General features: G+C 74.5%; 59 protein-coding genes and 1 riboswitch (3 of these 60 running past the window's edge). Of the genes, 25 read left to right on the top strand and 34 right to left on the bottom strand.

The features are described 5' to 3' along the window. Positions 1-1,408, top strand: partial view of a transglutaminase TgpA family protein gene (locus tag ABT092_RS11780; protein WP_351242515.1) — the 3' portion only. 989 nt of this gene lie to the left of the window's left edge; only the last 1,408 of its 2,397 coding nucleotides appear in the window; its start codon lies beyond the left edge, outside the window; it ends in the stop codon at positions 1,406-1,408. A gap of 185 nt (positions 1,409-1,593) precedes the next feature. On the opposite strand, the gene ABT092_RS11775 is transcribed toward ABT092_RS11780, so the two are convergent. The 3 genes from ABT092_RS11775 to ABT092_RS11765 all read right to left on the bottom strand — a co-directional run bounded on the left by ABT092_RS11775 (position 1,594) and on the right by ABT092_RS11765 (position 3,723). Beyond that, a complete protein-coding gene (locus tag ABT092_RS11775) occupies positions 1,594-1,998 on the bottom strand; it encodes an SCO2097 family morphological protein (RefSeq protein WP_351242513.1) in 405 nt (134 codons plus the stop codon). A 299-nt stretch (positions 1,999-2,297) separates the two neighbouring features. After that, complete coding sequence (locus ABT092_RS11770; protein ID WP_351242511.1) at positions 2,298-3,068, bottom strand: class I SAM-dependent methyltransferase; 771 nt, start codon at positions 3,066-3,068, stop codon at positions 2,298-2,300. Positions 3,069-3,210: 142 nt separating this feature from the next. After that, on the bottom strand, positions 3,211-3,723 hold the full coding sequence (locus tag ABT092_RS11765) for an SAV_6107 family HEPN domain-containing protein (protein WP_351242509.1): 513 nt from the start codon (positions 3,721-3,723) through the stop codon (positions 3,211-3,213). A 151-nt stretch (positions 3,724-3,874) separates the two neighbouring features. On the opposite strand from ABT092_RS11765, the gene ABT092_RS11760 reads away from it, so the two are divergent. Both ABT092_RS11760 and ABT092_RS11755 read left to right on the top strand, forming a co-directional pair. After that, on the top strand, positions 3,875-4,489 hold the full coding sequence (locus ABT092_RS11760; RefSeq protein ID WP_351242507.1) for a TetR/AcrR family transcriptional regulator: 615 nt from the start codon (positions 3,875-3,877) through the stop codon (positions 4,487-4,489). A 305-nt stretch (positions 4,490-4,794) separates the two neighbouring features. Further along, positions 4,795-6,306, top strand: a complete 1,512-nt coding sequence (locus ABT092_RS11755) for a phytoene desaturase family protein (RefSeq protein WP_351242505.1) — start codon at positions 4,795-4,797, stop codon at positions 6,304-6,306. Between the two features lie 24 nt (positions 6,307-6,330). Here the strand turns inward: ABT092_RS11755 and ABT092_RS11750 are convergent, their stop codons facing one another. From ABT092_RS11750 to ABT092_RS11725, 6 genes are all read right to left on the bottom strand, one after another. Next, on the bottom strand, positions 6,331-7,203 hold the full coding sequence (locus ABT092_RS11750) for a hypothetical protein (RefSeq protein ID WP_351242503.1): 873 nt from the start codon (positions 7,201-7,203) through the stop codon (positions 6,331-6,333). A gap of 44 nt (positions 7,204-7,247) precedes the next feature. Next, entirely contained in the window at positions 7,248-8,168 is a 921-nt protein-coding gene (metF, locus tag ABT092_RS11745; protein WP_351242501.1) for a methylenetetrahydrofolate reductase [NAD(P)H], read from the bottom strand. Positions 8,169-8,341: 173 nt separating this feature from the next. Then, positions 8,342-9,037, bottom strand: coding sequence for a thiamine phosphate synthase (gene thiE, locus ABT092_RS11740; protein ID WP_351242499.1), 696 nt, complete (start codon positions 9,035-9,037; stop codon positions 8,342-8,344). A 128-nt stretch (positions 9,038-9,165) separates the two neighbouring features. Then, complete coding sequence (locus tag ABT092_RS11735) at positions 9,166-9,531, bottom strand: Rv2175c family DNA-binding protein (protein ID WP_351242497.1); 366 nt, start codon at positions 9,529-9,531, stop codon at positions 9,166-9,168. Between the two features lie 90 nt (positions 9,532-9,621). Beyond that, entirely contained in the window at positions 9,622-10,854 is a 1,233-nt protein-coding gene (locus ABT092_RS11730; protein ID WP_351242495.1) for an NAD(P)/FAD-dependent oxidoreductase, read from the bottom strand. Positions 10,855-10,967: 113 nt separating this feature from the next. Next, complete coding sequence (locus ABT092_RS11725) at positions 10,968-11,357, bottom strand: avidin-fold protein (RefSeq protein ID WP_351242493.1); 390 nt, start codon at positions 11,355-11,357, stop codon at positions 10,968-10,970. A gap of 47 nt (positions 11,358-11,404) precedes the next feature. Beyond that, positions 11,405-11,517, top strand: a riboswitch (TPP riboswitch). Between ABT092_RS11725 and thiO the strand changes: the two genes are divergently transcribed. From thiO to ABT092_RS11700, 5 genes are all read left to right on the top strand, one after another. Then, positions 11,514-12,671, top strand: coding sequence for a glycine oxidase ThiO (gene thiO / locus ABT092_RS11720; protein WP_351242491.1), 1,158 nt, complete (start codon positions 11,514-11,516; stop codon positions 12,669-12,671). Its footprint overlaps the riboswitch before it by 4 nt. After that, a complete protein-coding gene (gene thiS, locus ABT092_RS11715; RefSeq protein WP_351242489.1) occupies positions 12,668-12,901 on the top strand; it encodes a sulfur carrier protein ThiS in 234 nt (77 codons plus the stop codon). The genes thiO and thiS overlap by 4 nt, the downstream gene beginning before the upstream one ends. Positions 12,902-12,904: 3 nt before the next feature. Then, the gene (locus tag ABT092_RS11710) at positions 12,905-13,699 is read left to right on the top strand and encodes a thiazole synthase (RefSeq protein ID WP_351242487.1); all 795 of its coding nucleotides are present in this window, start codon (positions 12,905-12,907) and stop codon (positions 13,697-13,699) included. 77 nt (positions 13,700-13,776) lie between these two features. Continuing rightward, a complete protein-coding gene (pknB, locus tag ABT092_RS11705) occupies positions 13,777-15,720 on the top strand; it encodes a Stk1 family PASTA domain-containing Ser/Thr kinase (RefSeq protein ID WP_351242485.1) in 1,944 nt (647 codons plus the stop codon). Between the two features lie 48 nt (positions 15,721-15,768). Further along, positions 15,769-16,653 carry a deoxyribonuclease IV gene (locus ABT092_RS11700; RefSeq protein WP_351242483.1) on the top strand — a complete coding sequence of 295 codons (885 nt, stop codon included), beginning with the start codon at positions 15,769-15,771 and terminating at the stop codon, positions 16,651-16,653. Between the two features lie 47 nt (positions 16,654-16,700). Here ABT092_RS11700 and ABT092_RS11695 read toward each other — a convergent pair whose 3' ends face one another. Continuing rightward, a complete protein-coding gene (locus ABT092_RS11695; protein ID WP_351242481.1) occupies positions 16,701-17,333 on the bottom strand; it encodes a sulfite oxidase-like oxidoreductase in 633 nt (210 codons plus the stop codon). Between the two features lie 162 nt (positions 17,334-17,495). Here ABT092_RS11695 and bfr point away from each other — a divergent pair, with 162 nt between their 5' ends. After that, a complete protein-coding gene (gene bfr, locus ABT092_RS11690) occupies positions 17,496-17,975 on the top strand; it encodes a bacterioferritin (protein ID WP_351242479.1) in 480 nt (159 codons plus the stop codon). 34 nt (positions 17,976-18,009) lie between these two features. Here the strand turns inward: bfr and ABT092_RS11685 are convergent, their stop codons facing one another. Together ABT092_RS11685 and ABT092_RS11680 are read right to left on the bottom strand one after the other, a co-directional pair. Continuing rightward, entirely contained in the window at positions 18,010-18,270 is a 261-nt protein-coding gene (locus tag ABT092_RS11685) for a (2Fe-2S)-binding protein (RefSeq protein WP_351242477.1), read from the bottom strand. A gap of 188 nt (positions 18,271-18,458) precedes the next feature. Next, on the bottom strand, positions 18,459-19,805 hold the full coding sequence (locus ABT092_RS11680) for a class II 3-deoxy-7-phosphoheptulonate synthase (RefSeq protein ID WP_351242577.1): 1,347 nt from the start codon (positions 19,803-19,805) through the stop codon (positions 18,459-18,461). Positions 19,806-19,975: 170 nt separating this feature from the next. Here ABT092_RS11680 and ABT092_RS11675 point away from each other — a divergent pair, with 170 nt between their 5' ends. Together ABT092_RS11675 and ABT092_RS11670 are read left to right on the top strand one after the other, a co-directional pair. Continuing rightward, on the top strand, positions 19,976-20,032 hold the full coding sequence (locus ABT092_RS11675; protein ID WP_351242575.1) for a trp operon leader peptide: 57 nt from the start codon (positions 19,976-19,978) through the stop codon (positions 20,030-20,032). Between the two features lie 117 nt (positions 20,033-20,149). Then, positions 20,150-22,087 (top strand): anthranilate synthase family protein, encoded by a 1,938-nt coding sequence (locus tag ABT092_RS11670; RefSeq protein ID WP_351242475.1) that lies wholly within the window; start codon positions 20,150-20,152, stop codon positions 22,085-22,087. Here the strand turns inward: ABT092_RS11670 and ABT092_RS11665 are convergent. Further along, a complete protein-coding gene (locus ABT092_RS11665; protein WP_351242473.1) occupies positions 22,030-23,034 on the bottom strand; it encodes a 2-hydroxyacid dehydrogenase in 1,005 nt (334 codons plus the stop codon). The genes ABT092_RS11670 and ABT092_RS11665 overlap by 58 nt on opposite strands. 133 nt (positions 23,035-23,167) lie before the next feature. Between ABT092_RS11665 and ABT092_RS11660 the strand changes: the two genes are divergently transcribed. The 3 genes from ABT092_RS11660 to ABT092_RS11650 are packed head-to-tail and all read left to right on the top strand — an operon-like array spanning position 23,168 to position 25,285. Further along, a complete protein-coding gene (locus ABT092_RS11660; protein ID WP_351242471.1) occupies positions 23,168-23,623 on the top strand; it encodes a MarR family winged helix-turn-helix transcriptional regulator in 456 nt (151 codons plus the stop codon). Next, positions 23,620-24,447 (top strand): ABC transporter ATP-binding protein, encoded by an 828-nt coding sequence (locus ABT092_RS11655; RefSeq protein WP_351242469.1) that lies wholly within the window; start codon positions 23,620-23,622, stop codon positions 24,445-24,447. Before ABT092_RS11660 ends, ABT092_RS11655 begins: the two co-directional genes overlap by 4 nt. Continuing rightward, positions 24,407-25,285: an ABC transporter permease gene (locus ABT092_RS11650; protein WP_351242467.1), complete on the top strand. Its 879-nt coding sequence runs from the start codon at positions 24,407-24,409 to the stop codon at positions 25,283-25,285. Before ABT092_RS11655 ends, ABT092_RS11650 begins: the two co-directional genes overlap by 41 nt. A 3-nt stretch (positions 25,286-25,288) precedes the next feature. Here the strand turns inward: ABT092_RS11650 and ABT092_RS11645 are convergent, their stop codons facing one another. The 3 genes from ABT092_RS11645 to ABT092_RS11635 form a co-directional block, all read right to left on the bottom strand. After that, complete coding sequence (locus ABT092_RS11645) at positions 25,289-25,957, bottom strand: response regulator (RefSeq protein WP_351242465.1); 669 nt, start codon at positions 25,955-25,957, stop codon at positions 25,289-25,291. Beyond that, positions 25,954-27,168 (bottom strand): MacS family sensor histidine kinase, encoded by a 1,215-nt coding sequence (gene macS / locus ABT092_RS11640; RefSeq protein WP_351242463.1) that lies wholly within the window; start codon positions 27,166-27,168, stop codon positions 25,954-25,956. The genes ABT092_RS11645 and macS overlap by 4 nt, the downstream gene beginning before the upstream one ends. Before the next feature lie 139 nt (positions 27,169-27,307). Further along, entirely contained in the window at positions 27,308-28,057 is a 750-nt protein-coding gene (locus ABT092_RS11635) for a lysophospholipid acyltransferase family protein (protein WP_351242461.1), read from the bottom strand. A 187-nt stretch (positions 28,058-28,244) separates the two neighbouring features. Between ABT092_RS11635 and ABT092_RS11630 the strand changes: the two genes are divergently transcribed. From ABT092_RS11630 to ABT092_RS11615, 4 genes are all read left to right on the top strand, one after another. Continuing rightward, positions 28,245-29,024 (top strand): alpha/beta hydrolase, encoded by a 780-nt coding sequence (locus ABT092_RS11630; RefSeq protein ID WP_351242459.1) that lies wholly within the window; start codon positions 28,245-28,247, stop codon positions 29,022-29,024. Next, a complete protein-coding gene (locus tag ABT092_RS11625) occupies positions 29,017-29,613 on the top strand; it encodes a hypothetical protein (protein WP_351242457.1) in 597 nt (198 codons plus the stop codon). Before ABT092_RS11630 ends, ABT092_RS11625 begins: the two co-directional genes overlap by 8 nt. A gap of 228 nt (positions 29,614-29,841) precedes the next feature. Beyond that, a complete protein-coding gene (locus ABT092_RS11620) occupies positions 29,842-30,204 on the top strand; it encodes a DUF2089 domain-containing protein (RefSeq protein WP_351242455.1) in 363 nt (120 codons plus the stop codon). Next, the gene (locus ABT092_RS11615) at positions 30,201-30,917 is read left to right on the top strand and encodes an SHOCT-like domain-containing protein (RefSeq protein ID WP_351242453.1); all 717 of its coding nucleotides are present in this window, start codon (positions 30,201-30,203) and stop codon (positions 30,915-30,917) included. The genes ABT092_RS11620 and ABT092_RS11615 overlap by 4 nt, the downstream gene beginning before the upstream one ends. A 64-nt stretch (positions 30,918-30,981) precedes the next feature. Here the strand turns inward: ABT092_RS11615 and ABT092_RS11610 are convergent, their stop codons facing one another. The 6 genes from ABT092_RS11610 to ABT092_RS11585 form a co-directional block, all read right to left on the bottom strand. Then, positions 30,982-31,728 carry an endonuclease/exonuclease/phosphatase family protein gene (locus tag ABT092_RS11610; RefSeq protein ID WP_351242451.1) on the bottom strand — a complete coding sequence of 249 codons (747 nt, stop codon included), beginning with the start codon at positions 31,726-31,728 and terminating at the stop codon, positions 30,982-30,984. 88 nt (positions 31,729-31,816) lie between these two features. Continuing rightward, complete coding sequence (locus tag ABT092_RS11605) at positions 31,817-32,758, bottom strand: ROK family glucokinase (RefSeq protein WP_351242449.1); 942 nt, start codon at positions 32,756-32,758, stop codon at positions 31,817-31,819. A gap of 54 nt (positions 32,759-32,812) precedes the next feature. After that, positions 32,813-33,316, bottom strand: coding sequence for a DUF5304 domain-containing protein (locus tag ABT092_RS11600; protein WP_351242447.1), 504 nt, complete (start codon positions 33,314-33,316; stop codon positions 32,813-32,815). Positions 33,317-33,383: 67 nt separating this feature from the next. Then, positions 33,384-34,574, bottom strand: coding sequence for an ArsA family ATPase (locus tag ABT092_RS11595; protein WP_351242445.1), 1,191 nt, complete (start codon positions 34,572-34,574; stop codon positions 33,384-33,386). A 70-nt stretch (positions 34,575-34,644) separates the two neighbouring features. Beyond that, positions 34,645-35,082 carry an SRPBCC family protein gene (locus ABT092_RS11590; RefSeq protein WP_351242443.1) on the bottom strand — a complete coding sequence of 146 codons (438 nt, stop codon included), beginning with the start codon at positions 35,080-35,082 and terminating at the stop codon, positions 34,645-34,647. A gap of 137 nt (positions 35,083-35,219) precedes the next feature. Then, positions 35,220-36,011, bottom strand: a complete 792-nt coding sequence (locus tag ABT092_RS11585) for a metallophosphoesterase family protein (RefSeq protein ID WP_351242441.1) — start codon at positions 36,009-36,011, stop codon at positions 35,220-35,222. 332 nt (positions 36,012-36,343) lie between these two features. Here ABT092_RS11585 and ABT092_RS11580 point away from each other — a divergent pair, with 332 nt between their 5' ends. Beyond that, positions 36,344-38,161: an AMP-dependent synthetase/ligase gene (locus tag ABT092_RS11580; RefSeq protein WP_351242439.1), complete on the top strand. Its 1,818-nt coding sequence runs from the start codon at positions 36,344-36,346 to the stop codon at positions 38,159-38,161. 6 nt (positions 38,162-38,167) lie between these two features. Here the strand turns inward: ABT092_RS11580 and ABT092_RS11575 are convergent, their stop codons facing one another. The 6 genes from ABT092_RS11575 to ABT092_RS11550 form a co-directional block, all read right to left on the bottom strand. After that, on the bottom strand, positions 38,168-39,070 hold the full coding sequence (locus ABT092_RS11575; protein ID WP_502968423.1) for a D-alanyl-D-alanine carboxypeptidase family protein: 903 nt from the start codon (positions 39,068-39,070) through the stop codon (positions 38,168-38,170). Between the two features lie 232 nt (positions 39,071-39,302). Continuing rightward, positions 39,303-40,553 (bottom strand): sensor histidine kinase, encoded by a 1,251-nt coding sequence (locus ABT092_RS11570; RefSeq protein WP_351242435.1) that lies wholly within the window; start codon positions 40,551-40,553, stop codon positions 39,303-39,305. 5 nt (positions 40,554-40,558) lie between these two features. After that, complete coding sequence (gene cseB, locus ABT092_RS11565) at positions 40,559-41,317, bottom strand: two-component system response regulator CseB (RefSeq protein WP_351242433.1); 759 nt, start codon at positions 41,315-41,317, stop codon at positions 40,559-40,561. A gap of 28 nt (positions 41,318-41,345) precedes the next feature. Further along, positions 41,346-42,242, bottom strand: a complete 897-nt coding sequence (locus ABT092_RS11560; RefSeq protein WP_502968422.1) for an endonuclease/exonuclease/phosphatase family protein — start codon at positions 42,240-42,242, stop codon at positions 41,346-41,348. 263 nt (positions 42,243-42,505) lie between these two features. Beyond that, complete coding sequence (locus ABT092_RS11555) at positions 42,506-43,162, bottom strand: response regulator (RefSeq protein ID WP_351242429.1); 657 nt, start codon at positions 43,160-43,162, stop codon at positions 42,506-42,508. Beyond that, positions 43,163-44,395: a sensor histidine kinase gene (locus tag ABT092_RS11550; protein ID WP_351242427.1), complete on the bottom strand. Its 1,233-nt coding sequence runs from the start codon at positions 44,393-44,395 to the stop codon at positions 43,163-43,165. Between the two features lie 113 nt (positions 44,396-44,508). On the opposite strand from ABT092_RS11550, the gene ABT092_RS11545 reads away from it, so the two are divergent. Both ABT092_RS11545 and ABT092_RS11540 read left to right on the top strand, forming a co-directional pair. Beyond that, positions 44,509-45,246, top strand: a complete 738-nt coding sequence (locus tag ABT092_RS11545; protein ID WP_351242425.1) for an ABC transporter ATP-binding protein — start codon at positions 44,509-44,511, stop codon at positions 45,244-45,246. Then, positions 45,243-45,989 carry an ABC transporter permease gene (locus ABT092_RS11540; RefSeq protein WP_351242423.1) on the top strand — a complete coding sequence of 249 codons (747 nt, stop codon included), beginning with the start codon at positions 45,243-45,245 and terminating at the stop codon, positions 45,987-45,989. Before ABT092_RS11545 ends, ABT092_RS11540 begins: the two co-directional genes overlap by 4 nt. A gap of 43 nt (positions 45,990-46,032) precedes the next feature. On the opposite strand, the gene ABT092_RS11535 is transcribed toward ABT092_RS11540, so the two are convergent. The 6 genes from ABT092_RS11535 to ABT092_RS11510 form a co-directional block, all read right to left on the bottom strand. After that, positions 46,033-47,175, bottom strand: coding sequence for a glycosyltransferase family 4 protein (locus ABT092_RS11535; RefSeq protein ID WP_351242421.1), 1,143 nt, complete (start codon positions 47,173-47,175; stop codon positions 46,033-46,035). Between the two features lie 76 nt (positions 47,176-47,251). Next, positions 47,252-48,451 (bottom strand): hypothetical protein, encoded by a 1,200-nt coding sequence (locus tag ABT092_RS11530; protein WP_351242419.1) that lies wholly within the window; start codon positions 48,449-48,451, stop codon positions 47,252-47,254. A gap of 21 nt (positions 48,452-48,472) precedes the next feature. Then, positions 48,473-49,504, bottom strand: a complete 1,032-nt coding sequence (locus tag ABT092_RS11525; protein WP_351242417.1) for a C40 family peptidase — start codon at positions 49,502-49,504, stop codon at positions 48,473-48,475. A 286-nt stretch (positions 49,505-49,790) separates the two neighbouring features. Beyond that, a complete protein-coding gene (locus tag ABT092_RS11520) occupies positions 49,791-50,888 on the bottom strand; it encodes a C40 family peptidase (protein WP_351242415.1) in 1,098 nt (365 codons plus the stop codon). A 303-nt stretch (positions 50,889-51,191) separates the two neighbouring features. After that, entirely contained in the window at positions 51,192-52,541 is a 1,350-nt protein-coding gene (locus tag ABT092_RS11515; RefSeq protein ID WP_351242413.1) for an NYN domain-containing protein, read from the bottom strand. Positions 52,542-52,583: 42 nt separating this feature from the next. After that, positions 52,584-52,823 (bottom strand): hypothetical protein, encoded by a 240-nt coding sequence (locus ABT092_RS11510; protein WP_351242411.1) that lies wholly within the window; start codon positions 52,821-52,823, stop codon positions 52,584-52,586. A 182-nt stretch (positions 52,824-53,005) separates the two neighbouring features. Here ABT092_RS11510 and ABT092_RS11505 point away from each other — a divergent pair, with 182 nt between their 5' ends. Next, positions 53,006-53,800 carry a rhomboid family intramembrane serine protease gene (locus ABT092_RS11505; RefSeq protein WP_351242409.1) on the top strand — a complete coding sequence of 265 codons (795 nt, stop codon included), beginning with the start codon at positions 53,006-53,008 and terminating at the stop codon, positions 53,798-53,800. Then, positions 53,797-54,078: an Lrp/AsnC family transcriptional regulator gene (locus tag ABT092_RS11500; RefSeq protein ID WP_351242407.1), complete on the top strand. Its 282-nt coding sequence runs from the start codon at positions 53,797-53,799 to the stop codon at positions 54,076-54,078. The genes ABT092_RS11505 and ABT092_RS11500 overlap by 4 nt, the downstream gene beginning before the upstream one ends. Before the next feature lie 119 nt (positions 54,079-54,197). Then, positions 54,198-54,511: the 5' portion of a small secreted hydrophilic protein gene (locus ABT092_RS11495; protein ID WP_351242405.1), read on the top strand. The gene runs 40 nt beyond the window's last position; the window shows 314 of its 354 coding nt (coding positions 1-314); its start codon is at positions 54,198-54,200; the stop codon falls past the right edge of the window. Continuing rightward, positions 54,508-54,511, top strand: the beginning of a protein-coding gene (locus tag ABT092_RS11490) for a sensor histidine kinase (RefSeq protein ID WP_351242403.1). 1,511 nt of this gene lie beyond the right edge of the window; 4 of the gene's 1,515 nt are visible here — the first part of the coding sequence; its start codon is at positions 54,508-54,510; its stop codon lies off the right edge, out of view. Before ABT092_RS11495 ends, ABT092_RS11490 begins: the two co-directional genes overlap by 44 nt.

Below are 54,511 nucleotides of genomic sequence, written 5' to 3'. Positions count from 1 at the left end.
CGTGGGCTTGAGCCCGCAGGTCGAGCGCCGCGGGGTCACCACCCGGATCGAGGCGGCCGACTGGTACGCACAGAACTGGCTGCCGATGCCGTTCCCGATGCAGCGGACGGAGATCCCGGGCGACTGGCGCTTCGAACCGGTGGGGCGCACGCTGGTCGGCGACCACGGGCAGACCACCCGCGGCGCCCGGTACACGGTGGAGAGCCTGCTCGTCGAACCCACCGCGCAGGACCTGGCGAACGCGCCGGCGCCGCCCCCGGAGTTCGTCCGCGAGTTCACCCGGGTGCCGGACGCCCTGCCGGACGTGGTCGCCAAGGAGGCCCGCCGGGTCACCGCGGGCGCCTCGAACGACTACGAGCGGGCCGTCAAACTCCAGGACTGGTTCTCGGTCGACGGCGGCTTCACCTACGACACGGAGGTGACGGCGGGGACCGGAGCGGCGGCGATCGCCCGGTTCCTCACCCAGAAGCAGGGCTTCTGCGTGCACTTCTCCTTCTCGATGGCCGCGATGGCCCGCACGCTCGGGATACCGGCCCGGGTCGCCGTGGGCTTCACCCCCGGCTCCCCGGGCACGGACGGCACCGTGTCGGTGGGGCTCAGGGACGCCCACGCCTGGCCCGAGCTGTACTTCGAGGGGGTCGGCTGGACCCGGTTCGAGCCCACGCCGAGCCGGGGCTCGGCCCCGGACTACACCCGGGCCCAGCGCCCCTCGGACACGCCGAGCGCCTCGGCCGCGCCGAGCCGCTCGGCGAGCGCGGCCCCCTCGGCCGCGCCCACCCGCACCGAGACCTGCTCGGTGGAGCAGCGCCAGTTGGACGGCAGCTGCGGGGCCGTCTCGCCCTCCGCCGCGGCCGGTGCCGCGGGAAGCGGCGGGGGTCCGCCCTGGACGGGACTGCTGATCGGCTTGGGGGTGCTGGTCGCACTGGCGCTGCCGTTCGGGCCCGCCCTGTGGCGGGCCCGGGTGCGGGCGGTACGGCTCGGGTCCTCCCCGGGACGCACGGAGGCGGACGCCGCCGCCCGGGTCCTGGCCGTCTGGCAGGAGCTGGTCGACTCGGCCTGGGACCACGGAATCGCGCCGGACCCCTCCCGCACGCCCCGGGCGGCGGCGGCACGGATCGTCCGCACGGCCGGCTTGGACGGGGCGGCCGGGGCCGCGGCGCACCGGGTGGCCGCGGCCGTCGAGCAGGTGCTGTACGCGCCGGTGCCGCGGGCCGTCGCCGGCCTCGGGGACGAGGTGCGGACGGTGCGCGCGGCGCTGGACCGGTCGGTGGGGCGCACGGCCCGGTTGCGGGCCAGGCTGGCGCCCCGGTCCGCGGTGCGGTTGCTGTGGGCGGGCAGCGAACGCTGGATGGCGCTGCGGGTGCGCACGGCCGGGGCGCTGCCCCGGTGGGCCCTGCTGCGGCGCTGAAGCGCGACGGGGTGGGCCGCCGGACTTCGCCGGCGGACCCACCCACCGGCGGCGGCTCCCGGGGCGCATGCGAAGGGCGCCCTCCGCATGCGTCGGAGGGCGCCCTGCCGTCTAGGGGGCGCAGGCCGGGGCCGGCGCCGGGCGGATCGGTGGTCGAGGGGTGCCCCAGGGGTGGGACGGTGGGCTCAGCGCCCGCCCTCCTGCTCGTCGCGGCGGCGCTGCCACCGCTGCTCGATGCGGTTCATCATCGACCGGCGCTGCCGGTCCTGCGGCCGGGCGGGATGGGCCCCTGGTACGGAACCGACCTGTTCACCCGGCTTGGGCGCCTTGCGCCATCCGGTGACGGCGAGCACCGCACACCCCAGCATGACGAGGAAGCCGACCACGCTGATCCAGATCTGCTGGGCGACCATTCCGGCCATGAGGAGTGCGATACCCACCAGGAAGCCTGCGGCCGCCTGGTACACCCGGCGTCGGGTGTACGTACGCAGCCCGCTTCCCTCAAGCGCTGTCGCGAACTTCGGATCTTCGGCGTACAGCGCTCGCTCCATCTGCTCGAGCATGCGCTGCTCGTGCTCCGAGAGCGGCACGGAGTCCTCCTCATCGTGCAGTCGCCGGGGCGACCGGGGGGTTCCCTTCAGGATAGGCAGGGAATCGCCCCCGTGAAACCCGCCCCTCTACGCCAATTCGCCAGTCCGAGCCCGTCGTGGCGGATCGGCCCGCTGAGGCGTCCATTCCCCGGCGACCCGTCCGTCATGCCGGACCGTCTCTCTCGATCATACGGCGAGTGCCGGCCGATCGGGTGGTGTGTGGCGTACTGCATCCGCCGCAGCGCCCCTGATCAGGGCGGCAACGGCGACGGGAGGCGGAGCGGGCACGGGGGCGGGGGTCAATCCCCGTCGGGCTCCGGGCGGGCCGCGAGGACGTGCAGCTGGGTCGCCACGGCGTGGAAGGCGTCGAGCTCGGCCGCGGCGGCCTCCAGCCGCAGCAGGGCGTCCAGCGCCCCCGGCTCGGTGTCCACCAGGACCCCGGGCACCAGATCGGCGAAGACGCGCACGCCGTGCACCGCGTCCACCCGGGCACCGGCCGCGTTCACCAGTTCGGCGAGCTGTGCGGCGGTGAAGCGCCGGGGCACCGGGTCGCCCTCGCCCCAACGGCCGTCCGGGTCGTCGAGCGCCCGGTGGGCCTCGGCGAAGTGACCGGCCAGGGCGCGGGCCAGGACCGCGCCGCCGAGGCCGGCCGCCAACAGGCTCAGCACCCCGTCGGGCCGCAGGGCGCCGACCGCGTTGCGGATGCCCTCCGCCGGGTCGTCCACGTACTCCAGGACGCCGTGGCACAGCACGACGTCGTGCCCGTCGCGCTCCACGACGTCGAAGAGTCCGAGGGCGTCGCCCTGAACCCCGGTGACGCGGCCCTCGACCCCGGCTTCGGCGGCCCGCCGCTCCAGGGCGAACAGCGCGTTGGGGCTGGGGTCGACCACGGTCACCCGGTGGCCGAGGCGGGCGACGGGCACGGCGAAGTTGCCGCTGCCGCCTCCGGTGTCCAGGACGTCGAGCACCTCGCGTCCCGTGGTCTTGACCCGCTGGTCGAGGGCGTCCTTCAGCACGTCCCAGACCACGGCGGTTCGGAGGGAGGCACGGGGGCGCATCGGGTCCGACACTGCAACTGACTCCTCGGCACGGCACCGTCCGGCGGGCGGCGGTAGCGATCGGCGCGCCCCGCCCGTCCGGTCGGGCACGGGCCCGGCCGGCGGGGGAGGCTTTCAGGTCATCCCACCCTATTGCCTCGCCGCCGCGGACGGGTCAGCCCGCGTCCGCCACCGGTGGCGGCGCGGCGGGCCGGGACCGCACCGGGCGCGCCACCAGCATCCGTTCGACCAGCCGCAGGAACACCCCGGCGTCGCGCAGCAGCGCGTCGGCGTCCTGGGGGCGGGCCGCGCCCGTGATCCCGGCTTCGGCCCGGGCCCGGCGGTCGGCGCCGGCGGCGAACAGCGCACTCCATTCGGCCAATTCGGGAGCGACCTCGGGCAGCACCTCCCAGGCGCTGCGTATGGTGGGGCGACGGCGTCCGGGCGGCTCGGGGCGGGCCCGGGCGGCGAGGACGGCCGCCGCGGTGCGCAGGGCGGCGAGGTGGGCGGTGGCGTAGCGCTCGTTGGGGGCGGTGCGGGCGGCGGCCTCGTCCAGTCCGGCGCGCGCCTTGGCCAGCAGGTCGAGGGCGGCGGGCGGGGCACCGGTGCGGCGGGGCACCGGGTGCACGTCACCGGCGGGGCTGCCGGCACGGTGGTACGGCGCGGCTGCCGCGGAGGAATGGGCCATGACGAACCTCCTGTCGTCCGTGAACGGCACGGATGCCGTTCACCGCCCATCGTGGGGCACCCCTCTGACAACGCGGTCCGACCTGCGGTTCCGCGCCGGGCAGCGCGACCGGGAAGCGGGCCGGCGGGGCGGGCCTGTGAGAATCGGGGGCATGCGGAGCAGCACGCGACGTCAGGCGACCCGGCAGAAGCTGTACGAGGCCGCCGTGACCCTGATCGCCGAGCAGGGGTTCTCGGCGACGACCGTGGACGAGATCGCCGAGCGGGCGGGGGTGGCCAAGGGAACGGTGTACTACAACTTCGCCACCAAGTCGGTCCTGTTCGAGGAGGTGCTGCGGCACGGCGTGGGTTTGCTCGTCGCCTCGCTGCGGGAGGCCGCCGAGGGCTCCCGGCGGGCGGGCGGGACCAGTGCGGACGCCCTGGACGCGATGGTCCGCGCGGGGTTGGTCTTCGTCGAACGGCACCCGGCGTTCGTGCGGCTGTACGTGGCGGAGCTGTGGCGTACCAACCGGGCCTGGCAGCCCACGCTGGCGACGGTCCGGCGGGAGGCGGTGGCCGTGGTCGAGGAGGTGCTGCGGGCCGGGGTCGCGGCGGGTGAGCTGGGTGGGGACGAGGAGCCGCTCGACGTGCCGCTGACCGCGTCGGCGCTGGTCGGCACGGTCCTGGTGGCCGCGCTCGACTGGCGGTCGTTCCAGCCGGAGCGGTCCGTGGACGAGGTGCACGCGGTGCTGTCCCGGTTGCTGCCCGGGCGGGGCGGCGGGCGGTGAACGCTCCTGCGCGGTGCGTGCCGCAGCACGCACCGCGCAGGAGCGCCGCGTGTGCGCGAGCCCGTACCGGACCGGGGCCCCCGTGTCGCTCGGGCTTCCCCGTGCGCCCCCGTCCCCCGTCCCCCGTGGTCCGGGCTCCGGGCACCGCGGCCGGTCCGCCGCCCCGTGTCGGCGGTGCGTCCGCGGTGCCCCGCTCCGTGGGACCCACTCTTCCGGTCCCGCGCGGCACCCTCATCCGTACGGGTACTCATCCCCCTCTGAGTACCCGTCCCCGGTGCCGCCGGAACGGCGGATACAGTCGCGGCATGGGACGGATCGTGGTGATCGGCGCGGGCATGGGCGCCATGGCGGGCGCCGCACGGCTGGCGGTGGCGGGCCACCGCGTGGTGGTGTGCGAGCGTCGGGAGACCTACGGCGGGGCGCTGGGGCGCTTCGCCCGGGACGGCTTCGGCTTCGACACCGGGCCCGGCCTGTTGCTGCTGCCCGCCGTGCAGCGGGACCTCTTCGTCAAGACCGGCAAGGAGCCGCTGGAGCGGTGCGTCGGGCTCCGTCAGGTGGAGCCGGCTGTGCGGCACCTCTTCGCGGACGGCACCGGGGTGTCCCTGCCGAACTCGTCGCGCGCGGGCGTCCGCGAGGCGCTGGACGAGGCGCTCGGCGGCGGTGCGGGCGAGCGGTGGGCCGCGTTCGTGAACCGGGCCCGGGACGCCTGGGACCGGGCCCGCCGGCCCCTGTTGGAGGAGCCGTTGTGGCCCAACTGGCAGGTGCTCGCCGACCGCGAGCCCTATCCGGCGGAGCCGGTGAAGCGGCTGTGGCGCCGGGACCGCACCGCGAGCACGGTGCGGGAGATCGCCGAGTGGGAGTTGGCGGGCGAACCACGGCTGCGGGCGCTGCTGGAGAGCCACCCCCTGGAGTGGGGGCTCGATCCGCGGACCGCCCCGGCCGCTGCGGCCGTGCTGCCCTACCTGGAACAGACCTTCGGGGTCTGGTCGGTGGACGGCGGGATGCGCGCGCTGGCCACCGCCGTGTACGAGCGGTGTCGCGCCCGCCGGGTGGAGTTCCGCTTCGGGGCCCCGGTGGCCCGGATCGTGGTGGCCGACGGGCGGGCGGCGGGCGTCGAACTCGGTGACGGGGAGGTGCTGGAGGCGGACCACGTGGTCGCCGGGGTGGCTCCGGCCGTCCTGGACGCGCTGGTGCCCGGTACCGCACTGCGCGCCCCGGACGAGGTGCCGGCGCAGCGCGTCGGGGCGAGCCGGCTGACGGTGTTCCTGGCCCTGCGGGGCGCCCGGCCCGAGGGCACCGCGCACCGGACGGTGGTCCACTCCGCCGATCCGGACGGCGAGGTGGAGGCGCTGTTCGGCACGGTGCCGACGCTGCCCGGGCAACCCACGGTGCAGGTGCTGCGCACGGGCGACCCCGCGGGCGTCCCCGACGCGGAGCACGAGGCGGTGACCTTGACCGCGACCGTCCCCGCGGACGGCGGGACGGCGACCGAGGCGTACGAGCGGGCGGCCGGGCGGATGGTGGAGGCGGCCGGACGGGCGGTGCCCGGGTTGGCGGACCGGCTGCTGTGGCGGGAGGTGCGCACCCCCGTGCAGGTCGCCGCGGACACCGCGGCCCCGGGCGGCGCCGTGCCGGCCCCCGCGCTGGCGGCGGCCGGCGGCCGGTTGCTGCACCAGGCCAACGACACCCGGGTGCCGGGGCTGTTCCTGGTCGGCGGTTGGTCCCACCCGGGCGGCGGGCTGCCGCACGCGGGCATGTCGGGGGCGCTGGTGGCCGGACTCATCGTGGAGGGACCGGAGTTCCGCGGCTCCCAGTGAGCGCCGGCGGTGCCGGTCGCCGGATCAGTAGCGGTACGGCTGGCGCTCGTCGTGCTCGGGGTCGTAGGCGCCCCGGTAGCCGTCGTACGGCGCCTCGGGGACGGGCGGGAGGCCGTCGGCGGCGGTGATGCGCTGCTGGGGGACCCAGACCCCGCCGGGCGGGGTGTCCTGGTAGCCCTCCCCGACGTAGGGGTCCTGCCCGTAGGACGGTGCGTACGGGTCGTGGGGGGCGTCGAAGCCGCCGGGCGCCGGGTAGGGGTCGGCGTAGGCGGCGTACTGCTGCGTCCCGGGGTCGTAGGCGTCGCGGTAGGGGTCCTCCGCCGCCGGGTGGGCGGCGTAGCCGAGGTGGGCGGGGTCGGGGCCGAATCCGGGTGCGTGCTCGGGGTGTCGGTCGCCGTACCCGTCGTACCCTTCGTACCCGCCGACGGCCGGGCCGCCGCGGTCGGGTCCGGGGCCGTCCGCGTCGAAGACGGGTCCGATGGTGGTGGCGGCGTTGGCGAAGTCCTCCGCGGAGGCGGGGCCGGGGGCGTCCGGGAAGCCGGGCACCCGGTCGAAGGTCGCCGTCTCCTCCATCCCGGACACCCGGAGCGTGGGTTCCTGATGGGTCTCCTCGTGGTTGCGGCGGCGCTTGCTGGCGCCCGGGCGCCCGCCGATCGCCCACCCGGTGGAGAAGCCCTGGCGGAAGGACATGGTCACGTAGGTCTGTCCGATGGCGAAGGCGATCGCGCCGATGCCGATCACCACCACCGAGGGGATGACCACGCCGACGACCACGCCCAGGAAGCCGCAGAAGGCGAGCAACCGCCAGCGGAGCCTGGCCTTGTACTGGAGGAGCACCTCGCCCAACAGCCACAACGCGACGATGCCGAACGCGATGTAGAGGACCGCCCAGCCCATGTACGCCCCTCTCGTGCGGTCGGCGCCGTGCGCGTACGACCGGCTCAGGACCGCGTGCGGTGCAGTCCCAGGTTCTCGTGGATTTCCAGCGTCGCGGTCGAGTTGTTCAGCGTGATGAAGTGCAGCCCGGGCACGCCCTCGTCGAGGAGCCTCGCGCAGAACTCGGTCGCGAACGCGATTCCCATGGAGCGTACAGCCGCGGGATCGTCCTTGGCGGAGAGCATCCTCTCTTTCAGCTCCGCGGGGAAGACGGCGGTGCTGAGCTGCCCCAGCCGTTCGAGTTGGCGCACGCTCGTGACGGGCATGACCTCGGGGATGATCGGCGTCCGGCAGCCGGCCGCCTCGACCCGGTCGCGCAGTCGGAGGTAGGCCTCGGGGTCGAAGAACATCTGGGTGATGGCGTAGTCGGCGCCGGCGCGGCACTTGTCGACGAAGTGCCGCACGTCCGCGTCCCAGTCGGGCGAGCGGGGGTGCATCTCCGGGAAGGCGGCGACGCCCACGCAGAAGTCGCCGGACTCCTTGATGAGCCGGACGAGTTCGACGGCGTAGGTGAGGCCCTCGGGGTGCGGGACCCAGTCGCCCATGGGGTCGCCGGGCGGGTCGCCGCGGACGGCGAGCATGTTGCGGATGCCGGCGTCGGCGTACTGGCCGATGATGTTGCGCAGTTCCGCGAGCGAGTGGTTGACGGCGGTCAGGTGGGCGACCGGGGTCAGGGTGGTGTCGGAGGCGATCTGCTCGGTGGCCCGGACCGTGCCCGAACGGGTGGAGCCGCCCGCACCGTAGGTCACCGAGACGAAGCTTGGCGCGACGGCCTCGACGCGGCGCAGCGCGTTCCAGAGGTTCCGCTCGCCCTTGGGGGTCTTGGGCGCCCAGAACTCGAAGGAGTACGTCGTCTTGCCGGATGCGAGCATGTCACGGACCGTGTGCGCACGGTCCGTCCTGGTGGAAGCTGTCCCAAGGGCCATAACGGCAGGTTAGCCAGGCCGGAGCCGTCACCCAACCGGGCGTCCGGCAAAAGCGGCAAATGACGCTCCGTTGTCCACCCCTCGGACACTTTTCGTCTCATCCGTCGTGGGCCGCGGGGCTCGTCGCCCGCCGGGCCGTCCACATCGCGGACGGTCCGGCACGGGGAACGGACCTACCGGTCGCGCAACCGGCGGGCGAACTCGGCGGCGGCCGCCGCGGGGTCGGACGCCTCGGTGATCGCCCGGACGACCACCACCCGACGGGCGCCCGCGTCGAGGACCTCGTCGAGGGTGCCCAGGTCGATGCCGCCGATGGCGAACCAGGGGCGCTCGGGGCGGGCCGCGGCGGTGCGCCGGACCAGGTCCAGCCCCGGTGCGTGACGGCCCGGCTTGGTCGGGGTGGGCCAGCAGGGGCCGGTGCAGAAGTAGTCGGCGCCCGGCTGCGCGGCCGCCGCCTCCGCCTCCGCCACGGCGTGGGTGGAGCGGCCGATCAGCACGTCCTCGCCGAGGACGGCCCGGGCGGCGGGCACCGGCAGGTCGCCCTGGCCCAGGTGGAGCACGTCGGCCCCGATGGCGTGCGCGACGTCCGCCCGGTCGTTCACCGCGAGGAGCGTGCCGTGGCGACGGCACGCCTCGGCGAAGACCCGGAGGTGGTCGAGTTCCTCGGCGGCCTCCATGCCCTTGTCGCGCAGTTGCACGATGTCGACGCCGGCCCCGAGGACGGCGTCCAGGAACTCCGGCAGGTCGCCCCGGCGGGTGCGGGCGTCCGTGCAGAGGTAGAGCCGGGCCGCGGCGAGCCGGGCCCTTCGGGTGCCGCCCGCCGGTGCGGCGTCGGTGGCGGCGGTGGTGGCAGAGGCGGCGGCGCCCATGTGCGGTGTCCCCCCGGGGTGGTGCGGAACGGATCGGGTGGGGTGTGCGGGCCCGACCGCCCGGTCGGACCCGCACACCGCCTGCGTGGGCCCGTCGACCGGCGGTCGACGGGCCCACGCACGGTAGGTCACACGGCGAGCGCCTGCGCCCGGCGCTTCACCTCCGTGCCCCGGTTCTCGCTCAGGGCCTGGGCCGGCGTTCCCGGCAGGCTCGGGTCGGGAGTGAAGAGCCACTCCAGCATCTCTTCGTCGGTGAAGCCGTCGTCCCGCAGGAGCGTGAGGGTACCGCTGAGCCCCTTGACGACCTTGTCGCCGTCGATGAAGGCCGCCGGTACGTGCAGCGCCCTGTTCTCGCCACGGCGCACGGCGATCAGCTGGCCTTCCTTGACCCACTGCCGGACGCGCGTCACCTCCACGCCGGTCACTTCGGCGATGTCGGGGAGGGTGAGCCAGGCGGGGACGAGAGCATCAATCTTTACGTCAATCTCGGTCACGCCCCCAAGCCTGCCACTTCCCCCTGACATCGGAAAAGCGGCCCGCTGCCGGTGCCGCCGACCGGCCCCGCCGCGCACCGCCCGAGCGGGTCAGCGCAGGGCCGACTTCAGGGGCAGTCCGGGGTCCGCCAACAGCGCCGGATCCAGGGCCGCGCCGGACTCGATGAGCTTGCGGCCCTGGGTGAGGTCCCGGGGCCGGCCCACCGACAACACCGCCACCAGCCGCTCCTCCCGGAGCCAGCACACCGCCCAGGCGGCCCCGGCGGGGTCCCCGCGCCACACCGTGGCGTCGGCGTCGGCGTGGTGGCCCGCGTACTGCACGAAGCGCCCGAACTGCTCGGACCAGAAGTAGGGCACCGGGTCGTAGGGCGCGGGCGCCGCCCCGACGATCCCGGCGGCGACCGTGCGCGGCCCCTGGAGCGCGTTGTCCCAGTGGTGCACCAGCAGGCGCTCCCCGTAGCGGGCGGAGGGGAAGGAGGCGCAGTCCCCGACGGCGTAGACGCCGGGGACGGAGGTGCGCAGGAGGTCGTCGGCGAGCACCTCCCCGTAGGCCCCCAGCGCGATCGGGGAGCCGGCGAGCCACCCGGTCGCGGGGCGGGCGCCGACGCCCACCACCACCGCGCCCGCGGGCAGCGCCGTGCCGTCCTCCAGCACCACCGTGCCGGGCTCGACGCGGGCCACCCGGGCGCCGGTGCGCAGGGTGGCGCCGGCCTGGGCGTACCAGTCGGCCATCGGCGCGGCGACCTCGGCGGGCAGCGCGCCGGCGAGCGGCCGGTCGGCGGCCTCCACCACGGTCACCGGGCACCCCGCCTCGCGGGCGGCGGTCGCGAACTCGGCGCCGATCCAGCCGGCGCCGACCACGACCACGTCCCGTCCGTCCGCGAGGACCGGCCGCAGCCGTGCGGCGTCGTCGAGGGTGCGCAGCAGGTGCACCCCCGGCACGCCCTCCGTGCCGGGCAGTCGCACCGGCTCGGCGCCGGTCGCGATCACCAGGGTGTCGTAGGGCACCGGGCCGGCCTCGGTGTCCAGGAGGCGTTCCTCCGGGCGGAGCCCGGTGACCTCCAGGCCGAGCCGCAGCTCGACGTCGAGGTCCGGGAAGTCGATGTCGAAGGCGGAGTCCTCCGCCTTGCCGAGGAGGACGGCCTTGGAGAGCGGCGGTCGGTCGTAGGGCTGGTGGGGCTCGGCGCCGATCAGCAGCACCGGACCGGCGTAGCCCTGTTCGCGCAGGGCGACGGCGGTCTGCACCCCGGCCATCCCCGCACCCGCGATGACGACCCCCGCGGGGGTCGGTTCCGTCGTTCGGTCCGTCGCCGGCTCGCTCACCGCGGCCACCTCGCCATCCTCGTACGCTTCCGCTGCCTGCACTGCGCGCCCGCCGCGGGCCGCACCGGCCCCGCGGGGCCACGATAGACAACCCCCCGGCCGCACCGCGCCGGTCAGGCGGCGTCCGCGAGCTCCTCGACGACGCTCGTCCCGCGTCCGGGGCCGGACTCCCACTCCCAGGTCTCCAGCAGCCGCAGCCGCCCGTCGGGCAGCACCAGCACCTCGGAGGTGCAGCGGCCGCAGGCGGTGGTGCCGTCGGTGCGCAGTTGGACGTAGCGGAAGTCGAGCCGGTCCCCGTCGCGGGTGCCCACGAGGTGGCCGCGGACCACGTCCCCGCCCGCGTACTCGGCCCAGACGACGCCGTCCCGCTCGTGGTACGCGAAGCGGGTGCGGGGGCCGACCTGACCGGGCGCCTGCTCCACGACGGGAGCGAAGACCCGGCCGTCGAGCGCCGGCGCACCCGGGGCGGACGGAGGGACGGGCCGGGGCGTCTGTCGGGGCACGGGGCGGCTCCCTCTACTGGCGTGCGGGGCATCGGGTTAGGGTGGCCAAGGTAACTCGCGGGAGCCCGGACGACCGGGCTGAGAGGGGGGCTGACCGGCCGCCGACCGTACGAACCTGATCCGGGTCATGCCGGCGAAGGGAGGAGCGGGACAGCCATGTCTCGTACAGCGGACGTGTTGGTCGTCGGCGGCGGACTGATCGGTCTGGTGACCGCGTGGCGGGCCGCCCAGCGGGGGTTGGGCACCGCGGTGGTGGACCCCGCGCCGGGCGGCGGCGCCGCCCGGGTGGCGGCCGGGATGCTGGCCGCGGTCAGCGAGCTGCACCCCGGCGAGGAGACCCTGCTGGCCCTCAACACCGCTTCGGCGCAGGCGTATCCGGCGTTCGTCGCCGAACTCTCCGCCGTCACCGGGGCGGACCTCGGCTACCGGCGGTGCGGCACCCTCGCCGTCGCCCTGGACGCGGACGACCGGGCCCAGTTGCGGGAGTTGCACGCCGTGCAGACCGCGGCCGGGCTCCGCTCCGAGTGGCTCAGCGGCCGGGAGTGCCGGCGGCTCGAACCGATGCTCGCGCCGGGGGTGCGGGGTGGCTTGCGGGTCGACGACGACCACCAGATCGACCCCCGCCGACTCGCCGCCGCCCTGGTCACCGCCTGTGCCGCGGCCGGCGTGGTCTTCCACCGGCAACGGGCCGGGCGGCTGCGGACGGACGGGGAGCGCGCCACGGGCGTGGTGCTCGCCGACGGCACCGCGCTGGCCGCCGGGCGGGTCGTCCTGGCCGCCGGCAGCCTCAGCGGCCGGCTCGCCGGCGTCCCGCAGGAGGTGCTGCCCCCGGTGCGCCCGGTCAAGGGCCAGGTGCTGCGGCTGACCGTGCCCCCGGCGCAGGCCCCGTTCCTGAGCCGGACGGTGCGGGCGGTGGTGCGGGGCGGACAGGTGTACCTGGTGCCGCGCGAGAACGGTGAGCTCGTCCTCGGCGCCACCAGCGAGGAACTCGGCTGGGACACCAGCGTCACCGCCGGCGGCGTCTACGAACTGCTGCGGGACGCGCACGAGTTGGTGCCCGGCATCACCGAACTCCCGCTCGTCGAGACGCTGGCCGGCCTGCGGCCCGGCTCCCCCGACAACGCGCCGCTGCTCGGCCCGACCGCGCTGGACGGCCTGTTGCTGGCCACCGGGCACTACCGCAACGGCGTCCTCCTCGCACCGATCACCGGGGACGTCCTGGCGCACGCCCTGGTGCACGGCGAGCTGCCGCCCGCCGCCCGCCCCTTCTCGCCCCTCCGGTTCGCCCGCCTCCCCCAGGAGCAACCCGTATGACCGTGCCGTCCGCCGCCGGGGCCGCGCCCCTGCGCGTCACCCTCAACGGAGAAGCCCGGGACGTCACGCCCGGGACCACCCTCGACCAGCTGGTCGCCCAGCTCACCGCCGCGCCCGCCGGGGTCGCCGCGGCCCTCAACGAAACGGTCGTGCCGCGCACCGGCTGGTCGCTGACCGCGGTCCGCGACGGCGACCGGGTCGAAGTGCTCACCGCCGTCCAGGGGGGCTGACCGATGGCCGACGACCCGTTCCTGCTCGGTGGCCGCAGCTACGACTCCCGACTGATCATGGGCACCGGGGGCGCCCCCAGCCTGGACGTGCTGGAGCGCTCCCTGGTGGCCTCCGGCACCCAGCTCACCACCGTGGCGATGCGCCGGGTGAATCCGACCACCGCCGGGTCGGTACTGTCCGTCCTGGAGCGGCTCGGGATCCAGGTGCTGCCCAACACCGCGGGCTGCTTCACCGCGGGCGAGGCGGTGCTCACCGCCCGGCTGGCCCGGGAGGCGCTCGGCACCGGCCTGGTCAAGTTGGAGGTCATCGCCGACGAGCGCACCCTGTTGCCCGATCCGGTGGAGTTGCTGGACGCCGCCGAGATCCTCGTGGACGACGGGTTCACCGTGCTGCCGTACACCAACGACGACCCGGTGCTGGCCCGCAAGCTGGAGGACGTGGGGTGCGCGGCGGTGATGCCCCTGGGCTCGCCCATCGGCTCCGGGCTGGGCATCCGCAATCCGCACAACTTCGAACTGATCGTGGAGCACGCGGGGGTGCCGGTGATCCTGGACGCCGGTGCCGGTACCGCCTCGGACGTGGCACTCGCCATGGAGCTGGGCTGCGCCGGGGTGATGCTGGCCTCGGCGGTCACCCGGGCGCGGGTGCCGGTGCAGATGGCGCGGGCCATGCGGTACGCGGTCGACGGCGGGCGGCTGGCGTACCGCGCCGGGCGCATCCCCCGGCGCTTCTTCGCGCGGGCCAGCTCGCCGACGACGGGGCAGGCCCGGCTGGACCCGGAGCGCCCCGCGTTCTGAGCCGGCGCACGGGCTCGCGGGGGCGCGCACCCACCTGGGCTGCGCGCCCTGCTTCCGCCGGCTCTTAGACTGCCTCCGTGGACACGTCGCTTCAGGACCCGCTGCTCGGGCACGTGCTGGACGCCCGCTACCGGGTGGACGCGAAGATCGCGACGGGCGGCATGGCCACCGTCTACCGGGCCCTGGACATCCGCTTGGACCGGGTGGTCGCCCTGAAGGTCATGCACCCGGCGCTGGCCGTGGACGCGAGCTTCGTGGAGCGGTTCATCCGCGAGGCCAAGTCGGTGGCCCGGCTCTCCCACCCGAACGTGGTCGGCGTCTTCGACCAGGGCGCCCAGGGCGCGTACGTGTACCTGGCGATGGAGTACGTCGCCGGCTGCACCCTGCGGGACGTGCTGCGCGAGCGGGTGGCCCTGCGTCCCGGGGCCGCGCTGGACGTGCTGGAGTCGGTGCTCGCCGCCCTCGGCGCCGCGCACCGGGCGGGCTTCGTCCACCGGGACGTGAAGCCGGAGAACGTCCTGGTCGGGGACGACGGACGGGTCAAGGTGGCCGATTTCGGCCTGGTCCGGGCGGCGGGCAGCGGCACCGGCACGACCGGCACCGTGCTCGGCACCCTGGCCTACCTGGCCCCGGAGCAGGTGGCCGAGGACCCGGCGGCGGACCGGGACTCGGGCGCCCGGGTGGACGTGTACGCCTGCGGGATCGTCCTCTACGAGATGCTGACCGGCCACAAGCCGCACGCCGGGGACTCGGCGGCCTACGTGATCTTCCAGCACGTCCACCAGGACGTGCCGGCGCCCTCCGCGGCGGTGCCCGGGCTGCCGGTGGCCCTCGACGAGTTGGTCGCCTCCGCCACCGCCCGCGATCCGCGGCTGCGGCCGGCCGACGCGGTGGAGCTGCTCGCCGCGCTGCGCCTGGCCCGGGACGCCCTCACCCCGGCGCAGTTGGACGCGGCGCCCCCGCAGGCGCGGGAGGCCGCGCCGGAGGGCCGGGACACCTCCGAGGACCGGACCAGCGTCATCCCCCGGGCCCTCGGCACCCCGCACCCGTCCCCGGCGGACGACCCCGACCGGGGGGTGCAGCGCACCGCGCTGCTCGCCCGGCCGGTGCGGTCCCGCCCGGGCCGGCGCGGGGGGCGTCCGCCGCGGGCGGTGCTGGCCGGGATGGGCGCCCTGCTCGCGGTGGTGCTCGGCATCGGCGTCTGGTACATCAACTCCGGCCAGTTCACCCGGGTCCCGGCCCTGCTCACCCAGACCGAGGCGGACGCCCGTGCCCGGCTCACGGACGCCGGGCTGGACGTCGGGAAGGTCCGCCGCGCGTACAGCGACACCGATCGGCGCGGCACCGTGATCGCCACCGAGCCGGCCGCCGGGGAGCGCATCCGCGGCAACGGGAGCGTCGGGCTGACGGTCTCGCTGGGGCCGCGGACGGTACGGGTGCCCGATGTCACCGACCGGACGCTGGCCGTGGCCCGCAAGGAGTTGAAGGCGGTCGGACTGGTGCCCGGCATGGTCACCGAGGAGTTCGACGCCGCGGTGCCCCGGGGCGAGGTGATCAGCACCGATCCGGCGCCGGACACCCCGCGGCGGGCGGGGTCGGCGGTCGCGATCACCCTGAGCCGGGGCGCCCCGGTGGAGGTGCCCGACGTCAGCGGTCGCCCCCTGGACGAGGCCAAGCAGGCGCTGGCCGCACGGGGGCTGGAGACCGAAGTGGCCTCGGAGCGGGTGCACGCCAAGGTGCCCGCGGGCGAGGTGGCGCGGCAGTTCCCGCGGGCCGGCTACGAGGCCGCCGAGGGGGAGGCCGTCACCCTGACGCTCTCCGACGGCCCCGAGATGATCGAGGTCCCGGACGTGGTCGGGGACTCGGTGGACGACGCCCGGCAGACCCTGGAGGCCGCCGGGTTCGCGGTGAAGGAGGACCGGGGCATCCTCGGGCTGTTCGGCGACACGGTGCGCGGACAGTCGGTGGACGCGGGCGAGAAGGCGCCCGAGGGCTCGGAGATCACCCTCAGCATCCGCTGAGTCCGCACCGGTGGCCGGCCGGCTCCGGTGGCGTGAAACCCTGGTGGGGTGACTGTCACCCCGCTCCGCAACCCCGTCGGCGGCCACGTCCCGGTCGCCGGCGGCCTGGCCTCCACCGGCCTGGCGTACGCCCGTGAGATGGGCGCCGAAGCCGTTCAGGTCTTCGTGGCCAACCCCCGGGGCTGGGCCACCCCGCCCGGCGATCCGCGCCAGGACGAGGAGTTCCGCACGGCCTGCGCCGCCGGGGGCACGCAGGCGTACGTGCACGCCCCGTACCTCATCAACGTCGGCTCCCACACCGAGGCGACGGCCCGGTCCTCGGTGGTGTCGCTACGGCACTCGCTGCGCCGGGCCCGGGCGATCGGGGCGCTGGGGGTGGTCGTCCACACCGGTTCGGCGACCGGCGGACGGGAACGGAAGGTGGCCCTGGCGCAGGCGCGGGAGCTGGTGCTTCCGCTGTTGGACGAGCTGACGCACGAGGACGACCCGTTCCTGTTGCTGGAGTCGACGGCCGGGCAGGGCTCCTCGCTCTGCTCGCGGATGGAGGACTTCGGACCGTACTTCGAGGCGCTGGACTCCCATCCGAAGCTGGGCGTCTGCCTGGACACCTGCCACGCCTTCGCCGCGGGACACGACCTGGCCGGCCCGGGCGGGATGGACGAGGCCCTCGACACCCTGGTGCGCACGGTGGGGAGCGGCCGGTTGAAGCTCGTCCACGCCAACGACTCCCAGGCGGACGTGGGCTCGCACCGGGACCGGCACGCCAACATCGGTGCGGGTCTGATCGGTGCGGACCCGTTCCGGGCCCTGCTCGCCCATGCCGCGACCGAGGGCGTTCCGCTGGTGATCGAGACCCCGGGCGGCAAGGACGGGCACACCGGCGACGTGGCGCTGTTGAAGCGGCTCAGGACGGGCGGGCGGCCCACCCCCTAGGGGTACGGGGTCGGGTGGTCCGCAGGAACGCCTCCGCTCCGGGCCGGTCAGAGTTCGGGGCCCTCGCCCGGCGCCTCCTGGTACGAGTACCGCTGCTCGCGCCAGGGGTCGCCGACGTTGTGGTAACCCCGTTCCTCCCAGAAGCCCCGGCGGTCGGCGGTCATGTACTCGACACCGCGGACCCACTTGGGCCCCTTCCAGGCGTACAGGTGGGGCACCACGAGCCGCAGCGGGAAGCCGTGCTCGGCGGTGAGCAGCTCACCGTCCTTGTGGCTGGCGAAGACGGCGCGCTCGGCACCGAAGTCGGAGAGGCGCATGTTCGCGCTGTAGCCGTACTCCGCCCAGACCATCACATGGGTGACGTCCGGGGCCGGCGGCGCCAGGTCCAGGACGGTACGGGTCAGGACGCCGCCCCACTCGGCCCCCAGCATGCTGAACTTGGTGACGCAGTGCAGATCGGCCACCACCGTGGCGTACGGCAGGGCCGAGAACTCCTCGTGGTTCCAGCACCGCTTCCCCCCGTCCGCGGTCGCGCCGAAGACGCGGAACTCCCAGCGTTCCGGACGGAACCGGGGCACCGGACCGTAGTGCGTGACGGGCCAACCGCGCTGGAGCCGCTGTCCCGGCGGTAGCGGCTGCTGCGCCGCTTGTGGAGATTCGCGACCGACCGGATGACCCATGTATCCATCCTGACAGACCGGGACGAGTGTTCCCGACCAGGTCGGAGCCCACCACCACGAGAACGGGCAACTCCTAGTAAGGAGGCACTTACTGGACGCCCCCCGGGGGCGGTGCGAGGATGCGGCCACCGCACCGATCCCCGCTGGGAAGGAGCCTTCGGCATGCAGGGCGACCCCGAGGTCATCGAATTCCTGAACGAACAGCTCACGGGCGAGCTGACGGCGATCAACCAGTACTGGCTGCACTACCGCATCCAGGACAACAACGGCTGGACCAAGCTGGCGAACTACACGCGGTCCGAGTCCATCGACGAGATGAAGCACGCGGACCGGCTCACCGAGCGCATCCTCTTCCTGGACGCGCTGCCCAACTACCAGCGGCTGTTCCACGTCCGGGTGGGGCAGACGGTGACCGAGATGTTCCAGGCCGACCGGCAGGTCGAGGTCGAGGCCATCGACCGGCTCAAGCGCGGGATCGACGTGATGCGGGCCAAGGGGGACGTGACCTCGGCACGGATCTTCGAGGACATCCTGGAGGACGAGGAGCACCACATCGACTACCTCGACACCCAACTGGAACTGATCGCGAAGCTCGGCGAGGCGCTCTACCTGGCCCAACAGATCGAGCAGCCGAGCAGCTGAGCCGCCGCGGCCCGAGCGTCAGCCGCAGAAACGGTCAGGCAGCTTCGTCGAGGTCGGCGACACGCCCGCCGGAACGCGCCCTCCCGATCGTCGCCAGCGCCGGGTCGCCCCGGTCGACCAGCTCGCGGCGGGGGCACGCGCCCCGGCCGAGCAGCGCCTGGATGCGCTTCACACAGGAACCGCAGTCCGTGCCCGCCTTGCACGCGGAGGCGATCTGACGCGGGGTGCACGCCCCGTCCGCCGCGTGCTGTCGCACCTGCGACTCGGTGATGCCGAAGCAGCTGCACACGTACACGCGGTCACCTCCCCGGTGGGGCGCTCGGAGTCCGGGCCGGGCCGGACGGCCCCCCGATCGGTGAGGCTTGCCTAACCTTACCCCCGGCTCCGGGTGGCGTAAAAGGGTCGGACAGCCCGATGGGGCACGGATCACAGCATCCGTGCCCCATCGGTGCGTACCGGGAAGATCACCCGTGACCGGGCTCCTCACTGGTCGCGGTACATCTCCGCGACCAGGAAGGCCAGGTCCAGCGACTGGCTGCGGTTGAGCCGCGGGTCGCAGGCCGTCTCGTAGCGCTGGTGCAGGTCGTCGACGAAGATCTCGTCGCCGCCGCCCACGCACTCGGTGACGTCGTCGCCGGTCAGCTCCACGTGGATGCCGCCCGGGTGGGTGCCCAGCCCCTTGTGGACCTCGAAGAAGCCCTTGACCTCGTCGAGGACGTCGTCGAAGCGACGGGTCTTGTGCCCGGAGGCCGCCTCGAAGGTGTTGCCGTGCATCGGGTCGGTGACCCAGGCGACGGTGGCACCGGAGGCGGTGACCTTCTCGACCAGGTTCGGCAGCTTGTCGCGGACCTTGTCGGCGCCCATCCGGACGATGAACGTGAGCCGACCGGGCTCGCGGTCCGGGTCCAGCCGGTCGATGTAGGTCAGCGCCTCGTCGACGGTGGTCGTCGGGCCCAGCTTGATGCCGATGGGGTTGCTGATCTTCGAGGCGAACTCGATGTGCGCCCCGTCGAGCTGGCGGGTGCGCTCACCGATCCACACCATGTGGCCGGAGGTGTCGTACAGCCGGCCGGTGCGGGAGTCGGTGCGGGTGAGGGCGCCCTCGTAGTCGAGCAGCAGCGCCTCGTGGGAGGCGAAGAACTCGACGGTCTTGAACTCCTCGGGGTCCGTACCGCAGGCCCGCATGAAGTTCAGCGCGTTGTCGATCTCCCGGGCCAGCTGCTCGTAGCGCTGCCCGGACGGGGACGAGCGCACGAAGTCCTGGTTCCAGGCGTGCACCTGGCGCAGGTCCGCGTAACCGCCGGTGGTGAACGCGCGCACCAGGTTCAGCGTGGAGGCGGAGGCGTGGTACATCCGCTTCAGGCGCTGCGGGTCGGGCACCCGCGCCTCTTCGGTGAAGGCGAAGCCGTTCACCGAGTCGCCGCGGTAGGTGGGCAGGGTCACCCCGTCCCGGGTCTCGGTGGGCTTGGAGCGCGGCTTGGAGTACTGGCCCGCGATCCGGCCGACCTTGACCACCGGCACCGACGCCGCGTAGGTGAGGACGGCGCCCATCTGGAGCAGGGTCTTGAGCTTGGCCCGGATCTGGTCGGCGCCCACCGCGTCGAAGGACTCGGCGCAGTCGCCGCCCTGGAGCAGGAACGCCTCGCCCTTGGCCACCGCTCCCAGGCGGGCGCGCAGCTGGTCGCACTCGCCGGCGAACACCAGGGGCGGATAGCTTTCGAGGTCGGCGATCACATCGCGCAGAGCCTCGACGTCCGGGTACTCGGGCTGCTGCGCCGCGGGCAGGTCGCGCCAGGTGGCCCCGGCGACGGGCTGGGTTTCAGCGTTCACGGTCACCCGGACAACATTACGTGCTCGGCGGAGGTGTCCATCTGTCCGCTCATCTTTTGAGACACACCTCGCAGGTGAGCACGGGCTCGACCGGCCAGCGCGCCCGGCGGGGGCGTCCCCCGTGCGGGCTCGGACGCCCGCCGGGCCGGGCATCGGGTAGGGTGCCCGGCATGTTCGCGCACTCGACCCGTCACTGGTGGTGGACCGCTCATCCGGCGGCCCACTGACTGCGCGTACCCGAGACCACGCGAAGGCCGCCCGAGGGGCGGCCTTCCGGCGTTTTTGGGGCCGTTCCTCCACCCGACCGCCGGGCCCGCCCGGCGCCCGCAGGGAAGGACCTCCCCATGACCGACCGCCCCGCCGCCCCCGCGATCCTGAACCGGCTGCTTGACCCGCAGGGCCCGCCGTTCGCACTGCTGCGCCGGCGCACCCCCGGCCGGGACCACGCCACCGTCGAGGTGCTGATCGGCCCCGTCTCCCACCACGAACGGCTCGCCGACATCCCGGACGGCTTGGCCCTGGTCCCGTTCCGGCAGATCCGCGAGCGCGGTTTCGACGTCCGCGACGACGGCACCCCGCTCGCCGTCCTGGTCCCGGAGGAGTCCCACGAGCTGCCCCTGTCCGAGGTGCTGGCGGCGCTGGCCTCGGCCGGCGCGCCGGCGGTGCGGGTGGCGGACGGCGGCTTCGACGTGTCCGACGCGCAGTACGCGGCCGTCGTGGAGCGGGTGCTGCGGGAGGAGATCGGCCGGGGCGCGGGCGCCAACTTCGTCATCCGGCGCACCTACACCGGCCGGATCGAGGACTTCGGTCGGGGGCACGCCCTGGCCCTGTTCCACCGGCTGCTGGTCGGCGAGGAGGGCGCGTACTGGACCTTCGTGGTGCACACCGGGGACCGCACGCTGGTCGGGGCCAGCCCGGAGGTGCACGTGCGGATGAGCGGCGGCACGGTGGTGATGAACCCCATCAGCGGCACCTACCGGTACCCGGCGGGCGGTCCCACCGCGGAGGGGCTGCTGGACTTCCTCGCCGACGGCAAGGAGGTCGAGGAGCTCTCGATGGTGGTGGACGAGGAACTGAAGATGATGTGCACGGTCGGGGACCGGGGCGGGGTGGTGGTGGGGCCGCGGCTGCGTGAGATGTCCCACCTCGCGCACACCGAGTACGAGCTGCGCGGCCGGTCCTCGCTCGGGGTCCGCGAGGTGCTCCGGGAGACGATGTTCGCCGCCACGGTCACCGGCTCGCCGGTGCAGAACGCCTGCCGGGTGATCGAGCGGTACGAACCGGCCGGCCCGGACGGCTCCGGCCGGGGCTACTACGCGGGGGCGCTCGCCCTGGTCGGGCGGGACGCGGGCGGCGCCCAGACGCTGGACTCGCCGATCCTGATCCGGACCGCGGACATCGCCGCGGACGGCACCCTGAAGGTGCCGGTCGGGGCGACGCTGGTGCGCGGCTCGGACCCGCACGGTGAAGTGGCCGAAACCCATGCCAAGGCGGCCGGGGTGCTCACCGCCCTGGGGGTGCGGAGCGGCCGGGAGGCGTCCGGTGCGCCGCGGACCCCGCTGGCCGACGACCCCCGGGTGCAGGAGGCGCTGGCCTCGCGGCGGGCGGGCCTCGCCCCGTTCTGGCTGCGGATGCAGGAGCGCTCCGAGGCGCTGACGGGGCACGCCCTGGTGGTGGACGGGGAGGACACCTTCACGGCCATGCTGGGCCACCTGCTGCGGTCCTCGGGGCTGGGGGTGACCGTGCGCCGCTACGACGAGCCGGGGCTGCGCGCGGCGGTCCTCGACCACCCGGGGCCGGTGGTGCTGGGCCCGGGGCCGGGCGACCCCTCGGACCCGACCGATCCCAAGATGCGGCTGCTGCGCGCCCTGGGCGCCGAGCTGATCCGCTCCCACCCGCACGGGGTGCTGGGCGTGTGCCTGGGGCACGAGCTGATCGCCGCGGAGCTGGGGCTCTGCATCGTCCGCAAGGCGGTCCCGTACCAGGGGGCGCAGACCGAGGTCGACCTGTTCGGCCGGACCGAGACGGTCGGCTTCTACAACAGCTTCGTGGCGCACTGCGACGAGGACGCGGCCCGGGAGCTGGCCGCGCACGGCGTGGAGGTCAGCCGGGACGCGCGCGGCGAGGTGCACGCACTGCGCGGGCCCGGCTTCGCGGGCGTCCAGTTCCACCCGGAGTCGGTGCTGACGCTGCGCGGTGCGGCGATCGTGCGGGAGCTGGTCGGTCAGCTGCTCGGGGACGCCGGGACCAGGACGTTCTCGCTGCGGCGGCCGGCGAGGTAGTCGAGCACGTTGGCGGCGGTGGTCTCCACGATCTGGGTGACCGCGTCGGTGGTGTAGTACGCCTGGTGGGAGGTCACCACCACGTGGGGGAACGTGACGAGGCGGGCGAGCACGTCGTCGGGTACGCCTTCCAGCGACTTGTCGAGGAAGAACAGCCCGGCCTCCGCCTCGTACACGTCCAGGCCGACGCCGGTGAACCGGCCCGCGCGCAACTCCTCCACCAGGGCCTTGGTGTCGATGAGTCCGCCGCGGCTGGAGTTGACCAGGATCGCGTCGTCCTTCATCGCCGCCAGGGCCGCCGCGTCGATCAGGTGGTGGGTGGCCGGCAGCAGCGGGACGTGCAGGCTGACCAGGTCGGCCTCGGCGAGCAGCCGGTCCTTGTCGACGTACGTCATGCCGAGGGCGGTGCACCGCGGGTTCTCCACCACGTCCCAGCCCAGCAGCCGCATCCCGAAGCCGTGGGCGATCCGGGCGAACGCCTCGCCGATCTTGCCGGTGCCGATCACCCCGACGGTCCGGCCGTGCAGGTCCCGGCCCATCAGCCCGTCGAGGCGGAAGTCGAAGTCCCGGGTGCGGTTGCTGGCCCGGACGATGCGGCGGTTGACCGCCATCGCCAGCACCCAGGCGAACTCGGCCACCGAGTACGGCGAGTAGGAGGACACCCGGGCCACGGTCATACCGAGGCGTTCGGCGACCTGGAGGTCGATGTTGTTGAAGCCGGTGGAGCGCTGGGCGATCATCTGGGTGCCGCCGGCGGCGAGGGTCTGGAGGACCCGGGGCGTGAGGTCGGCGTTGACGCTGCTGGAGACGACCTCGTAGCCGGCGGCGATCGGGGCGGTGTCCTCGTTGAGGAAGACGTCCAGGCAGCGCGCCTGGTGCGGGGCCGTGAAGGCGGCTTCGATCAGGGGCTTCTCGTCGGCCTGTACGCCGAAGGCCAGGATCTCCACGGGGTCCCTCCGGGGCGGTGGACGGTCGGTAGCGGTGGGCGAAAGCGTACGGGGCGCCGGCCGGCGGGGGGCCGGGGCGCGGCGGGGCGTCCCCTGCCGGCCGATGACTCCCACTGAGAGCTAATATGGACATATGACCGGAAATGCTCCGGTGGCCGAGTTCGGTGCCCTGCTCGTCGGGGTCAACCGACTGGTGCGCAGGGCCCTGTGGCGCGGGCTGACCGGACCCCGACTGCGGGGCGCACAGGTCGAACTGCTGCGCCTGGTGCGCGGGGCGCCCGGGCTGCGGGTCTCCGCGGCCGCGCGGCAACTGGGGCTCGCCGGCAACTCGGTCTCCACCCTGGTGCGGCAGCTGGTCGCCCTCGGCCTGCTGGAGCGGTCCCCCGATCCCCGCGACGGCCGGGCGGCGCTGCTGACCCTGACCCCGGAGGCCGAGGACCGGCTCCGGGCCTGGGAGGACCGCCGCACGGCCCTGTTGGCGGCCAGGTTCGCGGCGCTCGCCCCCGCCGAGCGGGAGGCGCTCGTCGCGGCCCTGCCCGCGCTGCGGGCCCTGGCCAAGGGACTCCACGAGGAGGTCACCGAGCCATGACGCATCCGTCCGCCCCCGCCGTCGACTGCACCGGGCTGCGGTACCGCTTCGGCGGGACGCGCGCCGTGGACGGGGTCGACTTCTCCGTGGCCCCCGGTGAGGTCTTCGGCCTGCTCGGCCCCAACGGCGCGGGCAAGACGACCACCATCCGGGCCGTGACCACCCTGCTGCCGGTGTCCGCCGGCATGATCCGGGTCTTCGGCCACGACGCCGCCCGCGAACGGATGGCCGTCCGTCGGCTGCTGGGCTACGTGCCGCAGCAGCTCTCCGCCGATGCCGCGCTCACCGGCCGCGAGAACGTCCGGCTCTTCGCCACGGTGTACGACGTACCGCGCCGCGAACGGCGCGCCCGGAGCGCGCAGGCACTGGCCGCCGTCGGGCTGACGGACGCGGCCGACCGCCTCGCGGGCACCTACTCCGGCGGCATGGTCCGCCGCCTCGAACTGGCGCAGGCCCTGGTCAGCGCCCCGCGGTTGCTGATCCTGGACGAGCCCACCATCGGTCTGGACCCCATCGCCCGCACCAGCGTCTGGGAACGACTGACCGACGTGCGGCGGGCCACCGGGATGACCGTGCTGGTCACCACCCACTCCATGGACGAGGCCGACCGGTACGCCGACCGGCTGGCGCTGATGCACCGGGGCCGCGTCCGGGCGCTCGGCACCCCGCAGCAGCTCAAGGACGAGTTGCGGGCGGCCACCGGCGCCCACCGCCCCACGCTGGAGGACGTCTTCCGGCACCACGCCGGCAGCGGCCTCGACGACACCGGAGGTGACTTCCGCGATGTCCGCAGCACCCGGCGCACGGCCACCCGGCTCGGTTGAGCCCGCCCCCGCCGCCCGGTCCGCTCCCCCGCCCGCCCTCGACCTGCTGCTCGTCCCGCCGCGGGCACGGCCCGGCTGGGTGGCGCTGCCCTCACGGATCGCCGCCCTGTGCACGGTGGAACTGGAGAAGCTGCGCCACGACCGGACCGAGCTGTACACCCGGGCGGTGCAGCCCGCGCTGTGGCTGCTGATCTTCGGCGAGACCTTCACCCGCATCCGGGCCGTCCCCACCGGCGACGTGCCCTACCTGGACTACCTGGCGCCCGGGATCATCGCCCAGTCCGCCATGTTCATCGCCATCTTCTACGGCATCCAGATCATCTGGGAGCGGGACGCGGGCGTCCTCAACAAGCTGCTGGTGACGCCCACCCCGCGGGCCGCGCTGGTGAGCGGCAAGGCGTTCGCCGCCGGGGTGAAGGCCCTCGTCCAGGCCGCGGTGGTGCTGCTCATCGCCGCCGCGCTGGGCGTCGCCCTCACCTGGAACCCGCTGCGGCTCGCCGGGGTGGCCCTCGCCGTGGTCCTCGGTTCGGCGTTCTTCTCCTGCCTGTCGGTGAGCATCGCCGGGATCGTGCTCACCCGGGACCGGTTGATGGGCATCGGCCAGGCGATCACCATGCCGCTGTTCTTCGCCTCCAACGCGCTGTACCCGCTGGACCTGATGCCGGGCTGGCTCCAGGTGGTGGCCCGCTTCAACCCGCTGAGCTACGAGGTCGACGCCCTGCGCGGGCTGCTCATCGGCACCCCGTCCCACCTCCCGCTGGACTTCGGGGTGCTGGCCCTGGCCGCGGCCCTGGGCATCGCCGCGGCCTCGGCACTGCTGGGCCGGCTGGCCAGGTGACCGTCAGTCGTCCAGTCCGCGCTCTATGGCGTACCGGACCAGCTCCACCCGGTTGTGGAGCTGGAGCTTGCCCAGGGTGTTCTGCACGTGGTTCTGGACGGTGCGGTGCGAGATGACCAGCCGTTCGGCGATCTGCTTGTAGCTGAGGCCCTTGGCGACCAGCCGCAGCACCTCCGTCTCCCGGTCGGTGAGCCGGGGCGCGCCCGGCCGGTCACCGGAGCCGGGGGCCGGTTCGGAGGCGAGGCGGCGGTACTCGCCGAGGACCAGCCCGGCGAGACCCGGCGTGAACACGGCGTCCCCGGCGGCGGTGCGGCGGACCGCCTCGACGAGTTCCTCGGTGGAGGCCGACTTCACCAGGTAGCCGGTGGCGCCCGACTTCACGGCTTCGAGGACGTCGGCGTGCTCCCCGCTCGCGGACAGCACCAGGACCCGGAGCGCGGGGTCGGCCGCGACGACCTCCTTGCAGACCTGGACGCCCGGCTTCACGGGCAGGTTGAGGTCGAGGACCACCACGTCGGGCGTGGTGGCCCGGGCGCGGTGCACCGCCTGTTCGCCGTCGCCCGCGGTGGCCACCACGGTGAAGCCGGCCGCCGCGAGGTCCCGCGCGACCGCGTCCCGCCACATCGGATGGTCGTCCACCACCATGACCGTGATCGCCGTGTGCTCCGTCATGTCGTCGCCCTCCCCCGGGTGCCGTTCCGCGGCACCCTCAGTTCCACTTCCGTGCCCTGGCCCGGTACGGAGATCAGTTCGGCGGTGCCGCCGAGGTCCCGCAGCCGGCCCCGGATCGACTGGGCCACCCCGAGGCGGCCCTCCCCCTCGGCCCGTTCGAGTCGGCCCGCGGGGATGCCGGGGCCGTCATCGCGGACCGTGACGACCACCTCGTCCGGTTCGTCCTCCACCAGGATCCACGCCCGGGCGTCCTCGCCCGCGTGCCGGCGCACGTTGTCCAGCGCGGCCCCGACCGCCGCCGCGAGTTCCCGGGCCGCGGTCGGCGGCAGCAGCACCGGGGCCCCCGGTTCGGAGAGGGTGACCCGGGCACCGGCGTGGCCGCCGAGGAGGGGACGCAGGTCGCAGGGGTCCCGCGGGTCCTCCCCTCCGGCGTCACCGGGGACACCGGGCTCGCCGACGGCCCGGACGAACGCCCCGTCGGCGGCGTCGCCCGAGGCCCGCGAGGGCTGCACCAGCCCCCCGGTGACCAGGGTGCGCAGCGCGCCCTCCTGTTCCCCGGCCATCCGTCCCAGTTCGGCGGCCTCGCCGCCGAGGGCGGTGCCCCGGCGCTGGACCATCGCGAGGACCTGGAGGACGCCGTCGTGGATGTCCCGGGCCAGCCGTTCGCGCTCGCGGGTGGCGGCCTCGATCTCCAGGGCCCGGGCGAGGGTCGCCTCGGAGGCCCGGGCGACCTCGACCACGTAGCCGATGGCGATGGAGGCCACCCACACCAGCAGCACGTTGTGGACGGTGTCCCGACTGAACCCGCCCCGTTGGACGATGTTGGCGACGCCGACCAGCGCCGAGGCCACCGCCGCCCAGCGCCAGCCGCCCTTGAGCGCGAAGGCGAGGACGGCGCCGGCGGTCCATATCGACGGCAGGGTCGGTGCGGCCTCGACGGTCAGCTCCCGGCCTGCGGCGAGCGGGGTGAGCAGGATGCCGGCGAGCGCGACGGTCAGGTCGACGGCGAGGAACCCCCGGGTGCAGCGGACGGCCCCGGAGACCTTGCCCAGGGTGGCCGCGGTCCAGCCGACGAGGACGACGTGGTAGCCGACGGCGACCTGGGGACGGGCGTAGGAGTCGTGCATCGACGCGAACACCCCGACCGCGTACAGCGCGGTGAGCACCCGGTAGCCGGTGAGGGCCCGCCACAACGGCTGCTCGACCGACATCCGGGTCACCTGCCAGCGTCTGGCCGTCCCGCCGCCCACCGTTACCCCCCGGCTCCCCGTTGTGCTGCCGGCCGGCGGCCGGTACTCGATGGTGTCGCTGGCGCTGACGGCCCCCCGCGGTTCCCGCGGGCCGTCCGGTTCAGGAACCGGAGGGCCCCGCGGCGTCCCCGGGCGGCGTCTGCCGGGCGGCCTTCTCGGCCTTCGCCGCCTCGGCGATCTGCCGTTTGGCGGCGGTCGCGTAGATGTCCACGTACTCCTGGCCGGAGAGCTTCATGATCTCGTACATGACCTCGTCGGTGAGCGCCCGCAGCACGAACCGGTCGTGGTCCATGCCCTGGTAGCGGGAGAAGTCCAGGGGCGCGCCGATCCGGATGCCCGGCCGCATCAGCTTGGGCACCACCTTGCCGGGCGGCTGGATCTTCTCGGTGTCGATCATCGCCACCGGGATCACGGGCGCTCCGGTGGCCAGCGCCACCCGGGCGAGGCCGCCCGGCTTGCCGCGGTAGAGGCGCCCGTCGGGCGAGCGGGTGCCCTCGGGGTAGATGCCGAACAGTTCGCCCCGCCGGATCACCTCGATGCCGCTGCGGATGGCGGCCTCGCCGGCGCCGCGCACCCCGGAGCGGTCCACCGGGAGCTGGCCGACGCCCTTGAAGAAGGCCGCGGTCATCCGGCCCTTGACGCCGGGGGTGGTGAAGTACTCGGCCTTGGCGATGAAGGTGACCTTGCGGTCGAGGACCGCCGGCAGGAAGAAGGAGTCCGAGAAGGAGAGGTGGTTGCTCGCGAGGATGGCGGGACCCTCGGCGGGGATGTGCTCGATGCCCTCCACCCAGGGCCTGAAGGCGAGCTTCAGCGGCCCTCCGAGGGAGAACTTCATCGCGCCGTAGATCAACCGAATGCCTCCTGTTTCTGTCGGAGAGACCATAACCCGCCCCGTCCGGAACGGGTCCGACGGCCCTGGTCGGTGTCAGGGCGGTCGCGTACGGTGAGATGTTCCGGCCCGACCGCCGGTTTCCGCGGCGCCCGCCCGTCCGGAGCCCCCCACCCCCCCACCCCTCCACACGAACAGGAGACCGAACGTGACGGTCCTCCCCGGCGCCGAGCCGTTCCACCACGAGGGCGGTGACGTCGGTGTGCTCCTCTGCCACGGGTTCACCGGTTCCCCGCACGCCCTGCGACCCTGGGCCGAGTTCCTCGCCGAGCGGGGGCTGACCGTGTCGCTGCCCCTGCTGCCGGGGCACGGCACCCGCTGGGAGGACCTCCGGCCGACCGGTTGGCAGGACTGGTACGCGGCGGTGGAACGGGAACTGCTGGCCCTGCTGGACCGGTGCGCGCGGGTGTTCGTGTGCGGGCTGTCCATGGGCGGGGCACTGGCCCTGCGCCTCGCGGCCAGACACGGGGAGGCGATCAGTGGGGTCGTCGTGGTCAACCCGGCGATCGCGGTGCACGGCGCGACGGCGAAGGCGCTGCCGTTGGTGCGGCACCTGGCGCCCTCGACCCGGGGGCTGGCCGGGGACATCGCCAAGGAGGGCGTGACCGAGGTCGGCTACGACCGGGTGCCGCTGCACGCGGCGCACTCGGTGCGCCGGTTCTTCCGGACGGTGGACGGGGAACTGCCGCAGGTGACCCAGCCGCTGCTGGTGCTGCACAGCCCGGAGGACCACGTGGTGCCCCCGGCGGACTCGCTGCGCGTCCTGGGACGGGTGTCCTCGACCGACGTCGCCGAGATCCTGCTGGAACACAGCTACCACGTCGCGACGTTGGACAACGATGCGGACCGGATCTTCGCGGAGAGCCATGCGTTCATCGGCCGGCTCGCATCCCGCGCCGACGACGAAGGGACGACCACCGGTGGCTGAGCACGACCGTGACGAGGAGCGTGAGCCCGAGGACCGCTCCGCGGCGGAACAGCCGGACGGAGCGGCGCCCTGGGACGAGTCGGCGGCCTGGGAAGCGATCGTCGCCGGGTACGGCGAGGAGCCGCCGGACCCGCCGGGGGCGAAGCCGTTCAAGTCGGTGGAGGACCTGGCCCTGTTGGAGGCGGAGCCCAACGACCTCGACGACCGCCCGGCGCGGGGCGGCTTCGCCAACCCGGCGCAGGACAAGCCGCTGGGCGGTTCCGTGGCCTTCGCCCCCGGGGTCGGGCCGCGCGACTACACCCCCGAGGAGGCGTCCGAGGACGACTTCGACGACGGGGACGAGGGGCACTTCGTCCCGCCGGAGCCCCCGCCGCTGCCGGAGGCGGACCCCACCGCGAAGTTCGCCTGGCTCGGCATGCTCGGCGGCCCGGTGCTGCTGTTGTTGGCCGTGCTGCTGGGCTGGGACATGACCTGGTGGTTGGCGACCCTCGCGATCGGCGGTTTCCTCGGCGGATTCGCCACCCTGGTCGCGCGCATGCACGAGGACGGCGAGGAGGACGACGACCCCGGGCGCGGGGCGGTGGTGTAGCCCCGTCCGGCCGCGGGCACCACGGCCGGTGGAGAGCCCCCGGTGGGCGACGGAGATCGTGCGATCCCGTCCGCCCGCCGGGGGCTCCGCGCATGTGCCCGGCCGATCGCCACCGGGAGCCGCCACGACTCCATAGACCTTGAGAAAGTTCATCAATAGGGGTTGCTGGTTCAAGAAAATCAATCTACAAATAAATGAAGGCAAGTTTGCAGACGGAAGGTGCCGACCGTGGACTGGCAGGAACTGACGAACCTGACCCGCGGACAGCCGTTCGTGGTGGAACGGGTCCGCCTCGCGGACGGCGACATCGCGATCGAAGGGCGGTTCGAGCCGCCGCAGCTGGCTCGACTCGACGTCGACGACCAGGTGTTCGTCGCGGCGTTCGTCCGCGCGCACGGGTCGATCAAGGAGATGGAGCGGATCTTCGGGGTGAGCTACCCGACGGTCAAGTCCCGGCTGAAGCGGATCGCCGGGCAGCTCGACTTCGTCGACACCGATCCGGCGCCCACGGACGCGGACGTCATCGAGCGGCTGCGGCGGGGGGAGATCAGCGCCGAGGAGGCACTGGCCGAGTTGGAGCGGCCGCGGTGATCCCCCGGTCGGTGACGGTGCGCCTGCACCGGTCGGACGGGTGGCGACGCCGAATCTGCGTCCCCGTCCCGCCGGTCCTGCTGGTGCTGTCGCCGTTGGTGCTGCTCGTGGCGGTGGCCGGGGCGGTCGTCTGCCTCGCCACCCGGATCCCCCCGCTGGGCGCGCTGCGCGCGGTGGGAGGGGTGCTGTGGGCGTTGCCCGGCACGCTGTGCGAGCTGGAGCGGGGCCGGACGGCCGTCCGTCCGTCTGGACATCAGGTGAATCGGAGGGGAACGACCATGGGGAACGAGCAACGCCGGCGAGTCCTGGACCTGTTGGCCGAGGGCAAGGTCACCGCGGAGGAGGCCGAACGGCTGATCGACGCGCTCGACCGGGAGCGGACCGAACCGCCGTCGAAGACGGCGCCCCGCTCCCCGTCGCGGCCCACGCACCTGCGCGTGGTGGTGAACGCGACGGACGAGGGCGACGGCGAAGGGGCGAGCCGGATCAACATCCGCATCCCGCTGCAACTGCTGCGCGCCGGCGTCCGGATCGCCAGCCTGTTGCCCCCGCAGGCGCTCGCCAAGGTCAATGCGGAGTTGAGCAGGTCGGGGGTGCCGATCGACCTGGCCCAGCTCAAGCCGCAGGACCTGGAGGAGCTCATCGACCACCTCGCCGACCTCACCGTCAACATCGACGACGCCGAGGCCGAGGTGCACGTGTTCTGCGAGTGACGCCGTCCGCGGCATGCCCCGTCCGGCCGGCTGACCGGGTGGGGGCGGGGTCAACGCGCCGGGGCTACCGGCGCGTTGCGGGGAACCTGAGGGTGGCCAGGACCGGCAGGTGGTCCGTGGCGGACCGGAGGTCGCCGGCGGTGACGCCCGGGAGGTCCTCGGGGACGCCGCACCCCAGCACCTCGACGCCGGGGGTCGCGAAGACGGCGTCGATCCGCTGGCGGGGGCCCCTGGCCGGGGAGGTGTGCTCGCTCCCCCGCGGCGCGGTGGCCCAGCCGTCCTGGAGGGACCCGGCGAGGCGCCGGAAGGCGGGGCCGTCCGGCCGTTCGTTGATGTCGCCGCCCGCCACGGCGTACGGGGTGTCGAAGGCCGCGACCCGGTCGAGCAGCAGTCCGGACTGGGCCAGCCGCTCGTCGTCCCGGAGCGAGAGGTGGCAGCTGAGGAACCCGACCCGGACCCCGCCGAAGCGGAGCACGGCGGTGGCGAAGCCGCGACGGTGCAACCCCGGGGTGAGCGGCAGCAGGACGTCCTCGGTGTGCTCCACGGTGGCCCGCAGCGAGCACAGCAGCGCGGGACCGGCGGCGGTGGCCCCGCCGGACAGGACGTACAGACCGCTGCCCGCAGCGAGCCGGGCCAGCTTCTTGCGCCAGCGGAAGAAGCGGGGGGCCTCCTGGACGAGGACCACGTCCGGCGCACCGGCCCGGATGACCCGGGCCAGCGCCGCGGTGTCGTCGCGCATCGACCGCACGTTGTAGCTGAGCACCCGCACCGTGGCCAAACCGTCGTCTTCCGCAACCGAGTTGACGTCCATGCCCCCAACGTACGCGGCCCGGCCGGTCGGTCGACACCGACACCCGGGGCGCACGGCTGACGTCGTGCGCCCCGGGTGCGGGCGGCCGTCAGCCCTGTCGGGCCAGGTCGGCGGCGCCCACCAGGCCGGCCCGGTTGCCCAGCTGGGCGGCCAGCACCTCGGCGTGCGGGCGCCAGTGCGAGCCGACCAACCAGCGGCGGAAGGAGCGGCGGATGGGGTCGAGGACGAGTTCCCCCTCGTCCGAGACGCCGCCGCCGACGATGAAGGCGGAGGGGTCGAGGAGGGAGGCCAGGTCGGCGAGTCCGGCGCCGACCCAACGGGCCAGCTCCCGGAAGGAGTCGACGGCCACCGGGTCGCCGGCGCGGGCCGCGTCGCTGACGTGCTTGCCCTCGATCCCGTCCGGGGTGCCGTCCCCGAGGCCCAGCAGCACCCCGGCGTTCTCGGGGGTGGCCCGGGCCCGCTGCCGGGCGTAGCGCACCAGGGCCCGGCCGCTGGCGTACTGCTCCCAGCACCCCTGGTTGCCGCATCCGCACAGCAGCCCGTCGGGCACCATCCGGACGTGACCGAACTCCGCGGCGACGCCGAAGCGACCGCGGCGCAGCTTGTTGCCGATGATGACGCCGCCCCCGATGCCGGTGCCCAGGGTGACGCAGACGACGTCCTCGTGGCCGCGGCCGGCACCGAAGCGGTACTCGCCCCAGGCGGCGGCGTTGGCGTCGTTCTCCACCACCACGGGCAGTCCGGCGCGCTGCTCGACCTCGTCCTTCAGCGGTTCGTTGCGCCAGTCGATGTTGGGGGCGAAGAGGACGGTGGCCCGCTTGTCGTCGACGTAGCCGGCGGCGCCGATGCCGACCGCCTCGATGTCGTGGCCCGCACCGGCGCCGGCGACCGCGGTGCAGATCGACTCGACGATGCCGTCGGGGGTGGGCGGCGTGGGCACGGTGTGCGTCTCCAGGATCGTGCCCTCTTCGTCGACCACTCCGGCCGCGATCTTCGTCCCGCCGATGTCGACCCCGATGGTCAGTCCCATATGTTCCTCAGCTCGGTCGTGCCCCGCACGGGCCACCGTACCCGAGGGCAGGAGTCAGTCGAGGTCGATCCGGCCGCCCCGGGCGGGGCCCTCGTCCGGGGGGTCCTGCTGGTCACGGGGGTCCTCGGCCTCGGGCGGGGTGCTCGGGGAGGGGGCGTCGCCCCGGGTCCAGCGGGTCTCCTGGGCCGAGACCGCCGAGCGGTAGGCGGCGAGCAGTTCGCCGCCCGCCGCGGCGAGGTGGTCGAAGACGTCCGGATTGCGTTCGATCACCGGTTCCACGGCCTCACGGGCCTGCTTCACCGCCTGCCGCACGACCCCCGAGGCGGCCGGCCCGAGCAGCGGGCCGGGAAGGTCGGAGAGCTTGTCGGCGACCGCGTCGACCAGCTTGCGCAGCTCCTCGGCGGCGGAGCCGGTCTGCGGGCCGTACCGGGCGCGCCGGCGGTCCCGCTCGGCGGCCAGGTCCTCGGCGCAGGCGGTGGACCAGGCGTCGTCGTCGGGGGCGTCCGGACCCCCGGCGGGGCCGTCGGGACCGGGTGCGGGGCGCTCGGCTTCGCTCATGTCGGGGTGACTCCTGCGGGAGAAGGTGGCTCGCCCCTTCGACGGTACCCGAACGGCGGCGGGCGTTTCACTTCCTGGGCCACAGGGCGGGGTCGGGGGTGCAGCGCACCCGCAGCGCCCCCTCGCTCAGTCCGGCCCCGGTGACCGTGCAGCGGCGCAGCGCGGAGGGCAGCGGCACGATCCTGCGGAACCGTCCCACGGTGAGGACCAGTTCGTCGCCGCGGCGCAGCAGGTCGAGTTCTCCGCGGACCGCCCCGGGCAGCGGGATCGTCCACACCAGGACGCCGTCGGCGGCCAGGCAGTCCTCGACCGGCCAGTGGACGGGCCGGGGCGGGGCGGCGTCGAGGGGCACGCCGAGTGCGGCGAGGTCGTCGAGGCCGCGGGGCTCGCGCCCCAGGTGCGGCAGCTCGTGCACGGGGGCCGCGGGCCGGGCGGTCCAGTCGTCGAGCGCGGCACGCTGCTGGGCGAGGGGCCCGGCGAGCCAGCTGCCGGCCGCGTCCCCGTCGAGGGACCGGGGCAGGGTGCGGCTGGCGAGCAGGGCGTCGACCCGCAGGGCGTGCAGGGCGAAGCCGGTGGTGGCGGTGGCCAGGGCGGTGGTGGCGGCGGGGCCGGGTTCGGCGACCAGCCGGACGGTGGTGGTGGGGGCGGCCACGACGGCCTCGACGGCGGCGAGTTCGCGGTCCCAGCGGTCGACGGTCTCGTAGAGGCCCTCGGTGGGCAGCGGTATGCCGGCGAGCCGGCCGAGGACGGGGCGCAGCCCGCTGGCCGCGCGGCGTTCGGCGGGCAGCAACCGGCGCAGGTAGCGGCGCAGTTGCGGGGGCAGGGCCAGCAGGGACAGGGCCCGGTCGAGCGGTGGCAGGTCGACCACCACCACGTCCGTGTCGGCGACCTGGGCGCTCTCCCGCAGGGCGCGGAAGACGGCGGCCTCCTCGGCGCCGGGCAGCGGGGTGAGCTCCTCGGCCTCCAGGCGGGCGGCGCCGGCGAGGTCGAGGGCGGGGGCGGCCCACTCCTGGAGGCGCAGCAGGTCGGCGCCGAAGGGCGCGGCGGCGGGGCGCCAGGCGGTGAGGGGCGCGTCCGGGCCCGCGATCCGCACCGGGTGGGGGCCGGTGGGGGTGGCGAGGGCGGCGCCGAGGCCGTCCGCGGGGTCGGCCGACAGGACCAGGGTCCGGTGGCCGGCGCGGGCGGCGGTCAGTGCGGTGGCCGCGGCGGCGGTGCTGCGGCCCGCTCCGCCGGGGCCCGTGACGAGGATCGTTCGCATGCCCGCACGCTAGTACCCGTGCGGGGGCGGTCGTGCGGGCGGCCGGCGGTCGCGGGCCGGGGGCGGCGGGTCAGTCGGACTCGACGCGCTTCTTGAGTCCGGCCAGGGCCCAGTCGATGATGACCTTCTCGGCCTTGCGCTTGATCATCCCGAGCATGGGGATCTTGACGTCGACGGTCAGCTGGTAGGTGACCTCGGTGGCCGCGTCGCCGACGTCCTTCAGCAGGTAGGAGCCGTCCAGGGAGCGCAGCATCTGCGACTTCACCAGGGTCCAGCTCACCTCGTGCTCCCCGTGCCAGGTGTAGCCGAGGGTCTGGTCGTCCTTGATCGCGCCCGCGTCCATGACCAGCCGCACCTGTTCGGCGCGGCCCTCCGGGTCGGTGGCCAGCACCTGGGCCTCCTTCACCTCGCCGGTCCAGTCCGGGTAGCGGGCGAAGTCGGCGATCACGGCCATGACGTCGGCCGGAGCGGCCTCGATCCTGATGCTCGAACTGGTGTACTCCGCCATCGCCGTGGCTCCTCCCGATGCGGTCGGTGGGTGCGGGGTGCGCGTGTGCCACGCGCGGGATCAGGGATGAAGGCTACCGCGGAGCGCTGACCGGCCGTTCCCGACCCCGGGCCGGCGCGGCCCGGCCGCCGGACGGGTCACCACCGGAGCACCCAGGGCCGTCCGGTGCGGGCGAAGTGTCCGACGTTCACGCACTCCGTGGCGCCGATCCGCATGCGCGGGGCGAGGGGTTGGTGCACATGGCCGAAGAGGGCGTAGCGGGGGCGGGTGCGCCGGATAGCGTCGAGCAGGGCCCGGCTGCCCCGCTCGAAGCGTCGCGGCACCGTGTCGTAGAGCAACTCGGGCACGTCGGGCGGGATGTGGCTGCACAGCACGTCCACCTCGCCGAGGGCCTCGACCTTGGCCGCGTACTCCTCCTCGGGGACCTCGTAGGGGGTGCGCAGGTGGCTGGGCAGGCCGCCGCCGACGAAGCCGAAGGTCCGGCCGGCGATCTCCACCCGCTCCCCGTCCAGGACGGTCGTCCCGGGGCGGGCGTACTCGGGCCAGAGGGCCGGCAGGTCGACGTTGCCGTAGGTGGCGTACGTAGGAGTGGGGAGGGCCGCGAACAGTTCTGCGTACTGCTTGCGCACGGCGCCCACCACGACGGTGTCGTGGTCGACGCCCTCCCACAGCCCGCGCGCCAGGGCCCGGGCCTCCGTGAAGCGGCGGGCGGTGCGCAGGGCGATCAGTCGACGGGCGTTGGCCTCGCCGAAGAGTTCGGCGAAGATCCCGCGGGCGGGGTCGGCGTAGTCGAGGAAGAGCAGCAGGTCACCGAGGCAGACGAGGGCGTCGGCACCCTCCCCCGCCCGGGCCAGGTCACGGACGTTGCCGTGCACGTCGCTCACGACGTGGATGCGGGCGTGGCGGGTTCGCGGAGGGACGGCAGCCATGGGGATCACCCTAGGGTGGGCCGGACGAAGGTGGGTAGAGGGTGCCGGACCTGCGGTTACTTCCCAGTCGGAAACAGGGTGGACTACTGTGCGCAAAGGAACGCGCCGGGATGTGACGCAACGAACATCTGGCCGGAACCCTCTATCGAAGGGTCGTACCGGTCGGTAACGTCCGGGCCGTCCTGCCGTGCCACCGCGCTCCGAGCCCGGCGTCCGCGTGCCGCACCCGGTCGCGGAGCCGGTGAGGGACCCGAGGGCACATGCCGAGCCGTGACCGGACCGTCGCAGCGACACACCGTCGTGGCGCCGGCGCCCTATGAGGAGCAGCAGCCTTGCGCGAGTTCAGCCTTCCGGCCCTGTACGAGGTCCCGACGGACGGCAACCTGACGGACATCGTTCGGAGAAACGCCGCCCGGCACTCCGAGGTGGCGGTGATCGCCCGCAAGGCGGACGGCGCCTGGCAGGACGTGACGGCGCGCGAGTTCCTGGCCGAGGTCGAGTCCGCGGCCAAGGGCCTGATCGCAGCCGGGGTGGCCGCCGGGGACCGGGTCGCCCTGATGTCGCGCACCCGCTACGAGTGGACGCTGCTGGACTTCGCGATCTGGAGCGCGGGCGCCGTCAGCGTCCCGGTCTACGAGACCAGCTCGCCGGAGCAGATCGAGTGGATCCTCGCCGATGCGGGTGCGGTGGCCTGCATCGTCGAACAGGACGCGCACGCGGCGGCGGTGGCCTCGGTGCGCGAGCGCCTCCCCCTGTTGCGCCACGTCTGGCAGATCGACCTCGCGGAGCCCGGGGGCAACGGCGCGATCGCGGAGCTCGGGCGGCTCGGCGCCGACCTCGCGGACGGGGACGCGCTCGTCGCCGAGCGGGGTGGCCACGCCAAGGCCGACGACCCCGCCACCATCATCTACACCTCCGGCACCACGGGGCGCCCCAAGGGCTGTGTGCTGACCCACCGCAGCTTCCTCGCCGAGTGCGGCAACGTCGTGGCGCGGCTGCGGCCCCTGTTCCGCACCGGCGAGTGCTCGATCCTGCTGTTCCTCCCGCTGGCGCACGTCTTCGGCCGCATGGTGCAGATCGCACCGATGATGGCCCCGATCCGGCTGGGCTGCGTACCGGACATCCGTCAGCTCACCGACGAACTCGCCTCCTTCCGGCCCACGTTGATCCTCGGCGTGCCCCGGGTCTTCGAGAAGGTCTACAACGGCGCCCGGGCCAAGGCACAGGCGGACGGCAAGGGGAAGATCTTCGACCGGGCCGCCGCCACGGCCATCGCCTACAGCCGCGCCCGGGACACCGGCGGCCCCTCCCTGGGGCTGCGGATCAAGCACAAGGTCTTCGACAAGCTCGTCTACGGCAAGTTGCGGGCGGTGCTCGGCGGGCGCGGCGAGTACGCCATCTCGGGCGGCGCCCCGCTCGGCGAGCGGCTCGGACACTTCTTCCGCGGCATCGGCTTCAGCGTGCTGGAGGGGTACGGCCTCACCGAGACCTGCGCGGCGACCACCTTCAACCCGTGGGACCGGCAGAAGATCGGCACGGTGGGGCAGCCGCTGCCCGGTTCGGTGGTCCGCATCGCCGACGACGGCGAGGTGCTGCTGCACGGCGAGCACCTGTTCACCGGGTACTGGAACGACGAGGCCGCGACCGCCGAGGCGCTGCGCGACGGCTGGTTCCACACCGGGGACATCGGCACCCTGGACGAGGACGGCTACCTGCGGATCACCGGCCGCAAGAAGGAGATCATCGTCACCGCCGGCGGCAAGAACGTCGCCCCCGCGGTGATCGAGGACCGCATCCGAGCCCACGCCCTGGTCGCGGAGTGCATGGTGGTCGGCGACGGGCGCCCCTTCGTGGGAGCGCTGATCACGTTGGACGAGGAGTTCCTGGGCCGCTGGGCCCGTGCCCACGGCAAGCCCGCCGACGCCACGCCCGGCTCGCTGCGCGAGGACCCCGAGCTGCTGGCCGCCATCCAGCGCGCCGTGGACGACGGCAACGCGGCGGTGTCCAAGGCCGAGTCGGTCCGCAAGTTCCGTGTCCTGCCCGGGCAGTTCACCGAGGAGACCGGACATCTGACCCCCTCGCTGAAGCTGAAGCGGAACGTCGTCGCACGGGACTTCGCGGACGAGGTCGAGGCCATCTACCGGCGGTGACGGTCCTCAGCCCCGCCCGGCCACCAGGTCGGGCAGGGCCTCGCGCACCGCGCGGACCAGGTCCTCGCTGACCTCGGTGGCGGCGGCCCCGCCGGCGATCGGGTTGCTGCCGGCCCGCTGGCCGAGGACCACCCCGAGGACCAGTCGGGGCACTCCGGCCACCTCCTGGCGCACCGCCCACACCAGGTTCCCGCCGGCCGGCGTGGACGAACCGGTCTTGAGGCCGATCACCCCGTGCCGTCCCAGCAGCTTGTTGGTGTTGGCCACCCGGACCCCGGGCGCGGTGACCTCCCGGACCGCCACCACCTCGCGGAAGACCGGGTCCTCCATGGCGGCCCGGGCCAGCCGGAGTTGGTCGGCGGCGGTGCTGGTGGTGGTGGCCTCCAGCCCGCTGGGGCCGGTGTAGGTGGTGTCGGCGAGGCCGAGTTCCCGGGCGGTGGCGTTCATCTTGGCGACGAAGGCCCGCTCGTCGCCCGCGTCCCAACGGGCCAACAGACGGGCGACGTTGTTGGCGGAACCCACCATCAGGTACTCCAGCAGCTCCCGCTGGCTGTAGGTCCGCCCGGCCTCGACCGGGACGGTCGACTCGGTGCCGGAGTACGACTCGTCGGCGGCCCGTTGGTCGACGACGATGTCGGCGCCGTCCTCGCCGGGGCGCATCGGGTGCTCCCGGAGCAGGACGTGGGCGGTCATGACCTTGGTGATGCTGGCGATCGGCACCGGGGTCCGGGAGCCCCGGGTGCCGAGGCTGCCCACGCCCTCCACGCTGATGCTGGCCTGCCCCTCGGTGGGCCAGGGCAGGTCCAGCCCGTCGGCCGCCGCGGCCACCGGCGGGGCCCCGGGGGTGCGGGGGGCGGCGGCGGACGGGCCTGTGGTGTCCAGCACCAGCCAGGCGACGGTGCCGGCCATCAGGACGGCCGCGGCGAGCAGCGCCGTCAGCAGGGGGCGCCAGACGCCCCGGCGGGACACGCGCGGATGACTGTGGTCGGGGAACACGGAGGACCTCCGGGAAGCGGGCGGTGGGGGTGCGTCGTTCGCACCCCCACAGCCTCGGGGAGGGGGTCTTCCGGGCCGGTTCGACACCGTTTCGGTCACCGCGTGACCGGGTTGCGGTTCTGTTTCGGCCGGGCTGGGGGGCGGTTCAGGCCAGGTCGAGGGTGGCGACCGCGCCGCCGTCCGGGGCGTTGGCGAAGGTGAGCCGGGCCCCGAGCACCCCGGCCTGGCCCCGGGCGACGGTCAGCCCGAGCCCGTGTCCGCGGCCCCGCTCGCTGGCCCCGGTGCGGAACCGCTGCGGCCCGTGCTCCAACAGCTCGGCGGGGAACCCCGGCCCGTGGTCGCGCACGGTGATCCGGGTGCCGGCGACGGCCACCTCGACGGGCGCCGCACCGTGCCGGTGGGCGTTGGCGACCAGGTTGACCACGATCCGTTCCACCCGCCGCGGATCGGTCTCCACCACCGCCGGGTCCCGGAGGGTGACCCGCGGCCGGACGGCCTCCTCCGGGCCGGTGCGCCGCACCACGTCGGCGACGAACTCGCCGAGCGGCACCCGGTCCGGGCGGGCACGTTCGGCGCCCGCGTCCAGTCGGGAGATCTCCAGCAGGTCCTCGACCAGCGCGGTCAACGCCCGCACCCGGTCCCGGACCAGGACGGTCGCCTCGTCGTCCTCGCGCAGCAGCCCGGCGGCGGTCGCCAGGCCCATCAGCGGGGTGCGCAGCTCATGGGCGACGTCGGCGGTGAAGCGGCGCTCGTCCTCCAGCTTGCGCTGGAGCGCCGCGGCCATCTCGTCCACGGCCGCGGACATCTCGGTGATCTCGTCGCGGGCCCGGCCCGGTCGGCCGATCCGGGCGTCGAGGTCGCCGTCGGCGATGATCCGGGCGGTGCGGGCGCCGTAGCGCAGCCGTCGGTTGACCGGCTCGGTGGCCAGGGCGGCCAGCGGCACCACCACGGCGAGCGCGGCGAACAGCGAGAAGAGGATGCGCCGGTCCAGGAGCTGGCGGTTGCGCTCCTCCTTGCTCATGTCCTGCCGGAAGACCAGCATCCGGTCCCCGACGTCGACGGCACCCCACATCCAGTACCAGTTGGGCGGGTCGGTGTCGTACCAGAGGCCGATGCCGCCGCCACGGGCCGTGTCCTCGGCGAGCGAGCGGGCGAGCGGGGCCGGCAGTTCGGCCCGGTCCCACTCGATCACCGGCAGCTTCACCTGTCGGGAGCGCCCGTACTCCTGCTCCGCCTCCGCCAGCCGGTCCGTGACCTGGCCGCGCAGCAGGTTCATGGAACGGTCGTGGGCGGCGTCGCGGATCAGCACGCCGACCACCGCGGCGACCGCACAGCAGGCCGCCGTGGTCAGGGCGGCGATCTTGAAGCGCAGACTGCGGAAGGGGGGCGGGAGCACGGCGGTCAGCCGCGGACGAGCTTGTAGCCGAAGCCGCGGACCGTCTCGATGCGCCCGCTGCCGATCTTCTTCCGCAGCCGCAGCACGCACAGGTCGACGACCCGGGTGTCGCCCTCCCAGCCGTAGTCCCAGACCTCGCGCAGCAACCGGCGCCGGTCGAGGACCGCACCGGGCGCCGAGACGAACTCCAGCAGCAGCCGCAGTTCGGTGGGGGTCAGCGGGACGGTGCGGCCGTCCACCCGGACCTCCAGGCCGCGGGTGTCCACGCTCAGGTCACCGAAGACCAGGGTGTCCCCGGGCTCCGGCTCGGGCACCGCGTCGGACGGGGCGGGCGGCTGGAAGGCGGCGCGGCGCAGCAGGGTCCGGATGCGGGCCACCAGGACGGCGGTGTCGACCGGTTTGACCACGTAGTCGTCGGCGCCGGCCTCCAGCCCGGCGACCACGTCGAGGGAGTCGCCGCGCGCGGACATCATCAGGATCGGGACGAGGCTCTCCTCCCGGACCCGGCGGCACACCCCGATGCCGTCGAGCTCGGGCAGCATCACGTCGAGGATCAGCAGGTCGTGCCCGCCGCTGCGGAAGGCTTCCAGCCCGGCGAGCCCGTCCGCGGCGACGGCGACCCGGTAGCCGTACCGTTCCAGGGCGAGCTGGACGCCGCGGCGGATGGTGGCGTCGTCCTCCACCAGCAGCACGCTGACGGGGTCCGGGACTCGGGCTGGGGGCACGGCTTCTTCCTGGTCGTACGGTCGGTTCGTCCTACGCATGGTAGCCATCCGGTCGGGGCGGGCGCGGTCACGGCCGGAGGGCGGCGGCCACCGGCAGGTGGTCGCTTCCGGTGGCGGGCAGGGTCCAGGACGCCTGCGGGGCGAGGCCGCGGACCAGGACGTCGTCGATGCGGACCACCGGGAACGCGGCGGGCCAGGTGAAGCCGAAGCCGTCGCCGGCCTCCCGCTGCGCGGAGCGCAACCCGGAGGTGAGCGGTGCCAGTGCCCGGTCCCGATGGGTGCCGTTGAAGTCGCCGAGGACCACGACCCGGTCCAGCGGCTCGGCGCGCACCGCCTCGGCGAGCAACCGGCCCGCCTCGTCGCGGCGTCCGGTGGTGAAGCCGGCGAAGGGGCTGACCCGCACCGAGGCGAGGTGGGCGGCGTACACCGCGACCGGGCCCTTCGGGGTGTGGACGGTGGCCCGCACGGCACGGGTCCACGGCATGATCTCCACCGGGGCGACCTCGGTGAGCCGGTACCGGCTCCACAGCCCGACCCCGCCGTGCACCCGGTGGTACGGGTAGGCGGCCAGTTCGCGCACGTAGACCGAGGGGTCCCGGGGCAGTTCCTCCAGGGCGAGCAGATCGGCGTCGGCCGCGGCCAGGGCCCGGGCGGTGCGCACCGGCTCGGGGTTGTCCTCGTCGACGTTGTGGCTGAGCACGGTGAGGGTGCCGGTGCCGCCCCGGGCGCCGGAGCGGTCGGTGAGCTCCGGGGTGAAGAGGGCCGCCCACACCACGGCGGGCAGCAGCGTCGCCGCCGCTCCCCGCCGGGAGCGCAGCCCGAGGGACAGGGCCAGCAGCACCGGCACGCCCAGCCCGACCCAGGGCAGCAGCGTCTGCACCAGGCTGCCCAGGTTGCCGACCCGGTTGGGCAGGTGGGCGTGGAGGACCAGCGGTGCGGTGCAGAGCAGGGCGAGCACGATCAGCCACCCGCCGCGGCGGTCGGGGCGCGCGGCCGGGGACGGTCCGGCGGGCGCCGGGGCGGGGGCCGCCGTCGACGGGGCGGTGTCGGCACTCTTCGGCGGGGAGCCCGGCGGACTGAGCACGGTACGTCCCTTTCGGGGTCGGGGTGCACCCGGGACCGGGTGTGCGCCCCAGCCTGCGGGAGGCGGGCTTCCGGCCGGTCTGGGCTCCGCTTCGGACACCGCGCGGCTGTGTTGCGGACGTGTTTCGAGGCGCCGGTGACGGGTCAGGGGCGGGCGCCGGGGTGCGCGTCGCGGTGCACCAGCGCGGCCTGCACCCGGTTGACGCAGTCCAGCTTGGTCAGCACCCGGCTCACGTAGGTCTTGATGGTCAGCTCCGTCATCCGCAGCCGGCGGGCGATCTGGGCGTTGGAGAGCCCTTCGGCGACCAGCCCCAGCACCTCCGCCTCCCGGGCGGTGAGCCGGGCCAGGCGGTCGGCCGCGTCCTGGTGGCGGGCGACCCGTTCGACGCCGACGGTGTCCAGCAGCAGCCGGGTCACCCGGGGGGACAGGAAGGCGTCCCCGGCGTGGGCCGCGCGCACCGCCCGGAGCAGTTCCCCCGGTTCGCAGTTCTTGAGCACGTAACCGGCCGCCCCGTGCCCCAGGGCGGCCAGGACGTGGGGCCGGGTGCCGAAGGCCGTCAGCAGCACGCACCGGGTGTCCGGCGCACGGTCGCGGATGCGGGCCGCCGCGTCCAACCCGCCGAGCACCGGCATGACGACGTCCAGCAGGGCCACGTCCGGCCGGTGGCGCACCACGGCGTCCACGGCGGCGCTGCCGTCGCCCGCGACCCCGATGACCTCGATGTCCGGGGCGGAGCCGAGGACGGTCTCGATGCCGGCCGCGATCAGCGGTTCGTCGTCGGCGATCACCACCCGGATCACTCAGCCCACCCCCACCAGCATGCAGCCGGGCACCAGGACGAACAGCAGGAGGCCGGCGGCGAGGCCCTGGACCGCGAGCCGGACCGGACGCCCGCCCGGCCCACCAGGCCCGGCGGCGGGCCCGGGTCCGTCCTCCTGCCGCGCGGGCAGCATGGCCCAGAGGCGGAAGCCCTCCGGCACCGGGCCGTGGTCGAGCAGCCCGCCGACCCCGTGCACCCGTTCGCGGAGCCCGGCCAGCCCGTGGCCGGCGGTCCCCGCCGGGGACGGGGCCCGGAGCGGGCCCCGGCTGAGGACGGTGAGCAGGGCCGCATCGCCCTCCCACGCCAGGGAGACCGTCACGGCCCGGCCGGGGGCGTGCTTGACCGCGTTGGTCAGCCCCTCCTGCACCACCCGGTGGGCGGCCCGCCACCCCTCCTCGGTCAGCTCCGCCGGCTCGCCGGTGCAGGAGAGTTCGACCGGGACGCCTGCCTCGCGGAACTCCGCGGCGAGAGCGGCGAGAGCGGCCGTCCCGGCGTCGCGCGCGGCCGGCGCCGGTTCCTCGTGGCCGCGCAGCGCGCCGACCAACTCGTGCAGTTCGTCCACCGCGGCCCGGGTGGCGCGCGCCAGGCGGCCGATCGCCTCCCGGTGCTCGGCGGGCGGATCGGCCACCTCCAGGGCGGCGGCCTGCACGGAGACCAGGCCGAGCCGTTGGCCCAGCGCGTCGTGCATGTCCCGGGCGATCCGCAGCCGTTCGGCCAGCCGTTCCCGCTCGGCGAGGAGTTCCTGGCGGCGGACGAGTTGTCGGTTGCGCTGGGACAGGGCGGCCACCAGCAGCTCGTGCTGGGCCTGGTGACGGCCGACCAGCAGGGGCATCGCGACGAACACCAGGTATCCGGTGACGATCGGGGCGGCTCCGGCGCCGGCGGGCGCCACCACCAACTGCGCCGCGAGCCCTCCGCACACCGCGCCCAGGACGACCGTGTTGCCGGCCCGCGTGGCGGAAGCCCGCCCGGCCCGGTAGCCGCTCCACAGCAGCACCGCGTACGCCGCGGAGAAGGCGGCGAAGAGGGCCAGCACGACGGTGAAGACCGCGATCGGTGCCCGCCGGCCGCCGACGGCCAGCAGTGCGTACCCGCAGGCCGCGGCCCACCAGGGGGCCGCCCCCGGATGGGCGGCCAGCACCAGCACGGTGTCCACCGCCGCCACGAGGAGGGCGCCGAGCACACGGAGGACGGCGGAGGGCGGCCGGATCATGGGCAGCAGCGTAGGCCGGAGGGCCGGGCCGGCGCCACGTCCACCAAGGAGGACCGGCCCCGCCCACTTCCGGCGACGGTGCCGGGGCGGGGCCGGCCCCTAGCGTCGATGCCATGATCGACGTACGGAACCTCTCCAAGAGGTACGGGCCCCGGGTCGCGGTCGACGACCTGTCCTTCACCGTCGCCCCGGGTCGGGTGACCGGTTTCGTGGGCCCCAACGGGGCGGGCAAGTCCACCACCTTGCGGATGCTGTTGGGCCTGGACCGGCCCACCTCGGGGCGGGCCCTGATCGACGGACGGCCCTACCGGGAGCTGTCCCGGCCGCTGCACCGGATCGGGGCCCTGTTGGACGCCGCCGCCCTGCACGGCGGACGGCGGGCGCGGCACCACCTGTTGTGGCAGGCGCACAGCAACGACATCCCGGCCCGCCGGGTGGACGAGGTGTTGGACCTGGTCGGGCTGGCCGACGCGGGGCACCGGCGCACCGGCGGGTTCTCCCTGGGGATGGCGCAGCGCTTGGGGCTCGCCGGCGCCCTGCTCGGCGATCCCCCGGTGCTGGTCCTGGACGAGCCGGTCAACGGCCTGGACCCGCAGGGCGTCCGCTGGTTGCGGGGGCTGCTCCGGGGCCTGGCCGCCGAGGGCCGCACGGTCCTGGTCTCCAGCCATCTGCTCACCGAGATGGAGCTGACCGCGGACCACCTGCTGGTCATCGGGCGGGGGCGGCTGCTGGCCGACGGCCCGGTCGAGGAGGTGGTCGCCCGCGGCGGCGGGGGTTCGCTGGAGGAGGCCGTGCTGGAGCTGACGGCCGGTGCGGTGGAGTACCGGGGCGGACCGGAGGCGCGGCGATGAGTGCGTTCCGTGCCGAACTGACGAAGATGCGCACCGTGCGGGCGGTCCCGTCGAGCCTGCTCGCCACGGTGGCGGTCGGCGGGGCGGGTGCGGTGGTCTTCGGACGCGCCCTGCGGGGGCAGACCCCCTTCGACCCGATCTTCGCCAGCTACTACGGACTGACCCTGGCCCAGGTGGCACTGGTGGTGTTCGGGGTGCTCGTCATCGGCGGCGAGTACGCGACGGGCACGGTGCGCACCGCACTGCTCGCGGTCCCCGACCGCGGCCGGTTCCACGCGGCCAAGGTGGCGGCGGTGACGGCGGTGCTGGCGGTGGTCTCGCTGGTCACCGTGGTGGTGGCGTTCGTGGCGGGCCAGTGGGCGCTGGGGCCGCAGGGCGTCGGGTGGGGCGATCCCCATACGTATCGGGCGGCCGTGGGGGCCTGGCTCTACCTGGTGCTCATCGGGCTGTTCGCGTTCGGGGTGGCCACCGTGGTGCGGACCCCGGGCCGGGCATTGGGGCTGCTGGTGCCCTTGTTGCTGCTGGGTTCGCAGGGACTCGGCAATGTGCCCCGGGTCCGGACGGTGACGCAGTTCCTCCCGGACGCGGCGGGTTCGTTCATCATGCACATGGCCGGGGTGCCCGAGGACCCGTTCGTCCCCCGCGCCTACGGGCCCTGGCAGGGCACCGGAATCCTGGCCCTGTGGGCGCTCGCCGCGCTCCTCGCCGGGCATCTGGCGCTGCGCCACCGGGACGTGCGCTGACCGGCCGGTCGTCGGGCCCGACCGGCCCGACGACCGGTGCCGGTCAGAGCAGTTCCCGCAGCCGCTCGGCGAGCAGGTCCCAACGCCAGCGCTCCTCGACCCAGGCCCGGCCGCGCTCCCCCATCCGCCGGCGCAGCTCCGGGTCGTCGAGCAGGGCCACGATCCGGTCGGCGGTCTCCTCGGGCCGTCCGCCCGGCACCACCCAGCCGGTCTCGCCGTCCAGCACGGCGTCCGGGGCGCCGCCGGAGTCCCCGGCGATCACGGGGAGCCCGGTGGCCGACGCCTCCAGGTAGACGATCCCGAGCCCTTCGACGTCCAGGCCGCCGCGACGGGTGCGGCAGGGCATCGCGAACACGTCGCCGGCGCCGTAGTGGGCGGGCAGTTCGGACCAGGGCACCGCGCCGGTGAAGCGCACCGAGTCGGCCACCCCGGTGGTGGTGGCGAGGCGGCGCAGGTCCGGCTCGTAGGGCCCGCCACCGACCACCAGCAGCACCACGTCCGGGACGGCGGCCAGCACCCGGGGCATCGCCTCGATCAAGGTGTCCTGGCCCTTGCGGGGCACCAGCCGGGAGACGCAGACCACCACCGGGCGGTCGGCCAGGCCCAGCCGCTCCCGCACCAGGTCGCCGCCCGAGTCGGGGTGGAAGGTCTTCTCGTCGACCCCGGGCGGGAGTTGGACCATCCGGCCGGACGCGGCGGGGGTGAGGGCGCCGGCGATCCGGGAACGGGTGTACTCGCCGAGGTAGGTGAGGGTGTCAGTGGACTCGCCGATCCGGCGCAGCAGTTGCCGGGCGGCGGGCAGTTGCGCCCAGCCCGCCTCGTGGCCGTGGGTGGTGGCGACCAGACGCCGGGCGCCGGCGGCGCGCAGCGCGGGCGCCATCAGGCCGAGCGGGGCGGCGGCGCCGAACCACACCGAGGCGCAGTCGTGCTCGCGCAGCAGCCGGGCGGCCCGGCGGGTGACCCGGGGGGTGGGCAGCAGCATGGTGGTGCGGTCGCGGACGACGGTGAAGGGCTGCTCCGCGTCGAAGGCCGCGGTGGCTTCGGCCCCCTCGCGCCCGCGCTTCCAGGTGGAGGCGTAGACGACGATCCGGTCGGGGTCCAGCCGCAGGGCCATGTTGTGCAGGAACGCCTGGATGCCACCGGGGCGGGGCGGGAAGTCGTTCGTGACGATCAGGGTCTTTCGCATCGAGGCCGACAGTACTGGACCCGGCCGTGCGCAGGTGCTCCGGCCACCGGCCTCGGCCCGGGTCGGCCGCCCGGTCTCAGCCCAGGTCGCGCAGGAGCCGGGCCCGCCACCGGGCGGTGAGCTCCGCGGTCGTCACCCCGAGCACCTCGTCCAGCACCGCCTCGACGGCCCCCGCGCCGGGCCGGGCGGCGTCGACGGCGCGGTACAGGGCGTTCAACCGGGGCCGGCCCCAGTGGTCGGCGACCAGGCGGCAGGCGAGCCAGGCGCCCTCGTAGGCGCGGGCGAGCCGCTCGGGGTCGTTGCCGAACCCGAAGTCGGCGTCGGTGGGCAGCCGCTCGGGCACGCGTGCCGCCCGCACCGCCCGGGCCAGGGCGGGCGCCCGCCGCCGCAGGGCGGGGCCGGCGGGTTCGGCCCGGTGGGCCGCCCAGTCCGCGTACCCCTCGGAGAGCCACATCGGCGTCCGTGCCGAGGTGTGGGCGCGGGTCGCCACGTGGGTGGCCTCGTGGGTGAGGACGATCCGGCGGCCGAACGCGCTCAGCTCCCGGTACGCCTCGGGGTTGACGACGATCCGGTCGGCGGGACCGGGCCCGCGGCGGCCGGTGGTGACCGCGGCGATCCCCCGGTAGCCGGCGGCGGGTTCCCCGAGCAGCGCCGCCATCGCCTCCGGGGAGCCGGGCACCACCACCAGCAGCCGGCGCCTCCAGTCCCCGCCCCAGGCCGTGCCGACCTCCTCCACCGCCCGGTCGGCGAGCGCGGCGAGCCGGGTCAGCTCGGTGCGGTGCTCCTCGCCCCGGGCCGTGCCGAGGACCAGGGTGCGGGTGCCGTGCACGACGTCGACCGGGCCGTGGTCCCACAGTCCGGGGCGGGCCCCGGGGGCCGGGCGCTCCGCGGTGACGTGCCAGCGGTCGGGGCCGCGGCGCAGGGCGAGGCTGCGGGCGGTGGTGACGGGTGCCGGGTCGTGGCCGGCTATCCGGTGGTCGAGGTCGGCGCGGACCGTGGCGCGCTCCCCGGTGGCGTCGGTGCTGACCGAGGTCACCCGGTAGGTCCAGGAACGGAGCGGCACCCGGGCGAGCCGGGCGGAGAGCGGGTCGGCGGGACGCGCGCCCCGGGCCGGGGCGAGCAGTTCCCGGGCGCGCTGGTCGAGCAACCGCTGCGCCCCGGCGGCGTCGAGGGCGGCCGGGGCGCGGGCGGCGCAGCCGAGGGGCGCGGCGAGCAGCGCGAGCCCGGTGGCGCGCAGCACGCCGCGGCGCCGCACGCCCGGTGGTCCTTCCGCCATGCCCCGAGGGTACGGGGCGGGTCAGACCCGGGTGACCGCGGAGACCGGCATCATCCCGACCGGGTCGTAGCGGACCGCGGCACCGGGGTAGGGGGCGTGGATGACCTGGCCGCCGCCCACGTACATGCCGATGTGGCTGGCGTCGCTGCGGTAGGTGACCAGGTCGCCGGGGCGGGCCCCGGAGAGCGGGACCCGGCGGCCGGCGAACCGCTGGGCCTGCGAGGTGCGCGGCAGGGAGACCCCGGCCTGGGCGTAGGACCACTGCATCAGGCCGGAGCAGTCGAAGCCGGCGGGGCCGTTGGCGCCCCACACGTAGGGGCGGCCGAGGGCGGAGCGGGCGGCGGCGAGGGCCGCGGCGGCCCGGGGGGAGGAGGCGTCCGCCCCGGCGGGCGACGGCTGGAGGTCGGTGCGTGCCGAGCGGGAGGCCCGGGCGTGCTCGGCGCGTTCGGCGCGGGTCAGCGAGTTGAGCAGTCGGCGGGCCTCCCGGAGCTTCCGTTCGACGGTGTGCTTGCGGCGGGCCACCTCCGCCCTGCTGCGCTCCAGTTCGGCCAGGGCGCGCACGGCCTCGGCGCGCTCCTGGGCCAGGGTGCGCTGTGCCTGGTGGAGTCGTCGCAGTTCGGCGGTCTGCTGGCTGCCGAGGCGGTCGAGGAGGGCGGCCCGTTCCAGGTAGGAGTCGGGGTCGGCGGAGAGCATCAGTTCCCAACCCGGGGCGATGGTCCCGGAGCGGTACTGGGCGCCGGCGAGGGCGCCGAGCGCCCCGCGGAGGGTGTTGATGCGTTCCTGGCCGCGGGCGACCCGGTCGCGGGCCGCGGTGGCGGTGGCCCGCAGCCGGTCGGTGCGTTCGTCGGCCGCGTTGTACTCCTCGGTGGCCCGTTCGGCTTGGGCCAGCAGTCGGGCGACCTCGGTGCGGGTGTCGGCGGGGTTGTCGCGGGGCGCGGCGCCGGCGGGGGTGGTGACGAGCGCCGCCGCCGCGGTGACCGCGGCGGCGGACAGGACGGTGAGGCGGGTGGACCGGTCGGGGCCGGAGTCCGCTGGGCGACGGTGGGAGCCCACGGGTGGCCGCCCTCCTCTGCTGGTCGGCGGTCGGACGTCCCCCCTTCGGGCGGGGGAATCGCGCGCCGACAGTAGCGGGGCGTCCCGGTCACGACCAACGAGCGGCTCGCGCACGGAGCGTGACCGTGGCCCGCCGGTGCAGGTCAGCGGGGTGGCGGGGGTCAGCGGAGGATCATGGATTTCGCCCGATCGGAGGGTTCGGGCGGCGGGGCGTCAACGCACGGCCGCCCGCGGGCCGGTGGGGCGCGCGGGCGGCAGCGGGTGTTCGGTGCGGCGGTGGGCCGCGTCAGACGCGGACGCCGAACATGTACGGCATGTTGTTGATCGACTCGTAGCGCACCACGGCACCGGTGCGCGGGGAGTGCAGGATCTGGCCGTTGCCGGCGTAGAAGCCGACGTGGTGCAGGTCAGAGTAGAAGAACACCAGGTCGCCGACCTGGAGGTCGCTCTGCGAGTTGATCCGGGTGCCGATCTGCGCCTGGGCCTGCGAGGTGCGCGGGATGGTCTGGTTGGCCTGGGCGAAGGACCAGGAGGTGAAGCCGGAGCAGTCGAAGGAGCTGGGGCCGCTGGCGCCGTAGACGTACGGGCTGCCGATCTTGCTCTGGCCGGCCGCGTAGGCGGAGGTGGCCCGGCCCGACACCGGCTTGGCGGCGGCGGCGGAGCCACCGCTCTTTGCCTCGGTGCCGGCGCTCTTCTTCGGCGCGGGCTCCTCCTGCGCCTTCAGGGCGGTGCGCTCGCTGGCGCGGCTGGCGCGCTTCTCCTCCTCCTCCAGGGCCGCCTTCTCCGCGGCGGTGAGGGAGTTGAGGAGCTTCTGGGCCTGGGCCAGCTTGCCCTGGACCTCGCCCTTCTTCTTCCCGAGTTCGCTGCGGGTGTCGGCGAGGTCCTTGAGCTTGTCGCCGGCCTCCTGCCGCTGCTGGGCGAGGGAGCGCTGCTTCTCCTGGATGGTGCGCAGCGCCTCGACCTGCTTGCCGCTGAGCTGCTCCAGCGTGGACGCCTTGTCGAGGTAGCTGTCCGGGTCGGCGGAGAGGAAGAGCTGGAGGGAGGGGTCGATGCCGCCGCTGCGGTACTGGGCGCTGGCGAGCGAACCGAGACCGGCGCGGAGTTCGTTGACCTCGTCCTGGCCCCGGGCGACCTTGTCCTGGAGGGTGCCGATCTCCTTCTCCAGCTTGCCCTGCTTCTCCTTGGCCCCGTTGTACTTCTCGGTGGCCTTCTCCGCGTCCTGGTAGAGCTTGTCCACCTTGGACTTGACCTCGTCCTTGGTGGGCTTCGCGCTGGGCGCGGCCTGGGCGGTCTGGGAGGTGAGCGCGACGGCCGCCGCGGCGGTCGCGGTGAGCACGGTCACGCGGGCGCGGCTGGGCTGCTTCGGTCGACGGTGGGACGCCACGGGGGCGGTCTCCTTCTTGCCTCAGCCGCCTACCGATTCGCCGGCGGGCGGTGCCCCTCCACCGTCGCTCCCGTTGAGCGATCACCCGAGCGGAGGTTCGACGCCCGACCTTAGTGACCCTCTTGTGATCAGTTCAAATCCTCACCGGAAAAAACTCGCCCCACGGCGACATTCTTTACACACAACTCACAAGCGGTGATCCGGAGCTGACGTTACGTCGCAAGAAAACATGATGAATGCCACCAAGAGCCATGAACCGAGCGAATCCGACGGAACGGGCCGATGGGGCGGACGGACGGGCCGTTACCCTCGCGACAGCCGCTTGAGGAGCATCACCGAGGCAACCGGGCGCGCCCCCGCCCGGGCGACTCCGTCGGCCACCTCGCGGTCCGTGGAGGCGACGATGACCGGACGGCCCGGCGGCTCGGCGCGCACCAGCTGACGGATCAGCTCGTCCGCGGTCACCCCGGGCTTGGAGAACAGCACCCGCACCCCGCGCGGCGGGGCGAGCAGCACCGGTGCGACGAGTTCGGCGCCGTCGAAGACGCAGGTGACCTCGGCACCGGTCTGGGCCGCGAGTTGGGAGAGCTGGCCGAGCAGCCGCAGCCGCTGCTTCTCCAAGGGCATCTGCGGATAGCCGGTCTTGGTGACGTTGTAGCCGTCGACGACCAGATGGGCCTGGGGCAGCCCGAGCAGTTGGTCCAGGATCGCCGGATCGTGCTCGGACAGGGCCCGCGCCGCGATGTCCTTGGGCGTCATCCGCCCCGGCTCCACCGCGTCGACGGTGTCGGCCGGCCGCACCGACACCGGCGGCAGGGCGAGTTCGCGGCGCAGTCCCTGGGCGGATTCGAGGAGCGTGTCCAGGAGCAGCCGCAGCCGCATGTCCTCCACGCTGCGGCCCTCGCGCGCGGCCCGTCGGCTGGCCTCCAGGGCGGCTTCGGTCTCGCCGAGCCGGGACTTCAGGCGGCGGGTCTCGCTCTCGGCCGCGGTGAGCTGGCTCTGCCCCTCGGCGCGGACGTGGTCGATCTCGGCGTGCACCTTGCGCAGCTCGGCCTGACCGCGCTTGACGTCGCTCAGGGCGCTGCGCAGCTTGCGCTGGGCGGACTCGGCCTCGCGGCGGACGGTGTCGAGCTCGCCGCGCAGCCGTTCCGTCTCGGTGCGGACCTGCTGCCGGGCCTCGGCGAGTTGGTCGCGCAGCCGGTCGAGTTCGGCGCGGGTCTCCTCGTCGGCCCGCTCGGCGTCCGCCCGCTGGGCCTCCTCACCGGCGGCGGCCACCAGCTTGACCCAGCCCACCGGGCGCAGGACGTAGGCCGCGGCGGCCACGTCGAGGGGGTCGGCGGCGGGTGGCGGGGCCCCCGAGTCGAGGGCTTCGGCCAGCTCGGGCTGGGCCCGGCGGAGGAACTCCGCGATGCGTTGGCGGAACAGCGCGTCGCCCTCGACCGCCGCGGCCATCGCGTTGCCCGCGAACTTGGCACGACGGCTGGGGGTGAAGCGGACGTACTGGCGCAGCGCGCTCGGCAGCTCGGCCGGGGTGAGCCCGCCGAAGCCGTCCGAGACGATCTGGACGACCCGGCGGCGCACGCCTTCGGGCAGCGGCCGGTCGAGCACCTCGGCCGTGCCGTCGTCCGGCACACCGCCTCCGCTCTCCGTCATCCGTCCACCCCACTAGCCGCTAGCTGTGCGGGGCCGGCTCCGTCAGGAGTCGGCGCCCGGCCTGTCCACGAGTTCCACGTTGTCGAGCGCGTTGCACCACCGGCAACGCACGGACTCGATGGTCTCACTGACGACCTCGCGCTCCTCCACCTTCGGCTGCCCGGCCAGGTCGAGGTGGACGTACTCCACCACCTTCGACGAACGGGTCACGTCGAACCGGGTGAGGTTGCCGCAGAGCGTGCAGCGCCACCGGGTGGTGTCGGTCGGCAGGGGTACCGTCATCGTGAGCGTCACTTTCCGTCGGGTGCCGGGGCCTCGGCGGCGGACCCGATCACTTCCATGGTGCGCCCGTCGCCTGAGCCCGTGTCGCCGTAACCCTACGACCTGGACGGGTGCCACCGCTCGGCCCCCGGCAACGGCGGGGCAACCGTCCGGTTTCGGTCCTGTTCCGCCATGATCTGCTCATGATCGGCTCCCCGGACGCCACGGAGCGACCGCGACGGACCGCGCCCCTAGTGGCTGCGGTCTCGGCGGCACCGGTCACGTACGCGCTGATCGCGGCGTGCACGGCGCTCTTCGTCGGCTCCCCCGCCTCCGGGATCGGTGCGCTGCACGGCGCCGGGGACGCCCTCGCGCTCGCCCAGCGGGACCTCTTCGCGCGTTGGGGCGTGGTCCCCGCCGAACTGCTGGCCGGACGGGCCCCCGCGCTGCCGACCCCGGTCACCGCCCTGTTCGTGCACGGCGGCTGGCTCCACCTGCTCGGCAACATGCTGTTCCTCCAGGTCTTCGGGGTGATGGCCGAGAAGCGCCTGGGTTCACCGCGCTACCTCGCGCTGTACGGGGGGTGCGGAGCCCTGGCACTCGTGGGGTACGCGGTGGCGCACGCCGACTCGGCAGTGCCCCTGGTGGGGGCCTCGGGAGCGATCTCGGCGGTGCTCGGGGCCTTCCTGTACCTCTTCCCCGGGGCACGGGTGACCAGTCTGTTCCCGTTCCTGTTCTTCCTGCCGCTGCGACTGCCGGCCTGGGTGGTGCTGCCGTTCTGGGCGGGCCTCCAGTGGCTCGCGGTCGGTCGGGGCGGCGGCGGGAGCGGCGTGGCCCACCTGGCGCACCTGATCGGCTTCGGGCTCGGGGTGCTGTGCTGCTGGGCGGCCCGCGCCCGGGTCGGCCGGGACCGGTCCGGCATCCGAAACGCCCCGATCGCACCCCCGGCTACAGTGACACCACCAGCCGCGGCCCCCGAGGGAGACGACAGACCGTGATCACCGCGATCGTGCTCATCAAGACCAGCGTGGACCGGATCCCCGAGATCGCCGAGGCCGTCGCGGGGCTGGACGGGGTCAGCGAGGTCTTCTCGGTGACCGGCACCTACGACCTGGTCGCCATGGTCCGGGTCCGGGCGCACGAGGACCTCGCCGAGATCATCCCCGGCCGGATCAGCAAGATCCCCGGCGTCGAGGCCACCGACACCCACGTGGCGTTCCGCACCTACTCCCAGCACGACCTCGAAGCCGCGTTCGCCATCGGACTGGACTCCTAGGACCCGTCCCGCGCGCCCGCCGACCGCTCCCCAGCCTCCGGGATCCACCGGGCCGAGGTGAAGAAGTCTTCATCTTCGACTCATCCAGCGGCGCGGTTCGGTTCGCCACGATCAGTGCCATGGTCTTCACACATCGCATAGCGGCGCTCGCCGCGGTCGTCGCGATCCCCCTGGGGATCGCGGTGACGAGTTACGCCCTGACCGACACGCAGGACGACCGCAAGGTGCCGACGAAGGTGGAGTTGGAGAGCGGCTCACCCGCCTCGCCGAACAGCCCCCCCAAGGACGAGACGGTCTCGCCGGCTCCCGTGGACCGGACTCCCACCCCCTCGCGGTCCGGGAAGAACGGTTCCGACGACTCCGACGACGGCGCTTCCCCGAGCCCCTCGGCGAGCGCCTCCCCCAGCCCTTCCCCCAGCGGAGACGACGATGA

Source organism: Streptomyces sp. NPDC002490, from assembly GCF_040296045.1.
In the GTDB taxonomy this organism is placed as follows: Bacteria; Actinomycetota; Actinomycetes; order Streptomycetales; family Streptomycetaceae; genus Streptomyces.
This window is presented reverse-complemented; position numbering and strand designations above follow the sequence as displayed.

What these genes read in the sequence shown, in the direction of transcription:
- ABT092_RS11610 (WP_351242451.1), bottom strand. Translation starts at nt 31,728, where the DNA reads ATGGACGTCAACTCGGTTGCGGAAGACGACGGTTTGGCCACGGTGCGG.
- cseB (WP_351242433.1), bottom strand. Translation starts at nt 41,317, where the DNA reads ATGCGTAGGACGAACCGACCGTACGACCAGGAAGAAGCCGTGCCCCCA.
- ABT092_RS11515 (WP_351242413.1), bottom strand. Translation starts at nt 52,541, where the DNA reads ATGACGGAGAGCGGAGGCGGTGTGCCGGACGACGGCACGGCCGAGGTG.
- ABT092_RS11750 (WP_351242503.1), bottom strand. Translation starts at nt 7,203, where the DNA reads ATGGGCTGGGCGGTCCTCTACATCGCGTTCGGCATCGTCGCGTTGTGG.
- ABT092_RS11600 (WP_351242447.1), bottom strand. Translation starts at nt 33,316, where the DNA reads ATGAGCGAAGCCGAGCGCCCCGCACCCGGTCCCGACGGCCCCGCCGGG.
- ABT092_RS11585 (WP_351242441.1), bottom strand. Translation starts at nt 36,011, where the DNA reads ATGGCTGCCGTCCCTCCGCGAACCCGCCACGCCCGCATCCACGTCGTG.
- ABT092_RS11655 (WP_351242469.1), top strand. Translation starts at nt 23,620, where the DNA reads ATGACGCATCCGTCCGCCCCCGCCGTCGACTGCACCGGGCTGCGGTAC.
- ABT092_RS11535 (WP_351242421.1), bottom strand. Translation starts at nt 47,175, where the DNA reads ATGCGAAAGACCCTGATCGTCACGAACGACTTCCCGCCCCGCCCCGGT.
- ABT092_RS11645 (WP_351242465.1), bottom strand. Translation starts at nt 25,957, where the DNA reads ATGACGGAGCACACGGCGATCACGGTCATGGTGGTGGACGACCATCCG.
- ABT092_RS11695 (WP_351242481.1), bottom strand. Translation starts at nt 17,333, where the DNA reads ATGGGTCATCCGGTCGGTCGCGAATCTCCACAAGCGGCGCAGCAGCCG.
- ABT092_RS11710 (WP_351242487.1), top strand. Translation starts at nt 12,905, where the DNA reads ATGGCCGACGACCCGTTCCTGCTCGGTGGCCGCAGCTACGACTCCCGA.
- ABT092_RS11550 (WP_351242427.1), bottom strand. Translation starts at nt 44,395, where the DNA reads ATGATCCGGCCGCCCTCCGCCGTCCTCCGTGTGCTCGGCGCCCTCCTC.
- ABT092_RS11540 (WP_351242423.1), top strand. Translation starts at nt 45,243, where the DNA reads ATGAGTGCGTTCCGTGCCGAACTGACGAAGATGCGCACCGTGCGGGCG.
- thiO (WP_351242491.1), top strand. Translation starts at nt 11,514, where the DNA reads ATGTCTCGTACAGCGGACGTGTTGGTCGTCGGCGGCGGACTGATCGGT.
- ABT092_RS11765 (WP_351242509.1), bottom strand. Translation starts at nt 3,723, where the DNA reads ATGGCCCATTCCTCCGCGGCAGCCGCGCCGTACCACCGTGCCGGCAGC.
- metF (WP_351242501.1), bottom strand. Translation starts at nt 8,168, where the DNA reads ATGGCCCTTGGGACAGCTTCCACCAGGACGGACCGTGCGCACACGGTC.
- ABT092_RS11605 (WP_351242449.1), bottom strand. Translation starts at nt 32,758, where the DNA reads ATGGGACTGACCATCGGGGTCGACATCGGCGGGACGAAGATCGCGGCC.
- ABT092_RS11545 (WP_351242425.1), top strand. Translation starts at nt 44,509, where the DNA reads ATGATCGACGTACGGAACCTCTCCAAGAGGTACGGGCCCCGGGTCGCG.
- ABT092_RS11670 (WP_351242475.1), top strand. Translation starts at nt 20,150, where the DNA reads ATGACCGACCGCCCCGCCGCCCCCGCGATCCTGAACCGGCTGCTTGAC.
- bfr (WP_351242479.1), top strand. Translation starts at nt 17,496, where the DNA reads ATGCAGGGCGACCCCGAGGTCATCGAATTCCTGAACGAACAGCTCACG.
- ABT092_RS11760 (WP_351242507.1), top strand. Translation starts at nt 3,875, where the DNA reads ATGCGGAGCAGCACGCGACGTCAGGCGACCCGGCAGAAGCTGTACGAG.
- ABT092_RS11650 (WP_351242467.1), top strand. Translation starts at nt 24,407, where the DNA reads ATGTCCGCAGCACCCGGCGCACGGCCACCCGGCTCGGTTGAGCCCGCC.
- ABT092_RS11660 (WP_351242471.1), top strand. Translation starts at nt 23,168, where the DNA reads ATGACCGGAAATGCTCCGGTGGCCGAGTTCGGTGCCCTGCTCGTCGGG.
- ABT092_RS11595 (WP_351242445.1), bottom strand. Translation starts at nt 34,574, where the DNA reads ATGCGAACGATCCTCGTCACGGGCCCCGGCGGAGCGGGCCGCAGCACC.
- thiS (WP_351242489.1), top strand. Translation starts at nt 12,668, where the DNA reads ATGACCGTGCCGTCCGCCGCCGGGGCCGCGCCCCTGCGCGTCACCCTC.
- ABT092_RS11590 (WP_351242443.1), bottom strand. Translation starts at nt 35,082, where the DNA reads ATGGCGGAGTACACCAGTTCGAGCATCAGGATCGAGGCCGCTCCGGCC.
- thiE (WP_351242499.1), bottom strand. Translation starts at nt 9,037, where the DNA reads ATGGGCGCCGCCGCCTCTGCCACCACCGCCGCCACCGACGCCGCACCG.
- ABT092_RS11755 (WP_351242505.1), top strand. Translation starts at nt 4,795, where the DNA reads ATGGGACGGATCGTGGTGATCGGCGCGGGCATGGGCGCCATGGCGGGC.
- ABT092_RS11505 (WP_351242409.1), top strand. Translation starts at nt 53,006, where the DNA reads ATGATCGGCTCCCCGGACGCCACGGAGCGACCGCGACGGACCGCGCCC.
- ABT092_RS11575 (WP_502968423.1), bottom strand. Translation starts at nt 39,070, where the DNA reads ATGGCCGGCACCGTCGCCTGGCTGGTGCTGGACACCACAGGCCCGTCC.
- ABT092_RS11510 (WP_351242411.1), bottom strand. Translation starts at nt 52,823, where the DNA reads ATGACGGTACCCCTGCCGACCGACACCACCCGGTGGCGCTGCACGCTC.
- ABT092_RS11530 (WP_351242419.1), bottom strand. Translation starts at nt 48,451, where the DNA reads ATGGCGGAAGGACCACCGGGCGTGCGGCGCCGCGGCGTGCTGCGCGCC.
- macS (WP_351242463.1), bottom strand. Translation starts at nt 27,168, where the DNA reads ATGTCGGTCGAGCAGCCGTTGTGGCGGGCCCTCACCGGCTACCGGGTG.